The organism is Pseudomonas sp. PSE1(2024) (genome assembly GCF_050990555.1).
GTDB lineage: Bacteria > Pseudomonadota > Gammaproteobacteria > Pseudomonadales > Pseudomonadaceae > Aquipseudomonas > Aquipseudomonas aphyarum.
The window spans coordinates 3,522,619-3,580,289 of the sequence record NZ_CP158967.1 but is presented as its reverse complement, the minus strand read 5'-3'; the positions used below and the strand labels follow the sequence as shown (position 1 = coordinate 3,580,289).

Here is a 57,671-nt window from a genome sequence, read left to right as displayed (position 1 = left end):
CTGATCGAGTACATCGAGGCCGGCAATCAGAGCGCCGCGATCGAGCTGACCTGCATGCACCTGGACGGCATCCAGAAGGCCATCCTCGACGTCGCTGCGAAAATGAAGACCGGCTACCATCCGCTCAAACACCTGATCGGAGTGTGAGCGTCGAGTGCAGGTGAAATCGGCTATACCTCTAATGAAACCATCGCTGCCCGACACGCTCGAAACAGACGGGCGTGGCGTTTGAACGCGCGGCGATAGAACCGGACCCACAACAAGGCGTTGAAGCAGCTGATGCAGTTTTTATCCGATAGCCATGGGTGTGACGGCTGGCAAGGCGAGATGGCCGGGCGCATTCGTGCGTTTGACTGGAGCAGGACTGATCTGGGCCCCCTCGAAACCTGGCCGGCCAGCCTGTGCAGCACGGTCCAGCTGATGCTGGCCTCGCCGCTGCCGATGGTCATGCTCTGGGGCCATGCCGGTTACATGATCTACAACGACGCCTATTCGCGATTCGCCGGCGGCCGGCATCCGTACCTGCTCGGATCACCGGTGGAACTGGGCTGGCCGGAGGTCGCCGATTTCAACCGGCATGTGGTCGACACCTGTCTGGCCGGCGGCACCCTGGAATATCGCAACAAGGTCTTGGTGTTGCTGCGCGACGGCGTGCCGGAGGATGTCTGGCTCGATTTGTATTACAGCCCGGTGGCCAACGATGCCGGCGTGCCTTCCGGCGTGATGGCGATGGTGGTGGAAACCACTGAACTGGTGCTGTCCGAGCGTCTGCGCCAGGCCGCTGAAGATGCCTATCGCGCCGACAACGAGCGGGTGCGCCTGGCACTCAATGCGGGGGCACTGCTCGGCTCGTTTGTCTGGGACGTCAGAAACAACGTGCTGTCGGCCGACGAGCGTTTTGCCCGGACATTTTCCTACCCGCCTGATCAAGACCTGAGCAACCTGCCTCAGCATATCGCCGAGACGCACATTCATCCGGACGACCGTAATTGGGTACAGGAGTGCGTGGAGAATTCGGTGCGTACCGGCGAGCCCTACAACGCCGAGTACCGGGTGGTGCGTGCCGATGGCAGTTGTCTGTGGGTGCTCGCCAGCGGCGCTTGCGAATTCGACGAGCAGGGCCGGCCGTTCCGTTTCCCCGGTGTGCTGATCGATATTCACGAGCGCAAGATCGCCGAAGAATCGCTGCTCAAGTTCACCCGCAACCTCGAACAGCGGGTAGCGGATGAAGTCGAGGCGCGCCTCGCCGCGGAAGAGCAATTGCGTCAGTCGCAGAAGCTCGAGGCCATCGGCGGCCTTACGGGCGGCGTGGCCCATGACTTCAACAACCTGCTGCAAGTGATCGCCGGCAACCTGCATCTGCTGGCGCGGCATGAACCGGACAATGCCAACGTCCAGCGCCGGGTCAGCGCCTCGCTGGCGGCGGTGGAGCGGGGCGCCAAGCTGTCCTCGCAACTGCTGGCGTTTGCCCGTCGCCAGCCGCTGTCGCCGGCGGTGTGCAATCCCCGGCAGATCTTCGAAGGCGTCGGTGAGTTGCTGCAACGGGCGCTGGGCGAAACCATTCAGATCGACGTGCAACTGCCGGACGAACCGTGGCACATCAACGTTGATCGCAATCAACTGGAAAACGCCATTCTCAATCTGGCGATCAATGCCCGGGACGCCATGAAAGGCGAGGGCACGATTGTGCTCGGCGCCTCCAACCTTTCACTGGATCGGGCGTTCTGTTCGGGCAAGGGGATCGTGCCGGGGGATTTCGTCCGGGTTTCGGTCAGTGACAGCGGCGTCGGCATCGCCCCGCACATGCTCGAGCAGGTGTTCGAACCGTTCTTCACCACCAAGGCCGACGGCCAGGGCACGGGCCTCGGCTTGAGCATGGTGTTCGGCTTCGTCAAACAGAGCGGCGGGCATGTCGAGATCGACAGCCAGGTGGGCCAGGGCACGCGCGTGCAGTTGTACTTTCCGCGCAGCCTGCGAGCGGTGGGTCAAGCGGCGCCAAGCGTGGAGACCCCCCTCACGGGCGGCCACGAGACAATCCTGGTGGTCGAGGACAACGAAGCGGTGCGCACCTCGGCAGTTGAACTACTGCGCGAGGAAGGTTATCGCGTGCTGACCGCCGGTAATGGTGACGCAGCCATGCAGATGTTGATGGAAGGCGCTCGGGTCGACCTGATCTTCACCGACGTGGTCATGCCCGGTCTTATCAAGAGCTCCGATCTGGCGGCGTGGGCCAAGGTGCAAATGCCGCCGGTGGCCGTGCTGTTCACCTCGGGCCACACCCGCGACATCATCTCGCGCAACCACCAGCTAAGCCCCGACACCCATTTGCTCGGCAAGCCCTATGGCCCCGAAGCACTGCTGCAGATGATCCGTTCCGTGCTCAGCACCTGAGCTCCAATCCCCTGACCAAGGCTGGCCGATGACTTCCAGACGCAATTCCAGTTCTGCCGCCGGCATGGTTCGCGTGCGCGGTGCTCGTGAACACAACCTGAAGAACGTTGACGTCGATATCCCCCGTGATGCGCTGGTGGTGTTCACCGGGGTGTCGGGGTCGGGCAAGTCGTCGCTGGCGTTTTCAACGTTGTATGCCGAAGCCCAGCGGCGCTATTTCGAATCGGTGGCGCCCTATGCGCGGCGGCTGATCGATCAGGTCGGCGTGCCGGACGTCGATTCCATCGAAGGCCTGCCACCGGCCGTGGCCCTGCAGCAACAGCGCGGCACGCCGAGCACGCGCTCGTCGGTGGGCAGCGTCACCACGCTATCGAGCCTGATCCGCATGCTGTACTCGCGCGCCGGCAGCTATCCGCCGGGGCAGCCGATGCTCTACGCCGAGGACTTCTCACCGAATACGCCGCAAGGCGCCTGCCCGCAGTGCCATGGACTGGGCCGGGTGTACGAAGTCACCGAAGCGCTGATGGTGCCCGATCCGAATCTGACCATCCGCCAGCGCGCCGTGGCCTCCTGGCCGCTGGCCTGGCAGGGGCAGAACCTGCGCGACATCCTCGTGACCATGGGCATTGATGTCGATATTCCATGGCGCAAGCTGCCGAAAAAACAGCGCGACTGGATCCTCTTCACCGAGGAAACACCGACCGTTCCGGTGTACGCCGGGCTGACGCCGGAAGAGACCCGCGTCGCCCTCAAGCGCAACATGGAGCCGAGTTATCAAGGCACCTTCACCGGCGCCCGGCGCTACATCCTGCACACCTTCACCCATTCGCAAAGTGCGCTGATGAAGAAGCGCGTGTCGCAATTCATGCTCGGCAGCCTGTGCCCGTTGTGCGATGGCAAGCGCCTCAAGCGCGAGGCGTTGTCGGTAACGTTTGCCGGGCATGACATCGGCGAGTTGTCGCGCATGCCGTTGCTGCAAGTCGCCGAAGTCTTGAAACCGGTGGCGGACCCGAGCTGGCTGGAACACGCCGATGAAGCCGGCGAAACCCTGTCCCACAGCCAGACCCGCGAAGCCCGCCAGCAGCGCGTGGCCCATGGCGCCAGCGGCCACGCCAACGCGCCGGACGTGCGCCATACGCCGAACCTGTCGCTGGAAAAACGCCTGGCCGCGCAGCGCATTGCCGAGGACTTGCTGGACCGGGTCAGCACCCTGACCGATCTCGGGCTCGGATATCTGGCGCTGGAGCGCAGCACGCCGACCCTGTCGTCCGGCGAGTTGCAGCGACTGCGGCTGGCCACCCAACTGGGCTCGCAATTGTTCGGTGTGATCTACGTGCTCGACGAACCTTCCGCCGGCCTGCACCCGGCCGACGGCGAGGCCCTGTTCGAAGCGTTGCAGCGTCTGAAGGCCGACGGCAACAGCGTGTTTGTGGTCGAGCACGATCTGGACACCATGCGCCGCGCCGACTGGCTGATCGACGTCGGCCCGGCGGCCGGTGAAAAGGGCGGGCAGATTCTCTACAGCGGCCCGCCGCCGGGGCTGGCCGCGATCGAGGACTCGCAGACCCGCGCCTATCTGTTCGCCGAACAGCAACGGCCAACCCGCGCCGCGCGCAAACCTTCCGGCTGGTTGAAGCTCGACGGCGTCACTCGCAACAACCTGAATAACCTCAGCGCCGAATTTCCCCTGGGCTGTTTCACCTCGGTCACCGGTGTTTCCGGTTCGGGCAAATCCAGTCTGGTCAGCCAGGCGCTGCTGGAACTGGTCGGCGCGCAGCTCGGGCGCAGCGTCAGTGACGCCGAGCCGGAAGAACTCAATCTGGAAGACGATACCCCGACCGCCAGCACCGGCCAGGTCAGCGCTGGGCTCGAGTCGATCAAGCGTCTGGTGCAGGTCGATCAGAAACCCATCGGTCGCACCCCGCGTTCGAATCTGGCGACCTACACCGGGCTGTTCGACAACGTGCGCAAGTTGTTCGCCGCAACCAGCGAGGCGAAAGCCGCGGGTTACGACGCCGGGCAGTTTTCCTTCAACGTCGCCAAGGGTCGGTGCCCGACCTGCGAAGGCGAGGGGTTTGTCAGTGTCGAATTGCTGTTCATGCCCAGCGTGTATGCGCCGTGCCCGACCTGCCACGGCGCGCGTTACAACCCCGAGACGTTGGCCATCCTCTGGCAGGGCTTGAGCATCGCGCAGGTGCTGCAACTGACGGTGGACGAGGCGGTGACGGTGTTTGCCGAGCAGCCGGCGATCCGCCGTTCGCTGGAGGTGCTGCGCGACATCGGACTTGGTTACCTGCGCCTGGGGCAACCGGCGACCGAGTTGTCCGGCGGCGAAGCCCAGCGCATCAAACTGGCCACCGAACTGCAACGCAACCAGCGCGGTGCGACGTTGTATGTGCTGGATGAACCGACCACCGGTTTGCACCCGCGAGATGTCGACCGCTTGCTGGAACAACTGGATACGCTGGTGACGGCGGGGCACACGGTGATTGTGGTCGAGCATGAAATGCGCGTGGTGGCGCAGAGCGACTGGGTGATCGACATCGGCCCGGGTGCGGGGGATCAGGGCGGCAAGATCGTCGTGGCCGGAACGCCGCATAAAGTGGCGGCGAGCAAGAAGAGCCGGACTGCGCCGTTTCTTGCCCGCGCCTTGAGCCGATAACTACGTCGCCAGGGCCGGCCTCATCGCGGGCAAGCCCGCTCCCACAGAGTCTGATGTGTTCACGAATTTGTGTACGGCACAAAAAACTGTGGGAGCGGGCTTGCCCGCGATGGCGGAGTATCAGGCGCCGTCGAGCGTTCGGCGTACCTTGTCCAGCAACTCACGGATCTGGAACGGCTTGACCAGCATCTCCATGCCCGCACCGAGGAACACCTGGCGGTTGATCGCGGTTTCCGCGTAACCGGTCATGAACAGGATCGGCAACCCCTCACGCCAGCCCCGGGCAACGTCCGCCAGTTCGCGACCGTTCATGCGCGGCAGACCGACGTCGGTCAGCAGCAGGTTGATCGACGGATCGTTCTGCAAGCGTTCCAGCGCCGTTTCGATATCGCCAGCCTGGGTGCAGCGGTAACCGGCGTCCTCCAGCACTTCGGTGACGAACAGCCGCACCGACGGCATGTCTTCGACGATCAGCACATGCTCACCGGAACCCTGCGGGTCGACCACGGGAGGAACCAGATCGGCAGCGGTTGGGTCGGTGGTCGCCGGCAGCATGATCGTTACCTCAGTACCGCGTCGCGCCACGCTGCGGATGTGCGCATCGCCACCGGACTGGCGGGCGAAACCGTAGATCGTCGACAGCCCCAGCCCGGTGCCTTGGCCCAGCGGCTTGGTGGTGAAGAAAGGCTCGAACACCTTGCCGATCACGCTGTGCTCGATGCCGGTGCCGTCATCGCGCACCGACAGCGCCACGTAGGAACCATCGGTGAGGTTCGGATCGCCGTGGGAGTACGCAGCATAGGTGCTGACCCAGATATTGCCGCCCTTGGGCAACGCGTCCCGGGCGTTGATCACGAGGTTGAGCACCGCGCTTTCCAGTTGAATCGGGTCGACCAGCGCAATCGCAGGTTTAGTGGTCAGTTCAAGCTTGAGGGCGATGCGTTCGCCGATGGTGCGCACCAACAGTTCTTCGAGCGAACGCACGTGTTCGTTGATGTCCACCGGGCGGGTGTCGAGCGGTTGCTGGCGGGCAAAAGCCAACAGGCGATGGGTGAGCGAGGCTGCGCTCATCGCCGAGTTCAGGGCGGCTTCGGCGTAGAACTGAACCTTGTCCGGGCGGGCATCGGCGACGCGTTTCTGGATCAGCTCAAGGCTGGTGATGATCCCGGTCAGCAGGTTGTTGAAGTCATGGGCGATGCCGCCGGTGAGTTTGCCCAGCGCATCCATTTTCTGCACTTGCAGCAGCTGCGATTCGGCACGCACCCGGTCAGCGACTTCCTTGGCCAGTTGTGTGGTGGTGTCGTCCAGTCGCGCAAGGTGCGAGCGTTCACGATGGCGGTGTTCGGTGACGTCTTCGACGAACACCAGGCTCAGCTCTGGCGTGCGGTACGGTGATATCTGCCACTGGGTTTCGCGGATCTCGCCCTGCACACGCATGTTCAGTGTGCCTTTCCAGCGTTCGCCGTCCACCAGTCGCAAGCGTAGCTCGTCAAGGATCGCGCTCTGATCCTCGGCGAAGCATTCACTGAGGGTCTGCGGGTCGCGGTTGTCCTGGATCAGTTGCGAGAAGGCGTGGTTGCACTCGTGGACTTTCAGGTCGGCGTCGAGCACCGCGATGGGCGCGGAAATGTTGACGAAGATCTCGCGAAAACGCGCCTCACTTTCGCGCAACGCGTTCTCCGTGTCGCGGACTCGCAGCAAGGTGCGCAACGTTGCCAGCAGCACATCGGGATCGACCGGGTGAATCAGATACGCATCGGCACCGGCATCGAGGCCGGTGATGATGTCGCCGGTCTGGATCGACGCCGCCGACACGTGGATCACCGGGAGCAACGCAGTGCCCGGGTCGGTGCGCAGTTTACGCACGATGTCGAATCCGCTCATGTCCGGCAGGTTGACGTCGAGAATCAGCGCATCGAGCGGTTCGCTGGCGATCAGGGCCAGGCCGTCGCCGCCGGTGCCGGCCTCGAGCACTTCGTAACCGTGTCGCTCCAGGCGTCGGCGCAAGGCGTAGCGGGTGGCGACGTTGTCATCGACGATCAACAGACGGATGTCATGTTTCATCGACGTTCTCCTGGGCAATCGCCAGCGGAATGATCACGAAAAAGCTTGAACCCACACCCGGCGTACTTTCGACACCGACCTCGCCACCGAGCAATTCGGCGAAACGCTTGCACAGCGACAGGCCGAGCCCGGTGCCGCGCAGGCGTTTTTGCAGTGGTGAGTCGACCTGTGAAAAGTCTTCGAACAGGGTGCCGTGCAGCTCCGGGGCGATACCGATGCCGGTGTCGCTGACCGCAAATCGCACCTTGTCCTGACCCTCAAGGCGCGCCGAGACCCGGACTTCGCCACGGGTGGTGAATTTCAGCGAGTTGGAAATGAAGTTGCGCAGGATCTGCGCCAGCTTCTTGTCGTCGGTGAAGAGACGTGGCAGGCCCACCGGCTCTTCGAAAATCAGGTCTACGGCCGTGGCGTCGACAATCGGCCGGAACATCCCGCGCAGTGCGGCGAACAGATCGAACATGTCGAACCACGCCGGGGAAATGCTGATGCGCCCGGCCTCGATCTTCGCCAGATCGAGCAGGTCGTCGACCATGTCGCTGAGTTCACGGGCGGCGCTGCTGACGAACGCGACCTGCTTGTGTTGTTCGGGGCTGAGCGGGCCGTCGAGTTCGTCGGCCAGCAGGCTGTTGATGCTCAGGATCGAACCCAGCGGTGTACGGAACTCGTGGCTCATGTACGACAGGAAGCGGCTTTTCAGGTCGGAGGCCTGGCGCAGTTGTTCGGCTTGGGTGTCGAGTTCGGCGTACAGGGCGAGCACGCCCTGATTGGTCTCGTCGAGCTCTTCGCGCAGCGCGGCGGTTTCGCTCTGCAACTGAGCGATCAGCGCTGATTGTTCAGCGCTGTTCAAGGTCGGGGACTCAGCCATGGGCGGCCTCCAGGGCAACGACCAGCACCGTTACATCGTCGCGCCCGCGACAGAAATCGCGGTGCAGGACGGTGGCTATCACGGCGGGATGGCGATGCACCAGACCGGGGTAGTCTTGAAGGTTCCAACGGGACTGCAAGCCGTCGCTGTACATGATCAATAGATGTCCGTTCACGTGAGCATAGTCAAAGGGCTGGGCTTTTCGGTATTGGCCGCCGACGATCCCCGGGTGCGAGGCCAGTCCGCGGGATTTGTCGGAGGCGATCAGGCTTGCACCGATGTTGCCGATCCCGGCGAACGTCAGGCTGGCGCGGTCGGCGTGAAACTGCGCGAATGCCACTGCGCCGCCACGTGTCCCGATCATTTCGCGGTGCATGTCTTCCATCAGGACCGTTGGCGCGCCGAACGGGCTCAGGGCAAAGGCCTTTTCCCCGGCACGGGCCGCACGCTCGGCGTCTTCGCCATGGCCCAGGCCGTCGACGATCAGGGCGCTGATGTCACTGCCGTGAATCGCCAGATGCCAGACGTCGCCGCAGGCGGGATCGTTGTGCAGCGAGTGCTGGCTGACACCATACGGCAGATCCGCCTGGCGGTCGCTGCGCGGGTACAGACGCGCCAGCAGCACCGCGCCGCGATGATCGGCAAACACATCGAATACATCGGCCTGTCGTGCGACCGCACCCAGACCAATGCCTTGGGTGCCGCCGGTGGAGAAACCGTCCGCCAGACACGCGTCCAGATCAAACCCCTGGGCACGGTCGACTGCAATCATCTCGATGCCGTCGTCACCCTGACGGGGCACCAGGCGCAGGTGCAATTCCCCGTGCCCGGCATGCTTGAGCACATTGCTCGCCAGTTCAGTGGCTACCAGCGCCACGCGGCCGGCGTCGCTGTCACCGAAACCGTGCTGTTCGGCCAGCCGCTGCGCTGTGCGCCGGGCATGGCCGATCTGGCTGCTGTCCTCGATCACCAACACTTGGGTCAATGTCCCGCTGATGTTCATGTCCATCGGGTGATCGTTATGCGAGTGCCTTTGCCGGGCTCTGTGTCCAGTTCGAACTCGTCCACCAGCCGCTTGGCCCCGGTCAGGCCCAGGCCCAGACCGCTGCCAGAGGTCCAGCCGTCGGTCATCGCCAGTTTGAGGTCGGGAATACCCGGGCCCTCATCGCGAAAGGTCAGGCGCAGGCCGACCTTGTGGTTGTCATCGAGGATCTGCCAGTCCATGTCGCCGCCACCACCGTAGACCATGGTGTTGCGCGCCAGCTCGCTGACGGCGGTCACCAGTTTGGTCAGGTCGATCAGGCGCATGCCGCATTCGGTGGCCAGCTTTCGCGCCTGTTGCCGGGCCAGCACCACGTCCTGCTCGATGTTGATCGGTTGGGTACCGCTGCTGCGCACGGTCATTGCTGGCGTACTCGTTCCTGCAGCAGTTTCATGCCGCGCTCGACGTTCAGCGCGGTGCTGACGCCCGGCAGGTTCAGGCCGAGCTCGACCAGCGTGATCGCCACCGCCGGTTGCATGCCGACCAGCATGGTTTCGGCGTCCATGATTTTCGACAGGCCGGAAATGGTGCCGATCATCCGGCCGATGAACGAATCGACCATGTCCAGCGCCGAGATGTCGATCAACACGCCGCGCGCCGAGGTTTTGCTGATGCGCTCGGACAGATCGTCCTGGAGGGTGAGGGCGAGTTGGTCATGCATGTCGACCTGAATGGTCACCAGCAGGAAGTCGCCCATCTGAAGAATCGGGATACGTTCCATTGGTTAAACCGTCTTGGCGAGGGTGATGCCCAGGCGGGTCAGCGCCAGTTTCAACGCATCAGCCAGATTGGCTTTGGTCACCACGCCTTGCAGGTCGAGGCCCAGGTGGACGATGGTCTGGGCGATCTGCGGACGCACGCCGCTGATGATGCAGTCGGCGCCCATCAGGCGGATCGCGGTCACGGTTTTCAGCAGGTGCTGGGCCACCAGGGTGTCGACGGTCGGCACGCCGGTGATGTCGATGATGGCGATTTCCGAACCGGTGTCGACGATGCGTTGCAGCAGCGACTCCATCACGACCTGGGTGCGTTGCGAATCGAGGGTGCCGATCATCGGCAGCGCGAGCACGCCGTCCCACAGCTTGACCACCGGGGTGGACAGTTCCAGCAGTTCTTCCTGCTGGCGCTTGATCACCGCTTCACGGGATTTCTGGAAGGTACGGATGGTGTACAGACCGAAGGCATCGAACAGCTCGGAGATTTCCCAAAGCTGTTCGGCGAGCAGGGCGGGCTGGTCCTGATAATGGTTTTGCAGCAGGGCGAACAACGGGCCCTTGAGCGAGAATATGAAGCTGGCGGTCTGTTGCGAATCCTGACCGAGCTGGGCACGACTTTGAGACAGTTTTTCGAGGAACTGGCGCATGCCTTCCCAGCCCTGCGCGGTGATGTTGGTGCCGCTGTCGTTTTCCAGGCCACTGACCACCAGTTGCAGGAATTCGCCGGTCTGTTGCTGTATGTCGTGTTCTTTGAGGTTGCGGGTAGCACCGCTGGTTTGCAGTCCGTTGATCCATTCGCCCAGCAGTTGTGCCTGTTTGTTTTTCATCGCATCGAGTGTGCTGTTCTGCAGTGCTGCCATGTGCCTGTTGCTCCATTGCGAATTGGGGGCCGGTTCTTCGGAAAATGACCGGCGCGAAGTGAATGACCCTGGCCGTTCGAAATAGTTGTTTGTCCCCGCGAGGATATTTTTGATCTACCGCAAGGAACGCACCGGTAACTCTAGTCGGCGTGGCCGGGAATGCTGATCTTTCGCGTGCAATGCAAAGAGGCCGCGTCCAATGGAGGCGGCCTCTTGAGGTGTGTTGCGGTTACTTGCTCGGGTGCTTGGCCTGCAATTCCTTGGCGGCAGCCAAGTGTTTTTCCAGCCCCGGCAACATTTTCTGGGCAAAGGCTTTGAGTTCAGTGGCGCCTTTGACCTTGTCGTCGGTCACGGTATTGGCTTGTTTCTTGAACAGTTCAATGGCTTCTTCGTGGGCCTTGACCTGATTGTTGGCGTACGCCGCATCGAAGGACTCATCGCGGACTTCGAGTATTTTTTCTTTGGCTTGTTTGACCAGGGTCGTGGTGTCCGGCACCTCGATGTCGTGAGCCTTGGCGATGGTAGCCAGTTCATCGTTGGCCTTGCCGTGGTCGGTGATCATCATGTTGGCAAAGGCCTTGATGTCGGCCGACTGGCTCTTCTCCAGCGCCAGGCGGCTGGTCTCGATCTCGGCAATCCCGCCGGCCGCAGCGTTGTCGACGAAGTCATTGTCGGTGGCGGCAAAGGCCGAGCCCATGCCGGTGCTCAACGCAACGGCCAGAAAAAGATGACGCAGTTTGAATCCGTCCATTGGTGTTTCTCCACGCAGGTTTTTGTGAGCGTTATTCAATGGAGGGAATTGGCCGAACAAAGGTTTTATCGCATTCGCGAAAGGGCGACGAACGGGCACCGCTGGTCTGACAGGTGGTCGACAGAACCGGTCAACCGAGGCCATTCTGATACCTGGCCAGCGCAATCGGTCGCGTTGGCTGCCGATCAACTGACGGAGGTGTTCCATGCCGGTGACTCATGATTTGTTACAGGATTTGAAACTTACGAAGGAAGAGATCCAGCAACGACGCACCGCGGATCCACATCTGGATGCACTGATCAACAAGTATTCCCAGGCGGACGCCGAAGTCGTCAAGGCCGAGACGGCGACCTCGGATGCACCCAGCGATGACACCCTGAAGAAACTCAAAGAGAAACGCCTGCAGGTCAAAGACAAGATCGTCGAGCAGTTGCAGGCCCGAACCTGACCGTCAGTCGCGCCACCGGCCTTTGGTGGTGAAGCGACTGGAACGACAGCCCCGACCGGCACCTCGAATGTTCAGAGTCTTCACATAGCGACTCTCAGCGAGGTGCCTTATGAAAGATCCAAAATTTCCTAGTGAAGAGCAGGGCGCATTCGACCCGGTTCCGACGCATCCCGAGCCGAACAGTCCGGCGCACACCGTCCGTAATCCTGAAGAGGAACGCAAGAGCGAGGAAGTGCCGGAGGATGAGGATCCGGACAAGTTCGATCGGTCCAGTAACTGACCGGCTGCCATCGCCTCACTTCAAGGCTGCCTCGAGAGGCAATCGCGCCATGTGCGTGGCCTTCAGCGAGCCGAAGTACAACCACTCGCCATACTCGCGAACCGTGGTGATCGGCGAGTAATTGCCGGCGCTGGCATCCTGCAGATTGGCGATCACTTTGCCGTCCAGATCCAGCCCCAGCACGAACCCGCGCTTCTCCACCGGTTTGGGCAGCACGGTCATTGCCCGCACGATCATCTTGCGCACGAACGGGTATTCAGCGGTGCGGTCGAGCAGCGGATTGCGCGGCGTGTACAACGCCACCCAGAAGCGATCCCGGCCATTGAAGGCGAGGTTGTCCGGCAGCCCCGGCAGATTGTCGATGAACAGGTCATGGTTGCCGGCCTTGGGCCCGGTCAGCCAATAGCGGCTGATGCGATAGGCGCCAGTTTCGTTGACCAGCACATAGGCGTCTTCCGGGCCGAGGGTCACGCCGTTGGCGAACTCCAGTTTGTCGAGCAGCACGACGGTCTTGCCGGTCTGGAAGTCATAACGCAGAAGGCGTCCGTCGCCGCCGTGCTCAATGATCGCTTCGCCATCGTGACCGTAGCCCCAGCGACTCGAGGCATCGCTGAAGTAGGCGTAATGCCCGGATTTGTCGATGGCCACGTCATCGGTAAACCCGAACGGCAGGCCATTGGCTTCGGTGGTCAGCGCCACCAGCCGACCCTGCGCGTCGAGCGACAGCAAACCCTTGACCCCGTCGGCGATCACCAGCAAACCGTTGGGATGCCGCGCCAGCCCCAGCGGCCGGCCGCCAGTATCCGCCAGCACCTTGCGTTGCTGACCGTCGAGGCTTGTGCGCAGCAGGCGTCCGTCGTGCAGCCCGGTGATCAGGAAGTCGTTTTCCAGCAGCAGCGCTTCCGGGCCTTCGATGTCGCTCGGGCCGACTTGCGCCGCGCCCTTGAGTCGCTGATTGTCAGCGAATTGGCCTTCGGTCAGCGAGGGCGCCGGTTGCGGCGTCCAGGCCACGGGCTTGACCTTGGTCGGCATCAACAGCAGAAAGGCCAGAACCCCGATAATCAGCAGCAACACCAGATAACGCCATCTCACACGTGGGCTCCCGCGAGTGCCAGGTGCCGGGTCGCCATGTCACGAAGGGCCAGCATCGAAGCCGCCGATTCGCGATCGATGCGCCGCTTGAGCAGCAGGTGGTTGGCAATGCGCAGGCCAATGCCCTCGAACTGGTAATCGAGGGTGCGCACGAAGCGCGTGGCATCGTTTTGCGCCGAGCATTCATAGGTCAGCAGCAACGAAAGACCCTGATCACCCTGGGCCCGCGCGCACCAGCGCCGACCGGGCAGGTATTCGGTGACTTCCCAGCGCAAATGCCCCTCGCGCCCACCGGCATGAATGTCCTCGTCGAATCGCGCACCGGCATGCAACGCACCGCTCGGGCCGTCGATCTTCAGCGATGACGGATGCCACTCCGGCCAGCGACTGACGGTGGCGGCGTAGGCGAGGACGGCGATCGGATCACCGACGATGTCGACTGTGTGCTGCATGCGGGTCATGGGCGTTCTCGAATCGGTCAGAGGGGCGGTTTCCGGCTTCCAGTAAAGGGTGCCGAACAGGTAGTCCATCAGCGGAAAAACGATATTGAAATTACGCTCCTGCATGCGCTCGCGACGGTGATGCAGCTCGTGCAGACGGCGCATCTGGCGGATCCACGGCAGGCGGGTCAGCGGGTTCTGCGGCGGCAGATGCTCGCAGGCGTGAAACACTTCATAGGTCAGGTAACCGAACACCATGCAGCCGCCGAACAAGCCGGCGACGTTGCTGTTGACCTGCGCGAACAGCCACCACAAGGGCAGGGTGATCGCCAGCGTGTGCAGCACGATCAGCCAGGCGGGAAACAGGATCACCCGCCAGTCGCGGGCGCCGTCGTAGGTCATGTGGCCGGGGGTGAAGAAGCTGTGATGATCGCCGGCATCCCGGGCGTAAAACATCCGCGCGAAGCTCTTTTTATGATGGCCGAGGTGGCGGTGCACCATGTACACGCCGAAATTGAAGAACAGCAGGGTCAGCGGCACGGCCAGCCATTCCAGCGCCTGCACCTGATGCACGCTGCTCCAGAACGCGCCGATGGCCAGCACGCCGAACAGCAGCACGAACGCGCCGTGCAGCCACGGGTTGTAGCGGGGATGGATCGCCGCGCGGTAGCGGCTGCGAAATGCCTCGGTGGTCTGCCTCACTGCGGTCACCTGCGGATATTGTCGTTATCCCGGCAGAGTAGCCGATCCCGCCGTTTGTGCAGGGGCAACCTTCAGGTCACAAGTGCCATGCTCCGGTGCATAGCGGCCGTCAGCTCAACGGGTTCCAGCGCTGCGACCAGTCGTCATCGGCCTTGATCACTTCGCGCAGCAGATCGAACGCCTGTTGCAGGATCGCCGAGTCGCGGTCGCGAGAGTAGACGAGGTAGGTCGGATAGCCGAATTCCGGGGCTTTGGTCACCGGCTCCAGCGCGCCGCTTTCCAGATAAGTGCGCACCACCCGGGTCCGGAAATAGCCGCTGCCGCCGTTCTCCAGGATGTATTGCAGGGCCAGCGGGCCGAGGTTGAAACTCAGGGCAGCCTTGGCCTTTTCCGGCAGGGCCGCGTCGTGCTGTCGACGGAAGTCCGGTCCCCAGTCGATGTACACGTAGGGGGAAGGGCGGCCGGGCGTGGTGACCAGAATCAGTTTCTCTTCGAGCACCTGCTCGACCTGCAGCCCCGGCCAGTATTCCGGTTGATAGACCAGCGCCGCATCGAGTACGCCCAGTTCGAGCTGACGCAGCAGGTTTTCGCCGTCGCGGATCTCCATGCGCAACGCATGACCTGGGATTTTCTCCCGCAACTCGGCGGCCCAACTGAGCATCAGCGGGTTGCACAGACTGACCTCGCCGCCGATGTGCAGCACATTGTGATAGCCCTCGGGCAAGGGCAGGTCGCGGCGCGCCGCTTCCCAGGTCTGCACCAGCTGATTGGCGTAGACCACGAAAGCCTCGCCATTGGCGGTCAGCCGCGCACCGGCACGGTTGCGCACGAACAGCGTGCTGCCCAACTGGCTTTCGAGTTTCTGGACGCGGGCGGTGATTGCCGTTTGCGTGACGAACAGCTTTTCAGCCGCCGCGGCGAGGCTGCCGTGGCGGACGATTTCCAGAAAGGTGCGGGCGAGGTCGATGTCCATGGGCGGGCCGGTGGTTTAGGTGCGCGCATTGTAAGGCAAAAGCGCCCTCACCCTAGCCCTCTCCCGGGGGGAGAGGGGACCGATTCGGGAATATTGAAGAAATACGCCGACCTGAAGGATTTGTTCTGAATCCATAATCGACTCGGTCTTTCAGGTCGATGTATGACGTAAGACACTGCGGTCAGTCCCCTCTCCCTCCGGGAGAGGGCTAGGGTGAGGGGAAAAGCAGGCAACGCGGACTAACTGGCCAACTCAGCCTCCCGCACCCGAGCCCATTCCTCCACCAACCGCGCCGGCGTACAGCAAGTCTTGCGCTTGTAGACGAAGTTGCGGCACTTCTCGGCAAACTGATTGCGGTTGTACAGCATGTCTTCCTGCATCTCCTGCAACTCCGCCTCGCGGCACTGACGAATCAACACATGATCGACCCGCAGCTTGCGCTCCCGCACCGCCGCATAAGTCGGATCACTCAGCACACTGTTGGCCCGTTGCAGCAACCACAGCGAGAACTCGTCCGGGCAGCGCGGGCCGATTTCCTGGACCATGCCCAGTTGCAGCGCCTGCGCAGCGCTGACCGGCAGACAGGCTTGGGTCAGTTGTTCCGCCATGGCCGGGCCGACGGCGCGGGGCAGGCTGTAAGTCCAGTATTCCGAGCCGTACAGCCCCATGCTCTTGTAGTGCGGATTGAGCACGATATCGGCGCGGGCCAACACGATGTCAGCCGCCAGAGCGAGCATCACGCCACCGGCCCCGGCATTGCCGGTAACGCCGCTGACCACCAGTTGCCGTGCGCTGAGCAATTCTTCGCACACATCATCGATGGCCTGGATATTGGCCCAGGCTTCGGCGCCCGGATCTTCGGCAGCCTGAATCACGTTCAGGTGTACGCCGTTGGAAAAGCTGCCGCGTCCGCCCTTGATCAACAGCACCTGAGTGTCGCGGGATTTGGCCCAGCGCAGGGCCTCGACCATGCGCCGGCATTGCTCGGTGCTCATGGCGCCGTTGTAGAACTCCAGCGTCAGCTCGCCGACCTGTCCGGACTCGCGATACCGGATCGGCTGATACGTCTCGTCGCTGAACGGCGCGTTGGCAATCGACCAGTCCAGCACCGGCACGCCAGACAACTGCCCGGCCAGCACATGCCGCGCCGGACGTTTGAAGGTTTCTTCGCCCGGTTGCGGTTTGCGCCGCAGCGAGCCGATCCACAGGCTGTGATCACCGGTCGCCACCAACACCGCGTCGTCATGCACCGCGAGAATCTCGCCGGGCATTCCGGTGCGCTGATCGAGGTGCGCGTCGTACACGTAATACTGCCCGCCAGCGAGGCTGGCGAGTACGCCGGGCTGACCGTCCGCCGCGTCGATGCAGCGTTTGATGAAGCGCGAGCAGTCGTGCCAGCTGAAGGTGCGGTCGTCCTGCTTCATGTTCGGCTGCAATCGCCCGCGCACTGTCGGATCGTTGTAATCCAGCGCGACCGGCACGAAGCCGTCGATGAATTTCTCCACCACTTCGCGGATGCAACGGATCGCCGCGTCGCTGACCCGGCCGTTGTACAGCTCGGATTTGCGCAGGCCTGTCGGCAAGTTGAATTCGCAGGTGGCCCAGACCGGGCCGGCGTCCATTTCTTCCACCGCTTGCAGGGCGGTCACGCCCCAGGACGGCAGCTCGCGCATGATCGCCCAGTCCAGCGCACTGGCACCGCGATCGCCGACGATGCCGGGGTGAATGATGACGACCGGGCGCTGCGGATTGCTCCACAGCGCGTGGGGAACACGATCCTTGAGGAACGGGCAGATCACCAAGTCGGCGCCGCTGTTTTCGATTTGCTCGCACACGGCGGTTTCGTCGGTGAACAGCACCACGCTGGGTGAATGCCCGGCCTGACGCAGTTCCAGCCAGGCACGCTGGGTCAGGCCGTTGAACGCCGACGACAGAAGAATGATGTTGAGTGATCGCATGAATGCTCTTCCTTGAAAGGTCAGCCTCAGGCTCCCGGTGAGCCGTCCGTGGCTATCGATGGAGGCGCAAGGTTAGAGACTGGCGTGACGGGCGCCACTGATCGAGATCAACGTTGTGTCAGCCAATGTTGCCGTGGCGACGACGTGCCTTATTCTCAAAGGTTTGATGATCCTGATTTTTTATTACTTCAAATGTCTCAGGCGCTATTGCACAGTCGCACCCCTGATCACCGCCGGAAGATCCCGGCGTATCCATGGATTTTCGCAGCGGGTGGAGCCCGTTTTCAGGGAGTAAGGCATGGGGAGTCACAACCCGCATTACCAGGTCATCGGGCAAATGTTCCAAAAGGACTACCGATGGCTCTGCGCAGCGGTCAGCCGTACCCTCGGCTGCCCGCATAGTGCACAGGACATTGCTTCGGAAACGTTTCTTCGGGTTTTGGCACTGCCCGATCCGTTGGCGATTCGCGAACCCCGCGCGCTGTTGACCACGATTGCCCGGCGGCTGGTCTATGAAGGCTGGCGCCGGCAGGATCTGGAGCGCGCCTATCTGCAAAGCCTGGCACTGGCGCCGGAACCGGTGCATCCGTCGCCCGAGGAACGGGAATTGGTGATCGAAACGCTGCTGGCGGTGGATCGCTTGCTCAACGGCTTGTCGGCGAAGGCCAAGGCTGCGTTTCTCTATCACCAGCTCGACGGTCTGACCTACAGCGAAATCGGCGAACGCCTCGGCGTGTCCACCAGCCGTGTGCAGCAATACATGGTCGAGGCGTTCAAGCGTTGCTATCTGGCGATGCAGGCATGAGGCCGGACGAAACGCTGATCGACGAAGCCGCGCAATGGATGGCACTGCTGCAATCGGGGCACGTCAGCTTGCAGGAGCGTGCGGCTTTTGACGCTTGGCGCACGGCGGATCCACGGCATCAGCAGATCATCGAGCAAATGGGCGGCGGGCTGAACCTGCTGCGCCATTCGAACCTGCGCGGGTTGCCGCGTGAGAGTGTGCTGCACAGCCTGAATGCGCCGTCCAGTCGCCGTCGATTCCTCAGCGGCAGTTTGAGTGTGCTCGGGATCGCGGTGCTGGCCGGTTTGCTCGGTCGACGTTATGGCTGGCTGCCCGAGGCCGGCGAGTTGTCGACCGGTACCGGCGAGCGTCGGGAATTCACGCTGGAGGATGGCAGCGCCCTTACGTTGAATGCCCGCAGCCGCGTGGTGCCGCGCTTCAACAATCTCGAACGTTTGCTGGACTTGCGCAGCGGCGAGCTGCTGATCGATGTGGCGAAAAATCTGGCCCGGCCGTTTGTGGTCGAAACCGAGCATGGGCGGATGCGTGCGCTCGGGACCAAATTCCTGGTGCAGCGCGGTGACGATTCGACGCAGCTGGTGATGCTGCATTCGCAAGTCGAAGTGGTCACCGCCAGTGGGGCGCGGCAAGTGGTGGAGGCGGGCGAAAGTCTGCTGTTCAACAGGCAGGAAATCCTCGCGCTGGAACGCAGCAAAGGGCAGGAAAGCGCCTGGGTGCAAGGGCGGCTTGAAGTGCGCGATCGGCCTTTGAGCGAAGTCATCGACAGCCTGCGCAGCTACCGTCGCGGCATCCTGCACCTGAGCCCCGAGGTCGCCGGTTTGCGCCTCAGCGGTCTCTATCCGCTGGACGACAGCGACCGCACTTTGCAACTGCTGGAGCGTTCGCTGCCGATCCGCGTCACCTGGCACAACCCGTACTGGGTCAGCATCGAAGCGCGGTTATAAATCCATAACTTCCCGGTCTATCCGTCCCCCTATAAAAAGCGCCGGCCCGCTGCTCATTCCCTGCAGACGCCTTCAACAGGGAAGCCCCTCGATGTTCTCATTCAAACAACAACAATTGTCCCGCCTGACGCTGGCCATCGTGCTGGCGGCGGGCATTGTCCCGACCACCGTTCTGGCACAAGACGCTGCCACTCAGGTCTTTACCTTCGACATTGCCGCGGGGGCCCTCGACGAGGTGCTGCTGGACATCTCGCGCCAGACCGGCGTGCCGATTTCCTTCAGCCAGAATCTGGTTCAGGGCAAGCGCAGCAGTGCGGTGCGCGGCGCATTGGGTGGTCGTCAGGCGGTAGAGAAAGCCTTGCTCGGCAGCGGCCTGCAAGTCGAGCAGGGCAGCCAGGGCCTGAGCATTCGCCCGGCCGATGCGCAGAGCACCGCGCCGGTCAAGGCGGCTGCCGTGGCGCCCGCCAGCAGCGCCGATTACCGCATGGAAAAAGTCACCGTCACCGGCTCGCGCATTGCCCGGGCGCAGAGCGATGGTGCGACTCCGGTCAACGTCATCACCCACGAAGAAATGGAAGCGCGCGGCTACAAGAACGTCTACGACGCCCTCGCCACGCAAACCCAGAACACCGGCATGACCCAGGGCGAAGACTACGGCAACACCTGGCAACCGGCGGCCAGCGCCCTCAACCTGCGTGGCCTCGGCCCCAACCACACGCTGGTGCTGATCAACGGCCGGCGGGTCGCCGATTACCCGACGCCGTACGACGGCAAGGTCAACTTCACCAACCTTGCGAACATTCCGTCGGCGATCATCGACCGCATCGAAGTGCTCAGCAGCGGCGCCTCGGCGATCTACGGTTCGGACGCGATTGCCGGGGTGGTGAACATCATCCTCAAGGACAAAATGAATGGCGTCGACGTCAACCTCAAGGGCGGCACCAGCGAGCGCGGCGGCGGTGACAACCAGCGTTTGCAGATCAGCGGCGGCGGCAGTTGGGGCGACTTCGACGGTTTGTTCGGACTTGAACTGACCAACCGCGATCCGATCTGGGCCGATGATCGCGGCTTCATGCAGAGCGGGCCTTTGGCGGATGTCGGCTACCGTCGCGACCTGAGCAACAACCGCTATCTGGGACCCGGCTGCGGCGCCTATCAAGGCACGTTCGACAACAAGCTGTTCAACAGCGGCGGGCGTTGCCGCACCGACCAGGTGTACAACGATTACTGGACGGTGCAGACGCAAAAGGAAAACTACGACGGCTACACCCGTGGCACCTGGCATTTCAGCGACAGCGGCCAGGTCTTCGCCGACTTGATGTACGGCCTCGATCACATCCAGAACAACACACGCGGCCCGAGCTTCACCTCGCCGGACTTCATCAACCAGAACAGCGGCAATCTGGAGCGCTGGTACCGGCGCTTCGGTGAAGAGGAAATCGGCGGGCGCACCAGCAACAACAGTAAATGGCGCGACACTTCATGGACCGGGACCCTGGGCCTCTCGGATAAAATTGCCGACACCGGATGGAACTATGAACTGGCGGCCAACCGGTCTGAATATAAAAGCGTGCGCACCACGCGTTACACGCCGCTGTCGTCGATCCAGGATTTCTACCTCGGCCCGCAGCTGGGCACCCGCGACGGTTACCCGGTGTTCGCGCCGGATGCTTCGCGCCTCGACCGGCCACTGACGCCGCAGGAGTGGGAGCAGTTTCGCGGCAACCTGACGCAGAGCAGCAAGTCGGTCTCCACGAGTTACAACGCTTCGGTCAACGGCGAGTTGTTTGACCTGCCGGCCGGCCCGGTGGGATTCGCCGGCGTGCTGGAGGCGGGCAAGCAGGAATACCGCATCGATCCGGATGACAGCCTCAACGACGGCAGTTTCTACGGCGTAACCCCGGCGCAAAGCTCCGGCGGTTCGCGCAAGCGTTACGCGGCCGGCGGCGAGTTCAGCATTCCGGTCACCGACACGGTACTGGCGACAGCCGCAGGGCGCTGGGACCAATACAAATTCAGTGGCCGCACCGAACAACAGAAAACCTACAACCTCGGCCTGGAATGGCGGCCGGTGAACAGCTTGCTGGTGCGCGGCAGCTACGGCACCAGTTTCCGCGCACCGGATCTGAACTACATCTATCAGTCCGACAGCAACGGCTACTACCCGGCGCAGATCGACTATTACGGCTGCAGCCAGGGCGTGGAGGGCGCCTGTGACCGTGGGCGCGTCGATTACACCCAGAGCGGCACGGCGGATCTGGAATCCGAACGCGGCAAATCCTGGACCTACGGTTTCGTCTGGTCGCCGTCGCGCAATTTCGATTTTTCCACCGATTTTTGGCGGGTGGAGATTGATGACCTGCTGACCACCGTCGACGAAAACCGCCTGTTGCAGCAAGAGAACGAATGCCGCAATGGCACCCAGGACATCAACTCGGCCAACTGCCAGTCGACCCTGGCACGAGTGGATCGCAATCCCGGCAATGCCGCCGTCGATCCCAATCAGTTGCAGCGGGTGCGGGTGAATGCGATCAACGCCGCCAGCGAGCGAGTCAGCGGCCTGGACTTCAAGAGCAATATTCGCTGGGGCGCTGGGCAGTACGGCGCGTTCAGTTCGACGCTGGGCTACACCCTGGTACTCTCGCATTACTACAAGGAATCGGACGAAGCCCCGACCCAGGACTGGCGCACCTCGCGCACCAATTACGACTGGCGCAGCAAGGTCAACGCCAGCCTGACCTGGGATTACCAGAAGGCCACGGCGACGCTGATGGGGATTCGTTACGGCTCGGTCACCAACGGCGCGGGCGACGGGCGTCTGTCGCCGTGGACGGTGTTCAACGCCAGTGCACGGTACAAGCTCAATGACCGGGCGAGTGTCGGGCTGACCGTGAACAATGTGCTCAACCAGGTCAAGCATGACGATTCGGCGGGCTGGCCGTATTACCCGACCGGCAACTACGACCCGTACGGGCGCCAGTGGTGGCTGGATGTGAGTTATCACTTCGGCAGTTGAGGACGGAATGACGCCCGGCAGCGTCCTACGGAAGTTGCCGGACTTTGGGTAAAAACGGGGATATTTCCGACGACTTTTTAAGGTTGGCCGTCGGAAGCGTGATCTATAGCATCGGCGATGACATTGAAGTCGTTAACGGCCTGATCACTCAGGCCTCTGATAATGGATTGATCATGCGAACTGCACACCTCGAATACGAAACGCCTGCTTATTCCGCTCGCCATCAGTGGCGCGATGATCGTGCCAGGTGCCCCATGGAGGATGTCGCCTTGCCCAGCGCAAAAGTACCCCGGTTGGCGGGTTTGAAGAAGATCGAGGGCAAGCCGGTCGAATTGCTCGTGCATGGCCGGAACATCGGTGATGACGCCCTGCTGATTGTTCAGCTTACCGATGAAGGTTTCGAGCTGAACGACGTCGTCGACATGCTTTCAACCTCCGAGCTTTACCAGCAAGGCGACATGGTCAAACTCATCACTGGCAAGTCGGTCAGAACGGTAAGGCGGCTGCTGAAGGAAGGCAAACCGGTACGGCTTGACCCGCAGCAGAGTGTCATCGCCTACCAATATGCATTGGTGCTGGAGTTGGCCATTCGGGCCTTCGGGGGGCAACCACGGGCGGAGGACTGGCTGCAGAAACCCTCTATCTATTTTTACGGTCATGTGCCGCTGGAATTGACCCTGCATCCATTGGGTTTTCAGATGGTCGAGCAGTATTTGCAGCAGCTTATCTACGGGGTTTACCCATGAACCCCTTGCCGTGGGACGAGCATTGGTATGCGTGGCGGCTGGATCGCGAGGTTTATGGCGGTACCTGGGACAAGGGGATTGGTTCAAAGCTGAATGGCGGCCGATGGAATAGACCCGGACGACGCGTCGTCTACGCGTCAGTCGATCCGTCCTCGGCCATTCTGGAGGTGGCAGCAAACAACAGTTTTGATGCCTTGGACCGCGAGCCTTATGTATTGACATGCTTTGAGGTCATCAGCGACGCGAAGGTGAAAATCGTGCAGCCCGAAGAAGTGCCGAACCCTTACTGGCTGAGCCCTGCACGGCCGTCACCCAATCAGCGATTGTTCGCCGACGCTTTACTGGCCGAGCATCCGTTTGTGCTGATTCCCTCGGCGGCAACCCGGCATTCGTGGAATTTGCTGGTGAGCTGCGATTTGGCGGAGGGGCAATTCAGGATGGTCTCCCAGGAACGGTTTGGGCTGGATACCCGGTTGCTCAAAGAAGCGGTTTTGACCTGATGAGTCGACTTGCCGGTTTTGCATATCCTCAGCACCCAATGGTCTAAATCGCGCCCTATAAATCAACATCCGCCATCGCACATCCCTGCATAAACCAAAACGCAGGGATGGCTGTTCATGATTCGATTTTCACCCGTTAAATCCCCGTTGAGCCTGGCCTTGCTGCTGGCGATCAACACGTTGCCGGCGATTGCTGCCGACAGCAGTGCTCCAGAACCGACCACCCAGTTGCAACGGGTCGAAGTCACCGGCACCGCGATTCGTCGGGTCGATGCCGAAACGGCAGTGCCGGTGACCATCCTTCGGGTGGAAGAACTGCAGAAGCAAGGTGTGACAACGACTGAAGAGCTGGTCAGTCGGATCTCTGCCAACCAGTCGTCCGTAGGCTCCGGGCGTTCGGTGGGTTCGAGCAGCGGTGGGGCGTCTTACGCCGACTTGCGTGGCATTGGCCCGAACAAGACGCTGGTGCTGCTCAACGGTCGGCGTCTGAGCAACAACGCGACCAATGCGATCAACGGCTCCGGCGTCGATCTCAACACCATCCCGTTCGCCGCTATCGACCGGGTGGAGGTGCTGCGCGACGGAGCCTCGGCGCTTTACGGCACCGATGCCATCGGCGGGGTGATCAACTTCATCACCAAGACCAGCCTCACCGAAGGCCAGATCAGCACCAATTACGATACGCCGACCCATTCCGGTGGCGGTGAAAGCCGCAACTTCAGCGGCAGTTGGGGTTTTGGTGATTTGCAGGACGATCGCTTCAACGTGTTCGGTGTGGTGAGCTACGACAAGCAGAATCGCCTGGCCGCCGACGATCGTGGTTACACCTATAACTACCAGCCGGGGCGCGGCCTCGATTACACCTCCGGCACGGCGTCGCCCGCCAACTGGAGTCAGGGCAGCAACGCCACCAACCCGTTGGCCGGTTCCGGGTGCAATGCGCCTGGGCTGCTGTCACGCAACGGCATCTGCCGCCAGAGCCTGTGGAACTACCTCGATCTGGTGCCGGAAACCGAGAAGACCTCCGCGTTCGCCAAGGCAACCGGAAAGCTGTCGGATGACCACAACGTCAGCCTCGAATACTTCTGGGCGCGCAACGAGAACCGGACGCAGATCGGGCCCGGCACTTTGATGGGCAATCAGGTCAATCCTGGCACCGCGTTCTATCCGGGTAACGGCGTTACGCCCGGGCCGAGCGGTTTTGCCCTCGACCCGACGCAACCGGTGGACGTGAACTGGCGTGAAACCGCCGTCGGTGCCCGTCAGCATGAAGATGACAACACTGGTCAGCGCCTGCTGTTGAGCTTCGACGGCACGCTGGTCGGGTGGGATTACAACCTCGGCGCGTCGTACAACCAGAACAAGGTGGTCAACACGATTCGCAGCGGTTATGTGAACGACCGCGCTGTCAGCCAGGGCATTGCCGACGGTGTGATCAACCCGTTTGGTCCGCAGACCGCTGCCGGTTCGGCCTTGTTGGCAGCCAACGGAGTGGACGGCGATTACTCGACGGCGGTGGGCCGGGTCAAGGCGATTGACGGTCGCATCAGTCGCGAGATCGGCGACTGGTTCGGCGCCGGGCCTTCGGCCTTGGCGCTGGGCGGTGAGTACCGCAAGGAGGACTTCCATCAGGATTTCGCCCAGTTCGCGGCTGATGTGCAGAGCCTGGGCGTTGACCCCAATGCCAGCGTCGCCGGGGATCGCAGCGTCTCGGCGCAGTACGCCGAGGTCAACGTGCCGGTGCTCGACAGCCTGGAACTGTCCGCCGCTGTGCGCCACGACAAGTACAGCGATTTCGGCAGCACCACCAACCCGAAATACTCGTTCCGCTTCCAGCCGTTCAAGGAACTGGTGGTGCGTGGCGCCTACAGTGAAGGCTTCCGCGCGCCATCGCTGTACGAGTTGTACAACCCGAACTTCACCACGTTCACCGTCGCCAATTACAACGACCCCCGGCTGTGTGCCGGTGGCAACCCGAGCAACGGCGGGATTGCCAACCGCGACTGCGCTCAGCAGTTCAACAGCCGGACCGGCGGCAATAAGGACCTGAGTCCGGAGACCGCGCGCAACGTCACCCTCGGTTTCGTTTATCAGCCATTCGATCGCCTGACCACCGGGCTGGATTTCTGGTGGATCGACATCGCCAACCAGATCGCCGAGTTCCCCGAATCGGCGGTGTTCGAGAACCCGGAGCTGTACCCGGAGCGCCTGATCCGCAAGCCTGATGGCTCCATCGATCACATCGTCACTGGCCTGGCCAACCTCGGCAAGATCAAGACCAACGGCGTCGACGTGAGCTTCGACTATCGACTGCCGAGCACACCGTACGGCGATTTCGGCATCGGCCTGCAAGGCACTTACGTCACCCGTTACGACTATCAACAACAGCTCAAGGGCGACTACATCGACAAGCTCGGTGATTTCCGCGGCGGCGACTTTGCCTCGGCCGGCGCCGTGGCCCGTTGGCGTCACAGCCTGACCGGCAGCTGGAACTACGGCCCGCTCGGCGCAAGCCTGACCAACCGCTACACCAGCGGTTACCACGACTCGGATCGCGAGACTCACGATTACGTCGGTTCGTACAACGTCTGGGACGTGGCCGGCACCTACACCTGGCGCAAGACCCTGGCGGTGACCCTCGGGGTGAAAAACCTGTTCGACCGCGAGCCGCCATTCAGCAACCAGACCTACACGTTCCAGAGCGGCTACGACCCGAAATACGGCGACCCGTTTGGCCGCACGTTGTACACGCGGGTCAATTACAAGTTCTGAGAATGATCGGTCAGGGCGGGTTTTAGTAACACATCGTTCTAAACCCCGCCCTATAAAAAGGCCCGGCCTGTTGCACATCACAGTCAGGCAGGCACGTGTTGAAAGGATCTGCCCATGTTTTCCAGAGTCATTCTGTTCAGCGTCGGTCTGTTGCTGAGCCCGGCGCTGTTCGCGGCGCCCCAACACGCCCTCACGGTCTACGGCGAAGCCCCGAAATACGCCCCGGACTTCCAGCACCTGGCCTACGCCAACCCCGATGCGCCCAAGGGTGGAACCTTGCGCCGCTCTTCGCTGGAGAGCGGCCCGTTCGATCACCTGATTCCCTACATCGACAAAGGCACCGGCGTTGCCGACATCGACGGCTGGCTCTATGCGCCGCTGGCCTATCGCAGCAAGGACGAGCCTTATAGCGTCTACGGCCTGGTCGCGCAACGGATGGAGCTGGACGCGGACCGGCGCTGGCTGCGCTTTTACCTTAACCCCAAGGCACAGTTCGAGGACGGCACGCCGATCACCGCCGAAGACGTGCGCTACACCTTCGAGCTGTTCACCACTCAGGGCAGCCTCAAATATCGCCAGCAGTTTCGCGATGTCGCCGAGGTACAGGTCGAGTCGCCGACCCAGGTGCGTTTCGTGTTCAAGAACAACGAGAGCCGTACCTTGCCGCTGGATCTGGCGACGTTGCCGGTGTTGCCCGAGCATTGGTGGCGCACGCGCAATTTCGCCGATGGCGCAGGCTTCGAGATTCCACCGGGCAGCGGGCCGTACAAGGTCAGCGCGGTGGACGCCGGGCGCAGCGTGAAATTCCAGCGGATCAAGGATTGGTGGGGCAGGGACCTGCCGATCACCCGCGGGCTCTACAACTTCGATCAGTTGAGCGTGGAGTTCTTTGCCGACACCGACGTGTCGCGACAGGTGCTCAAGGCCGGCGGTTTCGATTACAACCGCGAGTTCTCCGCCACCAGTTACACCATCGGTTACGCCGGCGCGGCGCTGGAGCAGGGCAAGTTGCTGCGTGAACACCTCGCACCCGGTGCTGCGCAAGGTGCCCAGGGATTTGCGTTCAACTTGCAGAAACCGATGTTTCAGGATCGCCGGGTCCGGCAGGCGATCGCCATGCTCTGGGATTTCGAATGGAGCAACCGGCAGATGATGCGCAGCATGTACCTGCGCCAGCGCAGCTTCTTTTCCCACAGCGCGTTGTCGGCCACCGAACTGCCGGATGCCGAAGAACTGAAAATCCTCGAACCCTGGCGCGGCAAGATTCCCGATGAAGTCTTCAGCGAGGTATTCGAAGCACCGCGCACCGACGGCAGCGGCAACATCCGCGCGCAGCAGTTGCAGGCGCTGAAATTGCTCGAGGCTGCCGGCTGGAAACCCCGTGGCGATCAATTGGTGAATGCCGCCGGCGAGCCGTTGCAATTCACTTTTCTCAACGGCCAGAAGGGCTTCGAGCGCCTGCTGCTGCCGTTCAAGCGCAACCTGGCGCAGATCGGCATCGGCTTCGATATTCGTCAGGTCGACACCGCGCAATACACCAACCGCGTGCGCAGTCGCGACTACGACATGATCGTCGTCGGTTACCCGGTGAGTCAGGCGCCGGGGCGCGAGCTGTTCAACTATTTCGGCTCCGACGGCGCCGACGATCCCGGCTCCAACAACTACATGGTGCTGCGCGACCCGGCGGTGGATGCGCTGCTTGAAGGCGTGGTCCAGGCAAACAATCGCGAGAGTCTGCTGCGCCACGCCCATGCTCTGGATCGGGTGTTGCAGTGGGGTTATTACTGGATTCCCAACTATTACCCGCCGGGGATTTCCACGGTGTGGTGGAATCGCTTTGGTCGCCCGGCGATTGCGCCGCTGTACGACGCCGGCCTCGACACCTGGTGGGAAATCAGCCCTACCGCGCTGACCTCGACGCAGATGCAGCAACAGCAAAAGGAGTACGCCCATGTGGGGTTATAGCCTGCGGCGTCTGCTGCTGATCGTGCCGACCTTGCTGGCGATTCTGCTGGTGAACTTCGTCATCGTGCAGGCCGCGCCCGGTGGCCCGGTCGAGCAGGCCATCGCCCGACTGCAGGGGATTGGTGTCGGTGCGGCGGTGGGTGCCAGTCATGTTGAAAGCATTGGCGGCGAGTCCCGTGCGACCCGTGGTCTGGACCCGAAACTGGTGGCCGAGATCGAGCGCCAGTACGGCTTCGACAAAAGTGCCGGCGAGCGTTTGTGGCTGATGCTCAAGAGCTACGCGCAACTGGATTTCGGCAAGAGTTTCTTCCGGGGCGCGACGGTGACCGAGCTGATCTGGCAGAAGCTGCCGGTGACCTTGTCGCTGGGATTGTGGGCGACGCTGATCACTTATCTGGTATCGATTCCGCTGGGCATTCGCAAGGCCGTGCACAACGGCTCGGCGTTCGATGTCTGGAGCAGCGCGGCGATCATCATCGGCTATGCGATGCCGGGTTTTCTGTTTGCGCTGCTGCTGATCGTGGTGTTCGCCGGCGGCACGGCGCTGGACTGGTTCCCGGTGCGCGGGCTGGTCTCGGACAACTTCGCCGAGCTGTCGCTGTGGGGCAAGGTCGCCGATTACTTCTGGCATCTGGTGTTGCCGGTCAGTGCGCTGGTGATCGGCGGGTTTGCAACGCTGACGATTTTGACGAAGAACAGCTTTCTCAACGAGATCTCGCGGCTGTACGTGGTCACGGCCCGGGCCAAGGGCCTGAGTGAACGACAGGTGCTGTACGGGCATGTGTTTCGCAACGCGATGCTGCTGGTGGTGGCCGGATTGCCTCAGGCATTGGTCACGGTGTTTTTCGGCGGCTCGTTGCTGATCGAAGTGATCTTCTCCCTCGACGGTCTCGGCCGCCTGAGCTACGAAGCGGCGGTGTCGCGGGATTACCCGGTGGTGTTCGGTTCGCTGTTCATCTTCACCCTGTTCGGGCTCCTGATAAAACTGCTGGGCGACCTGTGCTACACGCTGGTCGATCCGCGCATCGATTTCACTGCGAGGACTGCCTGATGCCGACGCTTTCTCCCATCGGACAGCGCCGTTGGGCGCGGTTCAAGGCCCATCGCCGCGGCTGGTGGTCGTTGTGGCTGTTTCTCGCGCTATTCAGCCTGAGCCTGGGCGGCGAACTGGTCGCCAACGACAAACCGTTGCTGGTGACGTATCAGGGCGAGTGGTATTTCCCGGCGTTCAAGCGCTACACCGAGCAGGATTTCGGCGGCGAGCTGCCGTTCCAGCCCGACTACCGCAGTGCCCAGGTGCGTGAGCTGATCGAGGGGCAGGGCGGACGGATGTGGTTTGCGCCGATCCCGTTCGGCTACGAGACGGCCAACTACGACCTCACCGAACCGGCCCCGAGTCCGCCCACTACTGAAAACTGGCTGGGCACCGACGATCAGGCGCGGGATGTGCTGGCGCGGGTGATATTCGGCACGCGAGTCTCGCTGTTATTCGCCCTGGCGTTGACGGCGGTGAGTGCGTTGATCGGTATCGCTGCCGGTGCTTTGCAGGGCTATTACGGCGGCTGGGTCGACTTGCTCGGCCAGCGTCTGCTGGAGGTCTGGTCGGGGCTGCCGGTGCTTTACCTGCTGATCATTTTGTCGGGCTTCGTCGAGCCGAATTTCTGGTGGTTGCTGGGGATCATGGCGCTGTTTTCGTGGCTGAGTCTGGTGGACGTGGTGCGCGCCGAGTTCCTGCGCAGCCGGGGGCTCGAGTACGTGAAAGCGGCGCGGGCGCTGGGTGTCGGCGATGCGCAGGTGATCGTGCGGCACATTCTGCCCAATGCCATGAGTGCGACGCTGACGTACCTGCCGTTCATTCTGACCGGAGCGATTGCGACGTTGTCGGCGCTGGATTTTCTCGGCTTCGGCATGCCCGTCGGCAGTGCTTCGCTGGGTGAACTGATCGGCCAGGGCAAGAACAATCTGCAAGCACCGTGGTTAGGGCTGACGGCATTTTTTGCCTTGGCGCTGATTCTTTCTCTACTCGTATTCATCGGCGAAGCCTGCCGTGATGCTTTCGACCCCAGGACTTGATATGCGTGAACATCTGATTGAAATACGCGACCTGCGGGTGGCGTTCAAAGGGCAGGAAGTGGTGCACGGCATCGACCTCGACATTTGCCCGGGGGAATGTCTGGCGCTGGTGGGCGAATCGGGTTCCGGCAAGTCGGTAACGGCCCACAGCATTCTGCAACTGCTGGACCCGAACATCACGCAGATCGACGGCAGCATCCGCTACGGCGGCGAAGAATTGCTGGGTGTGCACGAGCGTTACTTGCGGCAACTGCGCGGCAACCGCATCGCGATGATTTTTCAGGAGCCGATGAGCTCGCTGAACCCGTTGCACAGCATCGAGCGGCAACTCGGCGAAAGCCTGGCGCTGCACAAAGGCCTGGCGGGCGCGGCGGCGCGCAAACGGATTCTGGAGTTGCTGGAACTGGTCGGCATTCAACGTCCGCGCGAGCGGCTGAAAGCGTATCCGCATCAGCTCTCCGGTGGGCAGCGGCAACGGGTGATGATTGCCATGGCGCTGGCATGCGAGCCGCAATTGCTAATTGCCGATGAGCCGACCACGGCCCTCGACGTCACGGTGCAGCGCAAGATTCTGTTGCTGCTCAAGGAACTGCAACAGCGGTTGGGCATGGCGCTGCTGATCATCAGTCACGACTTGAATCTGGTGCGCACCATCGCCCAGCGTGTGGCGGTGATGCGCGCGGGCGAAATCGTCGAACAGGCAAGCTGCGAGCAATTGTTCCGCGCGCCGCAGCATCCCTACAGCATCGAATTGCTCAACGCCGAACCCGGTGGCGCGGCGTTGTGCCGGGATGCGGCGGAGGATTTGCTCGAGGTTCGCAATCTGAATGTGCGTTTTCCTCTGGGCGGCGGGTGGCTGCGGGCCAAGTCGTATCTGCACGCGGTCAATGGCATCGATCTGAACCTGCAACGGGGAAAGACTCTGGGCATTGTCGGTGAGTCGGGATCGGGTAAATCCACGCTGGGTCAGGCGATCCTGCGCCTGATCGACGCCGACGGCAGCATCCGCTTCAAGGGTGAGGCGCTTGAACGACTGAGCGGCAAACAATTGCGTCCGCTGCGCAAACGCCTGCAAGTGGTGTTTCAGGATCCGTTCGGCAGCCTCAGCCCGCGCTTGTGCGTGGAGCAGATCATTGCCGAAGGTTTGCAGGTGCACAGTGACTTGAATGCGCAGGCGCGCGAGCAGGCAGTGATCGATGTACTGAAGGAGGTCGGGCTCGATCCGGCGACGCGTCATCGCTATCCCCACGAGTTTTCCGGCGGGCAACGGCAACGCATTGCCATCGCTCGGGCGCTGGTGCTCAAGCCGGATCTGATTCTGCTGGATGAGCCGACCTCGGCGCTGGATCGCACGGTGCAGAAACAGATCGTCGCGTTGCTGCGCCGGTTGCAGGAGGAGCACGGTCTGACCTATCTGTTCATCAGTCATGACCTGGCGGTGGTGCGGGCGCTGGCCCACGATCTGATCGTGATGAAGGATGGAGAGGTGGTGGAGCGTGGTGAAACGGCCGGGTTGTTCCATTCGGCCCGACACCCGTATACGCGGGAGCTGCTGGCGGCGTCGTTTGCCGGTGTAAACGCCTGAAACGACAAATCCCGCCACAGGGGCGGGATTTGTTTGCAGACTGGCTGCGGTCTTACGAAGGGAACAGCTCGGACAGTTTCATCGACAGCATCATGTCGCCTTCAACGCGCAGCTTGCCGCCCATGAAAGCCTGCATGCCGTCGGTTTCGCCGCTGACGATACCTTTCAGGGTTTCGCTGTCCAGCACCAGCGTGCAGTTGGCGTCCGGGTTTTCGCCTTCCTGGATGTCGCAGGTGCCGTCTTTGACGATCAGGGCGTATTGCTTGTCTTCGTCAGTGATGTTGAAACCGAAGACCAGATCCAGACCGGCAGCGGCGGCTGGGTTGAACTTGGCTTGCATTGCTTTTACGGCATCAGCTACGGAGGTCATGGTTCGATCCTTTTTGGTTGATTGCAGCAGGGTCACAGTAATCCGGACTCAGCGAAATGTGATGAGTTCCGGGGCCTTCAGCAGTTGCAAATGTGCATGACTGTTGAAGGAAGCCAGAGCCACCTCGCGACCGCGGAACTTCAGCTGGTTGAGCGAGGTGTTGACGATTTGCCAGTTCAGTTCAAAGGCCTGCCGGGCAGGCATTTGAGTAATGAGGTGGAGCAGGGCGGTGATGGTGCCACCGGAGGTGAACACCGCGATTTTCTGGGTGTTGTCGGCCTGTTCAAGAATCCGCTGCAGCCCGGCCTGTACCCGTTCGACGAAACCCAGCCAGCTTTCCAGGCCCGGTGTGTCATAGGTGCCGGCGAGCCAGCGCTCGATGATCAGGGCGAAGATGCGCTGGAATTCGCCACGGTTTTGCGCGGCGTTGCGCAGGATTTCCAGTGCTTCGGGCTCTTCCGGCAGCATGGCCGGGAGCAGGGCGCGGATCACGGCGTCGGCGTCGAATTCGTTGAAGGCCGAATCGATTTCCAGTGCCGGAACCGGCAGGCCGACAGCGGCGAACTGTTCCAGCGCGCTGTTGGCCGTGTGTTGCTGGCGGCGCAGGTCGCCCGACAGGCAGCGGTCGAAGCTGATTCCGAGTTCGGCGAGGTGACGGCCGAGGATTTCTGCCTGGCGTACACCGGTCGGCGACAGGACGTCATAGTCGTCTGCACCAAAGGAGGCCTGGCCATGTCGAATCAAGTAGATGCTGCCCACGTCCGCGTCATCCCGGTACGTTGAAGGTTGTGGCGAGGTTATGGGGATGACGGTGAGCTGTCAATGAAAAAACATACGCTTGTTTGAAATGCCCGTTCCAGCCTTGTTGCCAGAGGTTTCACGGCTGGCCGACGGGCCGGTGCATGGGTATGCTGGAGCCAATTCCCGCGTGTGTTTCACGACCGCGCATCGTTTGAAGGAGTCACTGTGGAGTTTTTCACTGAATACGCCAGTTTCCTGGCCAAGACCGTGACGCTGGTCATCGCCATTCTGGTGGTGCTGGCGAGTTTCGCTGCGTTGCGCAGCAAGGGCCGGCGCAAATCCGCGGGCCAGTTGCAGGTCAGCAAGCTCAACGATTTCTATAAAGGCCTGCGTGAGCGGCTGGAGCAGACCCTGCTCGACAAGGATCAGCTCAAGGCCTTGCGCAAGGGCCAGGCCAAATCCGAGAAGAAACAGAAGAAGAAACCCGACGCCAAGCCTCGGGTGTTCGTGCTGGACTTCGACGGCGACATCAAGGCTTCCGCCACCGAAAGCCTGCGCCACGAGATCACCGCGCTGCTGACCCTGGCCACGCCGAAGGACGAAGTGGTCCTGCGTCTGGAAAGCGGCGGCGGCATGGTCCACAGCTACGGCCTGGCCTCGTCGCAACTGGCGCGCGTTCGTGAAGCCGGTGTGCCGTTGACCGTGTGCATCGACAAGGTCGCGGCCAGCGGCGGCTACATGATGGCGTGCATCGGCGAGAAGATCATCAGTGCGCCGTTCGCCATCCTCGGTTCCATCGGCGTTGTCGCGCAGTTGCCCAACGTCAACCGCCTGCTGAAAAAGCACGACATCGATTTCGAAGTCCTGACCGCCGGCGAGTACAAACGAACCCTGACCGTGTTCGGCGAAAACACCGAGAAGGGCCGGGAGAAGTTCCAGGAAGACCTGGACATCACTCACCAGCTGTTCAAGAACTTCGTCGCCCGTTATCGCCCGCAACTGGCGATCGACGAGGTCGCCACCGGTGAAGTCTGGCTCGGCATCGCGGCGCTGGACAAGCAACTGGTCGACGAGCTCAAGACCAGCGATGAATACCTGGCCGAGCGTGCCAAGCAGTCCGAGGTCTATCACCTGCACTACGCCGAACGCAAAAGCCTGCAGGAGCGTATCGGCATGGCGGCGAGCGGCTCGGTTGATCGCGTGTTGCTGAGCTGGTGGAGCCGGCTGACTCAGCAACGCTTCTGGTAAAGGCTTCACACGCCCGTGAGCAATCAGGCTCGCGGGCGTGCTGCATTTTCAGCGGAAGAAGGTGCGGTATATAGTTATTTTATAGTTGCATATTGTTGTTGTTTTGTTGGTTGATTCATCAACTAATCGCGCTGTATTGAAAGAGACTGAAACTTTACTCTGAAAGCTCCTCTCAGAAATAAAGTTGCTAAACATGGATGTTGAAAAGAGTGATTCGATTTCGCCTGTCATGACGCCCGCTCAGCAGGGCGTTTTTTTTGACTTGTATAAAAAACAGATTCCTGGCTGGTTGCTGGAGTCTTCGGAAACTGCCCGAAACGATCTTTATGAAAGTTTCAAGACCAGTTTCAAATCCCGTCAGGCCGCGCTGGAACAATTGCGCACATTGAAATCCCCTCAGAGCTTTTGCACGCCACTGCTGGCCAAGGCCATGGCCGAGAAGCTGGGCGAAGACTTTGAGGTCGAAGGGGCGATATTTCAGCATGTGCGCTCTACGTCCAGCCTCTTGGGGCTGCGCAGAAAACTGGTGCTGCCCATCAATCGCGATTTGTTGACCGCGGCCTGCGAGAATTTCGAATTGTCGGAAACCCTGGCCAGCACTTATCACGAGAATTCCTTGCTGTACATCCCGCAGCAGATAACCGGGCGCAATAATAAGGTATTGTCGATACAGCCTCACGAATTTGCCAGGCTTTGCCGTTATCTGGATCTGGGCAAACAATATCAGAAACATGTGGAAGGGTTCTTCGGTAGCGACAGCGAGGTCGCAAGCTTGCAGGAATCCGCTATCGCCTATTCCAGTGACCAGTTCGATGTCGAGCGGCATATCGCTTATATGCGTGGGCATATCAGTTCCGATGTTTACCACATGCTTGAGTCGGTGAGGAGCTCGGATCCTTCAATTAAGCTGGGCAAGAACACCCTGGGTTATCAAAGCCTTGAAATGCTCGGGGTACAGCTCAGGGGGCCGATGTTCATCGGTCCAGTCAGTGAACATACGGATGGCGATTACCGTTGTGTGATCTACACCCCTGGCGATCCCGATCATCCTCTCAAGGAATACCCGACCTTCCAGAAATTCGAGCTCGAGTTGAGCGGGCGTTTACGCAACTCGCAGTTTCGCAGTTTTTTCATGCGCTTTATCCAGATGAAAGACCGTTCGGTTTTCCTCACCGGGCTCGATGTACGACTGTTGAAAGCCCGACCGAACCAGTTTCCCGTTTCCACGACCTTTCTTCCGCTCTCAGGGCTCGATCTCCAGGGTGACGCAAGACAGAACCTGTTTCTCGCGATGTTCGAACACCGCGCGGCGCAGGTTCTGGCCGATACTCGCCTGCTGGTGGTGCCGACGGATGATGAAGACGAGAAAACCCGCCTTGCCAGGCAAGACTCCTATAAAGCCATCGGGCTGAATACCCTGTTGTTCTTTGTGTCCTTCGTGCCGGTCCTTGGCGAGGTCATTTGTGCCGTCGCCGGGATACAGCTGCTCGGTCAGATCTACGAGGGCTTCGACAGTTGGGCCCACGGTGACCAGGAACATGCCACCGATTGCCTGTTCGACACGCTTGAAAACCTGATCCTCATGGCGGGTTTTGCCGCTGGCGGTGTTGCTGTCGGCAAAGCCTACACAGTCGTGCGTTCGTCGAGTTTCATGCAGGGACTTCGGCGCGTTCCGGCTGGCCCAATGTCTTATCGCCTGTGGAATCCGGACATGGCGGCTTACCGTCAGCGTGAGCCATTGCCCCGCAGCTTTGCAGCGGATGCGCAAGGGCTTGTATGGCTTGCAGACAATCGCTATTTGCCGCTGGGGCTCGATGCCTACGCAGTGCGCCCGGTCACTGGCACCGACTTGTGGGAGGTACATGACCCGCAACAGCCGGGACGTTATTCACCGCTGCTCGAGACCAATGGGGCTGGCGCCTGGCGTCATGATTCCGAACTCCCCCACGAGTGGAATTCGCTGACCCTGTTCCGTCGCCTGGGTTTTCGCGAGGAAAGGATTTCAGACATCCGTGCCCTGCAAGTCATTGCGGCCAGCGGGATCAGCCAGGCGGCCATGCGCAAGTTGTTTGTCGAACGCGGCAAGCCGATGGCGATGCTCACGGATTCGGTTAGACGCTTTCGTGCCGATTCCGACGTCAGCCAGTTCATGACGCAAATTGATACGCCCGCGTCTGCGTCGCTGGCGGATGCGGATCTGCAACTGTATTTGCTGACAGGGGCAGGTCGCTGGCCACAGGACATGGCCATCCTTGTGAAGGACATCACTGGTAACGAAGTGACACGCTATGGCGCAGACAAGACTGCTCGCCAGGTGAGCCTCAGTGAGGATGCACTGCGCAACGGTCAGTTTTATGCACCTCTTCTGGCGGCACTCAGTGACAGTGAGCGCATTCGCTTGCTGGGTTCGGCCACCGTGGAGTCGAAAAACCAGATTGCGTTACTGGGCAAGCACATTGCCGGGCTGGCGCCGCGGATGCGCATGGCGATGATGGACCGGTTGTTCCGGCGGACCGACGTTTGCGAGCTTTCCAGAGGCGAGTCGATCATCAAGGCGTTTCCAGGGCTTTCAGCCAGTGTCGCCGACGAACTGGTACAACACGCCGATGCGCGTGAATGGGCGCAGCTTGAATCCGATATCGTACCGTTGCGTCTGGCCGAGGAGGCCAGGCGCTATCAGCTGGTACAGCGGTTGAACCGCGCTTACGAGGGGTTATATCTGGACGCCGCCAGTGGGCGCGATCCCGACATGCTGGTACTCGACACCTTGAGCCATTTGCCGGGCTGGCCTGGCGATGTATTTGTCGAAATTCTGGACTGGGGTGTGTACGCCGATCAGCGGGCCGTCGTTGGCCCGAGCGACGCTACACACAAAGTGCTTGTCGAAGCCTATGCCGAGCGTTATCAGGTTCAGGATGCGCGCAACAATAGCGTCTCCAGTCATCCGTCACGCACCCGGGCGAATTTTTTCCAGGCGCTGTGGGAAAGCCTTCCTGCCCACAGTCGCAAGGCCATCGGCATTGAAACGGACGTCGACGGCACGGGCTTGCGCCAGAAAATCACTGCATTGGCGCTGCAGCGGCGCGAAGCCTTCGCCAAGGTGCTGGAAATTGCACCGGTGCGCTCGAGTTACCGTTCACCCATGAGGCTGGCAGATCCCCGGATCGAACAGGTCACCGACGAACAATCGGCACCTTCAAGTCCATCTCTGGGCATTTCGCCCGCGCTCGTGCGTCGAGCGCAGGAGTTGTACCCGACCCAATCAACCGCACAGATCAAACGTTTCGTGACCTCACTGGGCGCCGACGAAGTGTTGGCCATCAGATCGCTTGAGCGGTTGCGCGAACAATACCGGAAGATGGTGGAAACCCTGGAGCGCTGGACTCATCGCGACACGTATTATCAGGATGAAGAAGGGCCCAGGCTCAAGGTTCCAGTCCACAGCAAGGCCCGGGCCATGCAAGCCATTCTGCGCGCGTGGCGCAAGGAAACCCGCGACGCGTCGCACCCGAGGCATCCGACCTACAATCTGACACTCGATGCGGTGCCGTTGGGGGATATGCCGACCCTTATCGGTGACTTTGCCCACATCACCGCGCTGGAAATGAGCGGCGTTGGCGCCAGTGCAGGTTTGAACACGTTTCTGCGTAATTTTCCCGGACTGAGGGTGCTGAACCTGTCAGGAAACGGACTGACACGCATCCCTGTCGCGATCGGGGACATGCCGGGGCTGACAGGTCTGGACCTGAGCAACAACCGTATCCGGCTTACTCAGCAGACGATTGTAGAGCTGGCCGGCAAGCATCACCTGCACACACTGGATCTGGGCTTCAACCCCCTCTTGGGGCGCACTCCGGATGTCAGCGCGATGCGCAATCTGCGCCACCTGAATCTGCGCAACACCGGCAGTACCGAATGGCCCGGAACCGATGCGCTTGCGCATCTGGAATCACTCGATCTGCGCAACAACCAGATCGTCGATATTCCGTCTTTCGTGTTCACCTCCCGCGCTGTACTGAATCGGGGCACCACGATCGATGGCAATCCGCTGTCGACAGAAAGTTTGCAAGCCATCGCTGCGTACCAGCAGTCGCAAGGTATAAGTCTGGGCGTTATCACCACCGAGTACACCCGCGCTGCACGATTGGCCGGTGATCGGGAAGGGGCAGGGTGGGTAAACGGCTTGCCGACGGTGCAGATCGGTCGGGCGAAGCAGGTGTTGTCGTCACTGTCGGCTGATCCGGATTCCCGGGATTTTTTTGAAGTGCTCATGCAACTGCGTGAAACGTCCGATTACGTCCGAACCCGCGAACAGCTCGGGCAGCGAGTATGGAATGTACTGGAAGCTGCCTGCGAGGACGACTCGTTGCGTCGCGCGCTGTTTCGCATGGCCCGCACAGGCTGGAGCAATGCGCCCAATGTTGCGGGACTGTTCAGCGATCTGGAGGTCAGGGTTCTGTGTTATCGGGCAGCGGCGGCGGCCCGCACCGGTACACAGACGCTCGAAGGCGATCTGGTTCGTCTGTTGCGCGGGCTGTTCCGGTTGCAGCAGGTAGAGAAACAGGCGTTGCTCGATATCGCGCGGCGTTCCCGCGCAGGAGCTTTCACTCAGCGTCAGGCACTGGATATCAGCCTGATTTATCGGGTGCGACTGGCGCAGCGCCTGGCGTTGCCGGCGCAACCCACGGAGCTGAATATGCCACTGGATGCCGAGGTGACCGACGCGCAGATCGATCATGCGTATCTGGAGGTCGTGAGGGCTGAACAGACGGCGCAACTTTCCGAGTCAGTCAGCAGGCAGGAGTTCTGGGCCGAGTATCTGCTGACGACACGTCAGGATGCATTTACCAGCGTTCTCGATCGCAGCGCTCTAGCGTTTGCGCGACTGGAAGCGCAAGTCGGACTTTCTCGTGAGGCAGCCAGCCAGCAAATGACGACGATTTTCGACAACTTCAGAAATGAAAGCCTGGAACTGCGCAAACAGCTGACCAATGCGGCACTGGCGAGGCATCCAGGGCTGAGCTTGCCGGTCACGCCGGGCCCGAACAGATTGGGAACGAGAGAGGGATAACACAGCGACCTCGAGCCCGCCGATGCGGGCTCGAGGTAGACGTACGATCAGCGGCGACGGAACAGCGGCAGCGGTTCGTCAGTGGCGGCCTGATAGGTCACCGAGAAGTCCTTGAGGCTTTCAAGGGCGTCGTACGGGTCTTTGTCTGCGCGCAGGGCGAAGGCATCGAAACCGCAACGGCGCATGTAGAACAGCTGGTCGCGCAGTACGTCGCCAATCGCCCGCAATTCGCCTTTGAAACCGTAACGGTCACGCAGCAGGCGGGCGTTGGAGTAGTTGCGGCCGTCGGTGAACGCCGGGAAGTTCAGGGCAATCACCTGGAACTCATTGACGTCGTCACCGATTTCTTCGGCTTCTTCATCGGCGTCCAGCCAAACACCAAGACCGCCATCGCGGGCCTTGAGCATGCGGGCGTGTTCACGCCACAGCTGCAACGGGACGATCAGGTCGTCGCAATTGCTGATTTCGTCGATGTTGAAATCCTTGGGCAGCAGGTGCCAGGTTTCGTCGACGACCTCGTTGTTCTTAATGATTCGCTGCATAGACGCGTTCCTTGAAGAGGTCGATGCCAATACGCTGGTAGGTGTCGATGAAGCGCTCGTCTTCGGTGCGCTGTTCCACGTACACGTCGATCAGCTTGGAGATCACGTCCGGCATGTCGTCCTGGGCGAAGGACGGGCCGAGGATCTTGCCCAGGCTGGCGTCACGGCTGGCGCTGCCGCCGAGCGAGACCTGGTAGAACTCTTCACCTTTCTTGTCCACACCCAGAATGCCGATGTGGCCGACGTGGTGGTGACCGCAGGCGTTCATGCAACCGGAGATGTTCAGGTCCAGTTCACCGATGTCGAACAGGTAGTCCAGGTCGTCGAAACGGCGCTGGATCGATTCGGCGATCGGGATCGACTTGGCGTTGGCCAGGGAGCAGAAATCACCGCCAGGGCAGCAGATGATGTCGGTCAACAGGCCGATGTTCGGCGTGGCGAAGCCACCTTCACGCAGTTCGCCCCACAGGGTGAACAGCTGGCTCTGCTCTACGTCGGCCAGAATGATGTTCTGCTCGTGGGAGGTGCGCAGTTGACCGAAGCTGTAGCGGTCGGCCAGGTCGGCGACGGCATCGAGCTGCTTGTCGGTGATGTCGCCCGGCGCAACGCCGGTCGGCTTCAGGGACAGGGTCACGGCCACATAACCCGGCTTCTTGTGCGCCAGGGTATTGCGGGTGCGCCAGCGGGCGAAGCCCGGATGCTCTTTGTCGAGGGCGGCCAGTTCGGCGTCTTGATTGCTCAGCGCCTTATAGTCCGGGTCGACGAAGTGTTTGGCCACGCGATGAACTTCGGCTTCGGTCAGTGTGGTCTGGCCGCCGCGCAGGTGTTCCATCTCGGCATCGACTTTCTGGGCGAAGACTTCCGGGGTCAGCGCCTTGACGAGGATCTTGATTCGCGCCTTGTATTTGTTGTCACGACGTCCGTAGCGGTTGTAGACCCGCAGGATGGCATCGAGGTAGCTCAACAGGTCCTGCCATGGCAGGAATTCGTTGATGAAGGCGCCGACCACCGGGGTACGACCCAGACCACCGCCGACCAGCACGCGGAAACCGAGTTCGCCGGCAGCGTTATGGACCGGCTCAAGGCCGATGTCGTGGACTTCGATGGCCGCACGGTCGGAGGTCGAACCGTTGACGGCGATCTTGAACTTGCGCGGCAAGTAAGCGAATTCCGGGTGGAAGGTCGTCCACTGACGAACGATTTCGCACCAAGGACGCGGGTCGATCAGCTCATCGAACGCAACACCGGCGAACTGGTCGGTGGTGACGTTGCGCAGGCAGTTGCCGCTGGTCTGGATCGCGTGCATCTGCACGGTGGCCAGCTCGGCGAGAATCTCCGGGATGTCTTCCAGCGCCGGCCAGTTGAACTGCACGTTCTGGCGGGTACTGATGTGGGCGTAGCCCTTGTCATAGTCGCGGGCGATTTTTGCCATCATGCGCATCTGACGCGAAGTCAGCTGGCCGTAAGGCACCGCCACGCGCAACATCGGCGCGAAACGCTGGATATACAGGCCATTTTGCAGGCGCAGGGGGCGGAATTCTTCTTCGCTCAGCTCACCTGCCAGATAGCGTCGGGTCTGATCACGGAACTGCTTGACGCGGTCCTCGATGATCCGCTGATCGTACTCGTCGTATACGTACATATAAGTCCTGTTCTCAGGCTTTGGCCACTCGGAAAACGCTGCGTTTTCGCTTGCTGGAGTCCGATGGTTCCTCTGCAATTCTGCGCGCACGGCCGCGCACTCCATGACGGAGCCGGGGCAATATACCCGTTTGCAGTTATGCGCAAAAGTGATGTTTGAGTATATGGAAAGAACTAAATCGCCTAACGAGAATCACTGTCAACTAACCCACATTTGTAGTGCGGACAATCATCGTCTTAACTGTGGTCGAGTCTTTCTGCAATCACCGATAAAACCGACAAGAGGCGATGCAATGAGCAACCCAACCAAGGCAAGGAAAAGCGATAGCAGCGTCGATGCATGGGCCATTCTGTTCCTGATCATTCTGGTCGTTGGAACGGCGGTGTTCTGGGTCAGCCATCAGTAAAACGACTCGTCCGGGCCCGCCTCCGACGATTGTCGGACAAAAGGCGGGATGAAGCGCCAAAGGCCAGGCGATGAGTGGCTATAATGCGCGGCCATTTTTCCTCGGGCCCGGATGATTCATGTTCAAGCTTCTCCACCTCAGCCTGCTTTTGCTGGGCATGGCCTTCGGGACCAGTGCGCGGGCAGAGTCGGTGTTGTTTCTGAATCCGGGCGCCACCGACGAAGCGTTCTGGGTCAGCTACTCGCAATTCATGCAGGCTGCCGCCCGGGATCTGGGCATCGATCTGCGCATCCTCTATTCCCAGCGCCAGCCCGAAATGACTCTGGCCCAGGCCCGGGTGGCCTTGCAGGGCCCTGATCGCCCCGACTATCTGATGTTCGCCAACGAGCAATACATCGCGCCGCAGATTCTGCGCATGGCCAATCAGAGCGGGGTGAAGCTGTTTATCGTCAACGCCGCACTGACCCCCAATCAGCAAGCGCTGGTCGGGGACCGGGCCGACCGGATCGGCAGCCTCGTGCCCAATGACGAGGAGGGCGGTTACCTGCTGATGAAGGAGTTGATCCGCCTGCATCCACCGGTGGCCCCCGGCGCCAGCATCGAATTGCTGGCGTTTTCTGGCCTGAAGATCACGCCGTCGTCGCAGTTGCGCGAGCAAGGCATGCAGCGGGCGCTGGCCGAACATCCTGAGGTCCGTTTGCGGCAACTGGTCTATGGCGGCTGGACACAGCAGCGTGCTTACGAGCAGGCCCGGCAGTTGCTGGTTCGTTACCCGAAGGTATCACTGGTGTGGGCGGCCAACGACGAAATGGCTTTTGGTGCGATGCGAGCGGTTTCAGAGATCGGGAAAGTGCCGGGCAAAGACGTGCTGTTCAGCGCGGTCAACACCTCGCCTGCGGCGTTGCAGGCCATGATCGACGGACGCTTGAGTGCATTGCTCGGCGGTCATTTCACCCTGGGGGGCTGGGCGCTGGTGGAAGTGCACGATCATGCGCAGGGCGTCGACTTGAACCGCTACGGTGGCCGCGACCGGCAGATTTCCTTGCTGCAATTGATCGACAAGGATCATGCCCGCCGAATGCTGGCCATGGGCACCTCACCGGACTACGGCGTGCGCTTTCGCAAGCTCTCGGCGAAGGGCCGTCCGGTGTCGTATCGCTATCCATTCAATCTGCAGACGTTGATGCGCTGAACGGGTCAGACGCCCGCCAGATGCACCACCAGTTGCACGATGCCAAACAGCGTCAGGGCAAAAACTGCCGTGAACGCAATGCCCAGGAAGATGAAGTGGCTGGGCTTTCCATGGGTGAAGTCCCTTGCCCGGTTCTTGCCGCTCTGCACCCCGAACGCCGCCGCCATGACGCTGTGCAGCATCTGCCAGAAGGTCGGTGGCTTGTTGTCGACTGGATCGTCCATAAATCCCCCGTCTGCCGTGTGTGTCAGACAAGCATAGCCAACCATCTGGAGAACACCGCAAAACGAACTGTGGGAGCGACGGTGCGACGATCCGACTTGCTCGCGATGGCGGCGCGCCATTCAACATTAATGCTGAATGATCGACCGTTTTCGCGAGCAAGCTCGCTCCCACAGGGTATTTCGTGAAGCTGTATTAGTTGTCGTAACCCAGATTAGGCGCCAGCCAGCGCTCGGTCAGGCTCAGTTCCTGGCCTTTGCGCGAGGTGTAGCTCTGCACCTGATCCTTGTCGACCTTGCCCACCGCGAAGTATTGCGCCTGCGGATGGGCGAAGTACCAGCCGCTGACCGCTGCCGCCGGGAACATTGCGTAGTGCTCGGTCAGGAACACGCCGCTGCGACCGGCGCGCATTTCCTGGGCCTCAGGGTCGAGCAGGGCGAACAGGGTGGCCTTCTCGGTGTGATCCGGGCACGCCGGATAGCCCGGGGCAGGGCGGATGCCGGAATACTGCTCTTTGATCAGCGCTTCGTTGTCGAGGGCTTCATCCTTGGCGTAACCCCAATGCTCTTTACGCACCTGCTGGTGCAGCCACTCGGCGCAGGCTTCGGCCAGACGGTCGGCCAGGGCCTTGACCATGATCGAGTTGTAATCGTCGCCAGCGTCCTGATAGGCCTTGGCCACTTCTTCGGCGCCGATGCCGGCGGTGGTGATGAAACCACCGACATAGTCGGTCACTTCACTGTCCTTCGGCGCGACGAAGTCGGCCAGCGAGAAGTTCGGTTTTCCGTCGGTCTTGATGATCTGCTGGCGCAGGTGATGCAGGCGTGCCATTGGCCTGCCGTCATCGCCGTACAGCTCGATATCGTCGTCATGCACCTGATTGGCCGGCCAGAAGCCGAACACCGCACGGGCGCTGATCAGCTTCTCATCGATCAGCTTGGTCAGCATTTCACGGGCGTCCTTGTACAGCGAGGTTGCCGCTTCACCGACCACTTCGTCTTCGAGGATGCGCGGGAACTTGCCGGCCAGGTCCCAGGAGATGAAGAACGGCGTCCAGTCGATGTATTCGGCCAGGACGTTGAGGTCGATGTTGTCCAGCACGCGGGTGCCGGTGAAGGTCGGTTTGACCGGGGTGTAGGAGGCCCAGTCGAACTGCGGTTTTTTCGCGATCGACGCGGCGTAGCTCAGGCGTTCGGTACGGGCGCTGCGGTTGGCGGTGCGCTCGCGGACGTCGATGTACTCTTCGCGGGTCTTCTGAACGAAACCGGCTTTCAGTTCCTTGGACAGCAACTGCGTCGCCACGCCCACAGCGCGGGAGGCGTCGGTCACGTAGACCACTGCATCGTTGCTGTACTTCGGTTCGATCTTCACCGCCGTGTGCGCCTTGGAGGTGGTCGCGCCGCCAATCATCAGCGGCAGGTGGAAGTCCTGGCGCTGCATCTCGCGGGCCACGTGGACCATTTCATCCAGCGACGGAGTGATCAGGCCGGACAGGCCGATGATGTCGCACTTCTGCTCCTTGGCCACCTGCAGGATTTTCTCGGCCGGGACCATTACGCCGAGGTCGACGATGTCATAGCCGTTGCAACCCAGTACCACGCCGACGATGTTCTTGCCGATGTCGTGTACGTCGCCTTTCACGGTGGCCATGAGGATCTTGCCCTTGGCTTCCGGCTTGTCGCCTTTTTCCAGTTCGATGAACGGAATCAGGTGAGCCACAGCCTGCTTCATCACACGGGCGGATTTCACCACCTGCGGCAGGAACATTTTGCCGGCGCCGAACAGGTCACCGACGATGTTCATGCCGGACATCAGCGGGCCTTCGATCACTTCGATCGGGCGCGCGAACGACTGACGGGATTCTTCGGTGTCTTCGACGATGTGAGTGGTGATGCCTTTGACCAGCGCATGCTCCAGACGCTTGTTGACGTCCCAGCTGCGCCACTCTTCGGTCTCGGCTTCCTTGACGCTGCCGTCGCCCTTGTACTTGTCGGCGATGGCGAGGAGGGCGTCGGTGCCTTCCGGGGTGCGGTTGAGGATCACGTCTTCAACGGCGTCGCGCAGTTCCTGCGGGATCTGGTCGTAGATCTCCAGCTGACCGGCGTTGACGATGCCCATGGTCAGGCCGGCGCGGATCGCGTACAGCAGGAACACCGAGTGGATCGCCTCGCGCACCGGGTTGTTGCCGCGGAACGAGAACGACACGTTGGACACGCCGCCGGAGCTCAGGGCATACGGCAGTTCGTCACGGATGTAGGCACAGGCGTTGATGAAGTCCACAGCGTAGTTGTTGTGTTCTTCGATGCCGGTGGCCACGGCGAAGATGTTCGGGTCGAAGATGATGTCTTCCGGCGGGAAGCCGACTTCGTTGACCAGAATGTCGTAGGAGCGTTTGCAGATTTCTTTCTTGCGCGCTTCGGTATCGGCCTGGCCGGCTTCGTCGAACGCCATCACCACCACGGCGGCGCCGTAGCGCTTGCACAGCTTGGCGTGGTGGATGAACTGCGAGACGCCTTCTTTCATGCTGATCGAGTTGACGATGCCCTTGCCCTGAATGCACTTGAGGCCGGCTTCGATCACTTCCCACTTCGAGGAGTCGATCATGATCGGTACGCGGGAGATGTCCGGCTCGCCGGCAATAAGATTGAGGAAGGTCACCATGGCCTTCTTCGAATCGAGCATCCCTTCGTCCATGTTGATGTCGATCACCTGGGCGCCGGCCTCGACCTGCTGCAGGGCGACTTCCAGGGCTTCGGTGTAGTTGTCTTCACGGATCAGGCGGGCGAATTTCGCGGAACCGGTGATGTTGGTCCGCTCGCCGACGTTGACGAACAGCGAGCTGCGATCAATGGTGAACGGCTCCAGGCCCGACAGGCGGCAGGCCTTTGGAATGTCCGGAATCTGCCGTGGCGCGTAACCAGCGACGGCTTTCGCGATGGCTTCGATGTGGCCCGGCGTGGTGCCGCAGCAACCGCCGACGATGTTGAGGAAACCGCTCTGGGCGAATTCTTCGATGACTTTGGCGGTGTCCACCGGCAGCTCGTCGTACTCGCCGAATTCGTTCGGCAGACCGGCGTTCGGGTGCGCCGATACGTGGGTGCTGGCCTTGTCCGACAGTTCTTCCAGGTACGGACGCAGTTCGCGGGCGCCGAGGGCGCAGTTCAGACCCACCGAAATCGGTTTGGCGTGGGCCACGGAGTTCCAGAACGCTTCGGTGGTCTGGCCCGACAGGGTACGGCCGGAGGCGTCGGTGATGGTGCCGGAAATCATGATCGGCAACTCGAAGCCCAGTTCTTCGAACACGCCTTGCACGGCGAAGATCGCGGCTTTGGCGTTGAGGGTATCGAAGATGGTTTCGATCAGGATCAGGTCGGCACCGCCCTCGATCAGGCCTTTGGTGGCCTCGGTGTAGTTTTCCACCAGTTCATCGAAGGTGACGTTGCGATAGCCCGGGTTGTTGACGTCCGGCGACAGCGAGCAGGTGCGACTCGTAGGACCGAGCACGCCGGCGACGAAGCGCGGCTTGTCGGGGTTCTCGGCAGTCTTGGCATCAGCGACCTTGCGCGCCAGTCGTGCGCCTTCTACGTTGAGTTCGTAGGCCAGTTCTTCCATGCCGTAGTCGGCCATGGAAATCCGGGTGGCGTTGAAGGTGTTGGTTTCCAGGATGTCGGCACCGGCATCCAGATAAGCTTTTTCGATACCGCCGATAACATCAGGGCGGGTGATGACCAACAGGTCGTTGTTGCCCTTGACGTCGCTCGGCCAGTCGGCGAAGCGTTTGCCGCGATAATCCTGCTCTTCGAGCTTGTAGCTCTGGATCATCGTGCCCATGCCGCCGTCGAGAATCAGGATGCGCTCTTTGAGAGCTTGCTTGAGAGCTTGAAGGCGGACGCTGCGATCGGACATTGGGACTACTCGAAAAAGACCATGACGAAGGAGCGGGATCATAACAAACCTGTGCCGATTTAGAGCATGTGGCGATTTTGCATGAATATCGCTCATGTTGGTACGGGCGTCATAACGGTAGAATCGCGGCGTTTTTCTTCAGGATCAGGATCAGGGATATGTCGTACCGCGTCATCAGCATTGCATTGCTGTTTTTAAGCTTTGGCGCGGCGGCGCAGAGTCCCGCTATTTCTTCTCCTATCTCCTACACCCGAGACATCCAGCCGATCTTCACCGAGAAGTGCGTGGCCTGCCATGCGTGTTACGACTCTGCCTGTCAGTTGAACCTTGGCAGCGGCGAAGGCGCGGCCCGTGGCGCGAGCAAGATGCCGGTCTACGATGGCGAACGCACCCAGGCGGCACCGACCACGCGGCTGTTCTATGACGCCTTCGGCAAACGTGCCTGGCAGCAGAAAGACTTCTATTCGGTGCTCGACGCCCAAGGCAGCCAGGCCGCGCTGATGGCGCGCATGCTGGAGCTGGGACACAAAACACCACTGACCCCCAACGCCAAGCTGCCGGAAGACATCGTGCTGGGCCTCAACCGCGAGAACCTGTGCGCGATGCCCGCCGAATTCGACGGCTATGCCGGCGCCCACCCGAAAGAGGGCATGCCGCTGGCGGTGACTGGCCTGACCGATCAGCAATATCAGACGCTGCAACGCTGGCTGGCGTCCGGCGCGCCGATCGATGAGCAAGGCCTGGCGCCGAGCACCAAGGAAGCGCTGCAAATCGTCCAGTGGGAAAACCTGCTCAACCAGCCCGGCGCGCGGGAAAGTCTGGTCGGGCGCTGGCTGTACGAGCACTGGTTCCTGGCGCACATCTATTTCAAGGACGGCGAGCCGGGGCATTACTTCCAGTGGGTGCGTTCGCGCACGCCGACCGGCCAGCCGATCGACCTGATCGCCACCCGCCGCCCGAACGACGATCCGGGCACTCAGGTGTATTACCGCCTGTGGCCGGTGCAGGGCGTGATCGTGCACAAGACCCACATCACCTATCCGCTGAGCGCGGCGAAGATGGCGCGGGTCAAAAGCCTGTTCTACAACGGCAACTGGCAGGTCAATGCCTTGCCAGGCTACGGGCCGCAGAGCCGGGCCAACCCGTTCGCGACCTTCGAGGCGATCCCGGCGCAGGCGCGTTATCAGTTCATGCTCGATAACGCCGAGTATTTCGTGCGCACCTTTATTCGCGGCCCGGTGTGCCGTGGGCAGATCGCGACCGACGTGATCCGCGACAACTTCTGGGCGCTGTTCCAGGCGCCGGAACACGATCTGTACATCACCGACCCGAACTATCGTGGCCAGGCCACGCCGTTGCTGGCCATGCCGGGGCAGAACGACGATGTCGGCAGTGTCCTGAGCCTGTGGCACAACTACCGCAACAAGCGCAACAAATACGAAGCCCTGCGCCGTGACAGCTACGCCGATCTGCCGGCGCCGAGCTGGTCGACCCTGTGGGCAGGCAACGACAACGCCTTGCTCAGCATCTTCCGCCACTTCGACAGCGCTTCTGTGACCAAAGGCCTGATCGGCGAAGTGCCGCAGACCATGTGGCTGTTCGACTATCCGCTGCTGGAGCGCACCTATTACCAGTTGGCGGTGAATTTCGATGTGTTCGGCAACGTTTCCCATCAGGCGCAAACGCGCTTGTATTTCGACCTGATCCGCAACGGTGCCGAACAGAACTTCCTGCGCCTGATGCCCGCCGACTCCCGCGAGGGTTACCTCGACGATTGGTACCAGAGCAGCGGCCAGTTCAAGATGTGGCTCGATTACGAAGCCATCGATGACGATAAGCCAACCGCGCTGAAACTCGACGAGAAAGACCCGAAGCACGATTTCGCCATGCAATTGCTGGCGCGCTACGGCGATCTCAATGCGCGTCCGGATCCGATCAACCGCTGCGAAGACGCTTATTGCTCGCGCCCGAACATTGATCCGGCGTTGCAGAACGCCGAGCAGGCCCTCAGTCGCCTGACTTCGCGCCCGGCAGCCGGCCTGAAAGTGATCGATCAATTGCCGGAAGCGACCATGCTTCGGGTTGAAACCCGCAGCGGCAAGCGCGAGGTCTACAGCCTGCTGCGCAACCGTGCGCACAGCAACGTGGCGTTCCTGCTCGGTGAATCGCTGCGCTATCAACCGGGGCTGGACACGCTGACGATCTATCCGGGTGTGCTAAGCAGCTACCCGAATTTCATGTTCAACATCCCGGCGGATCAGGTGCCGGCGTTTGTCGATGCCATGGAGAGTGCGAAGGACGCCGCGCAGTTCGAGAAAATCGTCGAACGTTGGGGTATCCGCCGCAGCCATCCGCAGTTCTGGTTCTATTTCCATGATTTGAGCCAGTACATCCACGAAACCGACCCGGTGGAAGAGGGTGTGCTGGACATGAACCGGTACGAGAATCTTTGATCGTTTGAGCGATGGCGGTTGTCCCAATCCTGTGAAGTACGGGATCGGGAGCACCATCGATGTTGATTTCAGTGCAGGCCCTGCGAGCGCTCGCCGCGTGGGCGGTGGTCTGCCATCACTTCATGCAGATTTTCTTCGACTTCGAGGCGCGCGGGCCGATAGGCCAGCTGTTCATCGACAAGGGCGCCGTGGGCGTCGATATCTTTTTCGTGATCAGCGGGCTGGTGATTTTCCTGTCCACCGAAGGCAAGGCGCTGCCGCCGGCGCGGTTTCTGTTGTATCGACTGTTTCGCATTGTCCCGGCGTATTGGCTCTACACGGTGCTGATGGCGTTGCTGGTGGTGTTCGCCCGGCCGTTGCTGCCGGATCAGACGGTGGACTGGAGTCATTTGCTGCTGTCGTTGCTGTTTATCCCGACCGAAAATCCCGGCGGCTACGGGATCTACCCGACCCTGAATGTCGGCTGGACCCTGAATTACGAAATGCTGTTCTACGTGCTGTTCGCCTGGGCGCTGTTGTTCCGGCTGCAAGTGCGCTTGCTGGTGGTCGCGGCGCTGCTGTTTGCGGTGTGCCAGGCCTGGACCGGGTTTGGCTGGGTCAGCGAGTTTTATCGCTCGGACATCGTTTATGAGTTCCTGCTGGGGATCGGTATCGGCATGCTCTACCGTCGAGGATGGATCGGCCCGGCGCTGTGGCTGCCGTTACTGGGGATCGGGGTGGCGTTGCTGGCGATCTATCACCTGCCACCGGAACCCCGTTTGCTGAATTGGGGCGTGCCCAGTGCAGTGCTGGTCATGGCCAGCATGGCGCTGGAGCGGCATGTCGAGCGCAACAGGTTACTCAAGCTGCTGGGCGACTGTTCTTACTCGGTGTATCTGATGCACGTGCTGGTGCTGTCGGCCGGCGGTTATCTGGCCCGACGCTATGGGATCAACCCGTATTTGATGTTTGTCGTCTGTGCGCTGGCCATCGCTATCGGTTCGTGGCTGAGCTACGAATGGGTCGAAAAACGCAGTTATCAATGGCTTAAAGCGCGGATTGACGGCGAACCTGGCGCCTAGCCGATTTGCGAACTATTCCTACGTAAATACTAGGACTTTGTGCCGCGCGCCGATTGGCGTAAACTCCGCCTCAAGCCTGCGAGGAGTCTCCATGACCGCTATTACCATTACCGACGCCGCCCATGATTACCTGGCCGATCTGCTCTCCAAGCAGAACACCCCGGGCATCGGCATCCGCGTTTTCATCACCCAGCCTGGCACCCAGTACGCCGAAACCTGCATTGCCTACTGCAAGCCGGGCGAAGAGAAACCTGAAGACACGGCGCTGGGGCTGAAAAGCTTCACCGCTTACATCGACTCGTTCAGCGAAGCGTTCCTCGATGATGCCGTCGTCGACTACGCCACCGACCGCATGGGCGGCCAGCTGACCATCAAGGCGCCAAACGCCAAAGTCCCGATGGTCAACGCCGACAGCCCGATCAACGAGCGCATCAACTATTACCTGCAAACCGAAATCAACCCGGGGCTGGCCAGCCACGGCGGGCAGGTCAGCCTGATCGATGTGGTTGAAGACGGCATTGCCGTGCTGCAGTTCGGCGGCGGTTGCCAGGGCTGCGGCCAGGCGGACGTGACCCTGAAGGAAGGCATCGAGCGCACCTTGCTCGAACGTATTCCGGAGCTCAAGGGCGTTCGCGACGTGACCGACCACACGCAGAAAGAAAACGCCTACTACTAAGGCGTTCGCTGCGGCATGAAAAACGGCGCCCCGTGAGCGCCGTTTTTTTTGATCGTTCCCACGCTCTGCGTGGGAATGCAGCCCGGGACGCTCCGCGTCCCATTCACGGTCTAAAAAGGTGCGCATGCCCCGCGCGATACAGCGAAGACTCACTGAAATGATCGCTGCCCAACACCCGCCCAACCAGAATCAACGCCGTACGCCGAAACCCCTTCGCCGCCACTTTCCCGGCAATATCCTCCAGCGTCCCGACCACCCAGTCCTGATCCGGCCACGTTGCCCTATGAATCACCGCGATCGGGCAATCCGCGCCGTAATGCGGCAGCAGTTCGGCAATGATTTTCTCCAGATGATTGACCCCCAGATGAATCGCCATGGTCGCCCCATGCTGCGCCAGATTGCCGAGCTCTTCGCCAACCGGCATCGCGGTCTTGTCCGCATATCGGGTAAGAATCACGCTTTGCGAGATGTCCGGCAGGGTCAGTTCGGCGCCCAACAGCGCGGCGCACGCGGCGGTGGCGGTGACGCCGGGAATGATCTCGAACGGAATATCCAGCTCGCGCAAATAACGAATCTGCTCGCCAATGGCGCCATACAGACTCGGATCCCCCGAATGTACCCGCGCCACATCCTGTCCCTTGGCGTGGGCGGCCTTGATCAGGTCGATGATCTGCTCCAGGTGCAGCTCGGCGCTGTTGACCACGGTTTCAGCGCAATGACCTTCCAGCACCGCCGTCGGCACCAGCGAACCTGCGTAGATGATCACCGGGCAACTGCGGATCAGCCGCTGGCCTTTGACAGTGATCAATTCCGGGTCGCCGGGGCCGGCGCCGATGAAGTAAACGGTCATCGTTGGATCCTGTAGAAAAGGGGCAGGGCGGTGCGTCACAAGCCCTTCAGATGAAGAATGCTCATGATCGAAAGCGGGGATTATCGGGAATTTACGCCGCGCCGGCCAATGCCAGAGTTGCCTGAGCGTACTTTTGCCGCGAAATCAGCAGTTTTGCCGGGCCGCTGATCAACTGTTCGGCGAGGGCCAGAGCGGCACTTTCAGCTACGCCATAACAGCCGGTGCGTTCGAAGGCGATCTGTGAGTGATGACTCAAACGTTGCTGGTAACTGGCCAGTTCTTCGCTGCTGAAGTACAGCAACGGCAGCGCCAGTTGGGTGGCGAGTTCCTGCAAACCGGGTTCGTCGCGCTTGAGGTCGATACTGGCGAGCGCCTTGACCTTCTCAAGATCAATTCGATGCGCCTGTAACGCCTGGTCAAGTAATGCACGCAGCGTGCTGGCCGGGCAGCCGCGCTGGCAGCCCAGGCCGACCACGAAGGTCGGCGCTGCGCTGTCATCGGTCATGCGTGGTACTGACCTTCGCTTTTGCGGCGGAACAACCAGGCGCTGATCAGGCCCAGGGTCAGCCAGAACGCGACGTTGGTCAGCTGCGAAGCGATTTTGAACTGGGCTTCGAGGGCTTCCGGGGCGAGCATCGAATGAACTTCCGGTTGTGGCGCGCCGATCACATGCGGCACGGCAAGGATCGCCACGCCGAGGATCTTCATCAGCCAGTGACGGCTGAACGCGATCAAGGACAGGCCGACAGCGGTGGAGGCCGCAGTGCCGATCCACCACATCTGCCGCGAGGCCAGATCCGCAGCGGCAGTGCCTGGCAATTCAGGTGGCAGACCCATGGTCGGGGCGAGCACGAAGGTCGCGTAACCGGCCAGACCCCAGAGCAGGCCTTGCGATGTTTTGGTCGGCGCACGCAGGGTGTACAGACCCGCCAGCATCAGGGCGAAACCCACGGCAACCACCAGATTGCCGCCAGTGGTGGAGACCACGCGCTGCCAGCCATCTTCCGGCTCCCAGGCTTCGGCATCGTGTGTATGGGCGGCGGTGCCGGCGGCGTGTTCGTGAACTTCGGCAACCGGTTCGGCTTTCTCGAAGGTTTCGGCCTGCAGAATCAGCGGCGAAACCCAGAAGCTTTGCAGCAACGTCAGGAGCAGGGCGGCCAGAAGGCCGGTGAAACCTGCGGTCTGCGCAATACGCTTGATCATGTCGTCAGGTCTCAGTGGCACGGGAACGCGGCGCTGTGGCGGGTATCGTGCGCGGCGTTGTGCACCGCTTCGATGTGCGAGAAACCGGCGAAATACACGAGGCACGCACCGAGGATCGACGCGCAGACGGCGGCGGTCAGGCGTTGGCTCAGGGTGGTGGTGCTGGATATCTTGTCCGAATTGCTGCCGGTGCTGCTGATGATCGACATGGCGCTTCCCTCTGGAGTGTCAGCGGGTGAATAGAGCGCATGAAAACCCCTGCGGTCGGGCACGCAGAGGTTCGAACAGCGCCCGCCCACCGCGGGTTTGTTATGTTCAGTGGCGATGTCGCGCACTGTGTGTTGCGGGCCGGTCTCCGGGCTCACGAGGGGTGGCTGTCTGCCGACCTGCAAGCGTCACCTTCCCATGCCTGTGGGCACAGTGGATCTGACGCTTCGCTCGCTTACCGTTGCGGGGGCAGCACCGGACTGACATGGCTTTAGAGTAAAGCACATGATTCACCGGTTTCCCGTTTCACCCTGTGAGGGGCACCCGTAACAAGTTGTGTAGGAGACCATGGGTTGGGGAATTTAGTCAATTTTGTGGGCAGATCCGTTGCTGCGGTTATGGCTGCTTAGGGTTCCGCCCTTACGGCGGGTCACTTTTGGCAAACGCCCCAAAAGTAACCAAAAGGTCTCTAACCCTGACGTACGGCCCCTCGCTGAGGCTCGGGGTTCCTTCGCTCCGGGATCGATCCGGGGGCATCGCCTACGGTTTGCTTCGCTGCACCTCCTCTCGATGCATGCGGCTGCGCCGCACGGTCGCTGCGCTCCCACCCCCGGATCAATCCCTCCACTCAGCCTGCCGACGGGCCCTGCGATCAAAAGCGGTACTCGAGCTAACGCTCATTGTGTTGAGTGGGGAGGAGCTTGGGTGTTCGGCTTTGGTTTTGTGGTGGGTTTACCCCTCACCCCAGCCCTCTCCCCGAGGAGAGGGAGCCGATTTGTGGTTTTTTCAAAACTTGAGTTCGACTCGGTACTTCACGTCGGCGTAGCTCTCCCAAACACCTCGTTCAGTTCCCTCTCCCTCCGGGAGAGGGCTAGGGTGAGGGGGGCTCTTGATCTGGCTTTTGCTCTGGCCCTGGCCCTGGCTTTTGATCTCAAGCCCCTTCGGCAGGCCGAGCGGAGGTGTCCATCAGGGGGTAGGCGCGTAGCGCCGTGCGGCGGAGCCGCATACATCGAGAGGAGGTGCAGCGAAGCAAACCGTAGGCGATGCCCCCTGGTGGACACCGTAGCGAGGGAACACTGAGCCTAAGCGAAGTGCCGTACGCCGGGGCAAAAGCCTTTTGGTTCCTTTTTGGCGTTTGAAAAAGGGACTCGCTGTAAGAGCGAAACCGCCAGCGGCAGCACCCGAAGCAACGGATATGCTCTCAATCCCAAACTCCACGAACCATTGACCCATCCCCACACCCTGCGTAGCCTTGCGCTTTCGAGGTTCTTCGGCCCACGCCGAAGCTAAGAAGGGAACGCGGTCCAAGCCGCGGCTGCCCCCGCAACTGTGAACGGTGCTGTTCGCTGCCACGCCACTGCCAACTCAATCCAGAGCCAGCGGGAAGGCGCAGCGAATACCGGGCCAAGGCCCGAACACCGTCAGCCAGGAGACCTGCCTCGTCACAGATTCTCACTTTCAACCGGGCGGGGTGATCCGGTGGCGAACTCTCCAGGCACGCACCCGCGTTGCCGGTCTCGTCCCGTATGCCCGCCACCTTGCCAAAGGGCATCCGATGAAAACACTGGCCAAACTCCCCGTCACCATCGTCACCGGCTTCCTCGGCTCGGGCAAAACTACCTTGCTGCGGCACATGCTCGACAACGCCCAGGGCCGCCGCATCGCGGTGATCGTCAACGAGTTTGGCGAGCTGGGCATCGACGGTGAAATCCTCAAGCAATGCACCATCGGCTGCACCGAAGAAGAAGCCACCGGCCGCGTCTACGAACTGGCCAACGGCTGCCTGTGCTGCACGGTTCAGGAAGAGTTCTTCCCGGTGATGCGTGAACTGGTGGCCCGTCGCGGCGACCTCGACCACATCCTGATCGAAACCTCGGGCTTGGCCCTGCCGAAGCCGCTGGTGCAAGCCTTCCAGTGGCCGGAAATCCGCAGCGCCTGCACCGTTGACGCGGTCATTACTGTGGTCGACAGCCCGGCCGTGGCTGCCGGCACCTTCGCCGCGTTCCCGGATCAGGTCGATGCCCAGCGCAAACTCGATCCGAACCTGGACCACGAATCGCCGCTGCACGAGCTGTTCGCCGACCAACTGGCCAGCGCCGACCTGGTGATCCTCAACAAGGCTGACCAGACCAGCCCTGAAGACCTCGCGCGCGTCCGTCTGGAAGTCGCCGAAGAACTGCCGCCAGCGGTGAAAATCATCGAAGCCAGCAACGGTCGTCTGCCGCTGGACGTGCTGATCGGCCTCGGTGCCGGTTCCGAAGAACACATCGACAGCCGCCACAGCCATCACGATCACCACCACGGTGAAGGCGATGACGATCACGACGACCACGATCACGACGCCTTCGACTCGATCTCCATCGAACTGCCGCAAGCTGACGAAAGCCTGCTGCTCGACGCGCTGACGCAACTGGTGGTTCAGCACGGCATCCTGCGGGTCAAAGGCTTCGCGGCGATCCCGAACAAGCCGATGCGTCTGCTGATTCAGGGCGTCGGTACGCGTTTCGACAAGCACTTCGACCGTCAGTGGGGCGCCGATGAGGTGCGCGTGACGCGTCTGGTGTTGATCGGTCAGGAGCTGGACGCAGCCCAGCTCGAAGCGCAACTGCGCGCCGCGCTCAGCGTTTAAGCCATGCACATGCTCAGGACCCAGCCCGGCGGTTTCGTGTCGGATGACAACATTGCCGACCTTGGACAAACCCCCGCCGAGCTGGTGATCCTGTGCAGCGGTGATTCCAGCCTCGCGCTGCTCGCCGAAGCGGCGCAGCAACTGCCCGAGGATTACCCGAGCGTGCGGCTGGCCAACCCGATGCAGGTGCAGAACCATGCGTCGGTCGACCTGTACGTCGATGAAGTGCTGCGTCACGCCAAGGTCATTCTGATTTCGCTGCACGGCGGCATCGCGTATTGGCGTTATGGCGTCGAGCGGCTGGTCGAGCTGTCCGAGCGTGGCGTGCAGGTGATTCTGGTGCCGGGCGATGACCGGCCCGACCCGGAACTCAGTGACTTGAGCACCGTGGGCGTCGAGGATCGCGACCGGCTCTGGCAGTTCTTACGTCAGGGTGGCATGGGCAATGCGCTGGACTTTTTCCGTTGCCTGGCCAATCGCTGGCTGGCGCGGGATTACGTGTGGGGCGAGCCGCACACGCTGCCGCGCACGGCGATTTACCACCCGAATAAAAGCACCGCCGCACTGAGTGACTGGCAAGCCGACTGGCTGCCCGGTCAACCGGTCGCGGCGGTGTTGTTTTATCGCTCGCATTTGCAAGCGGCGAACACGGCGTTTATCGACGTGTTCTGCCAACGGTTACAGGCTGCCGGACTCAATCCGCTGCCGATCGCCGTGGCCAGTTTGAAAGAGCCCGGCTGCCTGTCGGTGGTCGAGGACTGGCTGGATGAGGTCGAGGCCTCGGTGATTTTGAACACCACCGGTTTCGCCCAGTCCAGCCCGGAAGCGCCGCACCTGCGGCCGTTTCGTCGCAACATTCCAGTGATTCAGGCGATCTGCGCCCAGGACAATGAACCCGGCTGGCGCGAGAGCGAGCAGGGCCTCGGCCCGCGGGATCTGGCGATGCACATCGCCTTGCCGGAGCTCGACGGCCGGATCATCAGCCGGCCGATCAGCTTCAAGGATCTGGCCTGGCGCAGCGAGCGCAGTCAGTCCGATGTGGTGTGTTATCGGGCCCAACCCGAGCGCATGGATTTCGTCGCCGAACTGGCGCGGTGCTGGGTCGATCTGGCGCGGGTGCCGAACGCTGAAAAGCGCATCGCGTTGATCCTCGCCAACTACCCCACCCGGGACGGACGCATCGGCAACGGCGTCGGCCTCGACACGCCGGCTGCCGCGCTGAATATCCTGCGAGCGTTGCAGGCTGAAGGTTATCCGTTGCCGGCCGAACTGCCGGACAGCGGCACCGAACTGATCCAGCAATTGCTCGGCGGCGTCAGCAATGACCTCGACACCCTCGATCAGCGCCCGTGCCAGCAAAGCCTGGCGATGGACGATTACCTCGCGATGTTCAACGCATTGCCAGAAGCCAATCGCGCAGCGGTGCTGGAGCGCTGGGGTTCGCCGCAAAACGATCCGATGTGCCGTGACGGGCGAATGATGATCGCCGGCCTGCGGTTTGGCCTGACCTTCGTCGGGATTCAACCGGCGCGGGGTTATCAGGTCGATCCGAGCGCGGTGTATCACGACCCGGATCTGGTGCCGCCGCACGCGTACCTCGCG

The 57,671-nt window shown here is 61.4% G+C and carries 44 protein-coding genes and 2 riboswitches (2 of these 46 only partly in view); of the genes, 23 read left to right on the top strand and 21 right to left on the bottom strand.

Features of this window, described 5'->3' with window-relative positions:
* The 3 genes from ABTV87_RS16060 to ABTV87_RS16050 all read left to right on the top strand — a co-directional run.
* On the top strand, nucleotides 1-147 hold the final stretch of the coding sequence (locus ABTV87_RS16060) for a GntR family transcriptional regulator (protein ID WP_085603191.1). It extends 543 nt beyond the left edge of the window; 147 of the gene's 690 nt are visible here — the last part of the coding sequence; its start codon lies beyond the left edge, outside the window; the stop codon is at nucleotides 145-147.
* Between the two features lie 132 nt (nucleotides 148-279).
* Complete coding sequence (locus ABTV87_RS16055; RefSeq protein ID WP_285354485.1) at nucleotides 280-2,391, top strand: hybrid sensor histidine kinase/response regulator; 2,112 nt, start codon at nucleotides 280-282, stop codon at nucleotides 2,389-2,391.
* A 28-nt stretch (nucleotides 2,392-2,419) separates the two neighbouring features.
* On the top strand, nucleotides 2,420-5,053 hold the full coding sequence (locus ABTV87_RS16050) for an excinuclease ABC subunit A (RefSeq protein ID WP_433897900.1): 2,634 nt from the start codon (nucleotides 2,420-2,422) through the stop codon (nucleotides 5,051-5,053).
* Nucleotides 5,054-5,173: 120 nt separating this feature from the next.
* Here the strand turns inward: ABTV87_RS16050 and ABTV87_RS16045 are convergent, their stop codons facing one another.
* The 7 genes from ABTV87_RS16045 to ABTV87_RS16015 form a co-directional block, all read right to left on the bottom strand.
* The gene (locus tag ABTV87_RS16045) at nucleotides 5,174-7,117 is read right to left on the bottom strand and encodes a response regulator (RefSeq protein WP_433897899.1); all 1,944 of its coding nucleotides are present in this window, start codon (nucleotides 7,115-7,117) and stop codon (nucleotides 5,174-5,176) included.
* Nucleotides 7,107-7,982: a sensor histidine kinase gene (locus tag ABTV87_RS16040; RefSeq protein ID WP_085603199.1), complete on the bottom strand. Its 876-nt coding sequence runs from the start codon at nucleotides 7,980-7,982 to the stop codon at nucleotides 7,107-7,109. Before ABTV87_RS16040 ends, ABTV87_RS16045 begins: the two co-directional genes overlap by 11 nt.
* Nucleotides 7,975-8,985 carry an ATP-binding protein gene (locus ABTV87_RS16035; protein WP_085605127.1) on the bottom strand — a complete coding sequence of 337 codons (1,011 nt, stop codon included), beginning with the start codon at nucleotides 8,983-8,985 and terminating at the stop codon, nucleotides 7,975-7,977. The genes ABTV87_RS16040 and ABTV87_RS16035 overlap by 8 nt, the downstream gene beginning before the upstream one ends.
* Complete coding sequence (locus tag ABTV87_RS16030; RefSeq protein ID WP_221534876.1) at nucleotides 8,982-9,386, bottom strand: anti-sigma regulatory factor; 405 nt, start codon at nucleotides 9,384-9,386, stop codon at nucleotides 8,982-8,984. Before ABTV87_RS16030 ends, ABTV87_RS16035 begins: the two co-directional genes overlap by 4 nt.
* Nucleotides 9,383-9,745 (bottom strand): STAS domain-containing protein, encoded by a 363-nt coding sequence (locus tag ABTV87_RS16025; RefSeq protein ID WP_007959463.1) that lies wholly within the window; start codon nucleotides 9,743-9,745, stop codon nucleotides 9,383-9,385. Before ABTV87_RS16025 ends, ABTV87_RS16030 begins: the two co-directional genes overlap by 4 nt.
* 3 nt (nucleotides 9,746-9,748) lie before the next feature.
* Nucleotides 9,749-10,600, bottom strand: coding sequence for an STAS domain-containing protein (locus tag ABTV87_RS16020; protein WP_085603203.1), 852 nt, complete (start codon nucleotides 10,598-10,600; stop codon nucleotides 9,749-9,751).
* Nucleotides 10,601-10,829: 229 nt separating this feature from the next.
* Nucleotides 10,830-11,351, bottom strand: coding sequence for a DUF4142 domain-containing protein (locus ABTV87_RS16015; protein ID WP_127798346.1), 522 nt, complete (start codon nucleotides 11,349-11,351; stop codon nucleotides 10,830-10,832).
* Nucleotides 11,352-11,556: 205 nt separating this feature from the next.
* On the opposite strand from ABTV87_RS16015, the gene ABTV87_RS16010 reads away from it, so the two are divergent.
* Both ABTV87_RS16010 and ABTV87_RS16005 read left to right on the top strand, forming a co-directional pair.
* Nucleotides 11,557-11,799, top strand: a complete 243-nt coding sequence (locus ABTV87_RS16010; protein ID WP_007959466.1) for a YdcH family protein — start codon at nucleotides 11,557-11,559, stop codon at nucleotides 11,797-11,799.
* 109 nt (nucleotides 11,800-11,908) lie between these two features.
* On the top strand, nucleotides 11,909-12,079 hold the full coding sequence (locus tag ABTV87_RS16005) for a hypothetical protein (RefSeq protein WP_007959467.1): 171 nt from the start codon (nucleotides 11,909-11,911) through the stop codon (nucleotides 12,077-12,079).
* Between the two features lie 15 nt (nucleotides 12,080-12,094).
* Here the strand turns inward: ABTV87_RS16005 and ABTV87_RS16000 are convergent, their stop codons facing one another.
* The 4 genes from ABTV87_RS16000 to ABTV87_RS15985 all read right to left on the bottom strand — a co-directional run bounded on the left by ABTV87_RS16000 (nucleotide 12,095) and on the right by ABTV87_RS15985 (nucleotide 17,244).
* Nucleotides 12,095-13,111: an SMP-30/gluconolactonase/LRE family protein gene (locus tag ABTV87_RS16000; RefSeq protein WP_433899864.1), complete on the bottom strand. Its 1,017-nt coding sequence runs from the start codon at nucleotides 13,109-13,111 to the stop codon at nucleotides 12,095-12,097.
* Nucleotides 13,112-13,167: 56 nt separating this feature from the next.
* Entirely contained in the window at nucleotides 13,168-14,313 is a 1,146-nt protein-coding gene (locus ABTV87_RS15995) for a sterol desaturase family protein (RefSeq protein ID WP_433897898.1), read from the bottom strand.
* Between the two features lie 109 nt (nucleotides 14,314-14,422).
* The gene (locus tag ABTV87_RS15990; protein WP_085603211.1) at nucleotides 14,423-15,286 is read right to left on the bottom strand and encodes a LysR family transcriptional regulator; all 864 of its coding nucleotides are present in this window, start codon (nucleotides 15,284-15,286) and stop codon (nucleotides 14,423-14,425) included.
* A gap of 239 nt (nucleotides 15,287-15,525) precedes the next feature.
* On the bottom strand, nucleotides 15,526-17,244 hold the full coding sequence (locus ABTV87_RS15985; protein WP_433897897.1) for a hydrogenase maturation protein: 1,719 nt from the start codon (nucleotides 17,242-17,244) through the stop codon (nucleotides 15,526-15,528).
* A 298-nt stretch (nucleotides 17,245-17,542) separates the two neighbouring features.
* On the opposite strand from ABTV87_RS15985, the gene ABTV87_RS15980 reads away from it, so the two are divergent.
* The 10 genes from ABTV87_RS15980 (at nucleotide 17,543) to ABTV87_RS15935 (ending at nucleotide 31,650) form a co-directional block, all read left to right on the top strand.
* The gene (locus tag ABTV87_RS15980) at nucleotides 17,543-18,049 is read left to right on the top strand and encodes a sigma-70 family RNA polymerase sigma factor (RefSeq protein WP_127798342.1); all 507 of its coding nucleotides are present in this window, start codon (nucleotides 17,543-17,545) and stop codon (nucleotides 18,047-18,049) included.
* Nucleotides 18,046-18,993: a FecR domain-containing protein gene (locus tag ABTV87_RS15975; protein WP_433897896.1), complete on the top strand. Its 948-nt coding sequence runs from the start codon at nucleotides 18,046-18,048 to the stop codon at nucleotides 18,991-18,993. The genes ABTV87_RS15980 and ABTV87_RS15975 overlap by 4 nt, the downstream gene beginning before the upstream one ends.
* 91 nt (nucleotides 18,994-19,084) lie before the next feature.
* A complete protein-coding gene (locus tag ABTV87_RS15970; protein ID WP_433897895.1) occupies nucleotides 19,085-22,009 on the top strand; it encodes a TonB-dependent receptor domain-containing protein in 2,925 nt (974 codons plus the stop codon).
* A 254-nt stretch (nucleotides 22,010-22,263) separates the two neighbouring features.
* Nucleotides 22,264-22,755, top strand: a complete 492-nt coding sequence (locus tag ABTV87_RS15965) for an antitoxin Xre/MbcA/ParS toxin-binding domain-containing protein (protein ID WP_433899863.1) — start codon at nucleotides 22,264-22,266, stop codon at nucleotides 22,753-22,755.
* Entirely contained in the window at nucleotides 22,752-23,255 is a 504-nt protein-coding gene (locus ABTV87_RS15960) for an RES family NAD+ phosphorylase (protein WP_127798339.1), read from the top strand. Before ABTV87_RS15965 ends, ABTV87_RS15960 begins: the two co-directional genes overlap by 4 nt.
* A gap of 117 nt (nucleotides 23,256-23,372) precedes the next feature.
* Complete coding sequence (locus ABTV87_RS15955) at nucleotides 23,373-26,027, top strand: TonB-dependent receptor (RefSeq protein WP_433897894.1); 2,655 nt, start codon at nucleotides 23,373-23,375, stop codon at nucleotides 26,025-26,027.
* Nucleotides 26,028-26,141: 114 nt separating this feature from the next.
* A complete protein-coding gene (locus tag ABTV87_RS15950) occupies nucleotides 26,142-27,992 on the top strand; it encodes an extracellular solute-binding protein (protein WP_258711840.1) in 1,851 nt (616 codons plus the stop codon).
* Complete coding sequence (locus ABTV87_RS15945; RefSeq protein ID WP_039768842.1) at nucleotides 27,979-29,043, top strand: microcin C ABC transporter permease YejB; 1,065 nt, start codon at nucleotides 27,979-27,981, stop codon at nucleotides 29,041-29,043. Before ABTV87_RS15950 ends, ABTV87_RS15945 begins: the two co-directional genes overlap by 14 nt.
* Nucleotides 29,043-30,065 carry an ABC transporter permease gene (locus ABTV87_RS15940; RefSeq protein ID WP_433897893.1) on the top strand — a complete coding sequence of 341 codons (1,023 nt, stop codon included), beginning with the start codon at nucleotides 29,043-29,045 and terminating at the stop codon, nucleotides 30,063-30,065. The genes ABTV87_RS15945 and ABTV87_RS15940 overlap by 1 nt, the downstream gene beginning before the upstream one ends.
* A gap of 1 nt (nucleotide 30,066) precedes the next feature.
* Nucleotides 30,067-31,650: an ABC transporter ATP-binding protein gene (locus ABTV87_RS15935; RefSeq protein ID WP_258711838.1), complete on the top strand. Its 1,584-nt coding sequence runs from the start codon at nucleotides 30,067-30,069 to the stop codon at nucleotides 31,648-31,650.
* A gap of 52 nt (nucleotides 31,651-31,702) precedes the next feature.
* Here ABTV87_RS15935 and ABTV87_RS15930 read toward each other — a convergent pair whose 3' ends face one another.
* Both ABTV87_RS15930 and ABTV87_RS15925 read right to left on the bottom strand, forming a co-directional pair.
* The gene (locus tag ABTV87_RS15930) at nucleotides 31,703-32,020 is read right to left on the bottom strand and encodes an SCP2 sterol-binding domain-containing protein (RefSeq protein WP_042610331.1); all 318 of its coding nucleotides are present in this window, start codon (nucleotides 32,018-32,020) and stop codon (nucleotides 31,703-31,705) included.
* A 48-nt stretch (nucleotides 32,021-32,068) separates the two neighbouring features.
* Nucleotides 32,069-32,779, bottom strand: a complete 711-nt coding sequence (locus tag ABTV87_RS15925) for a histidine phosphatase family protein (protein WP_007959503.1) — start codon at nucleotides 32,777-32,779, stop codon at nucleotides 32,069-32,071.
* Between the two features lie 207 nt (nucleotides 32,780-32,986).
* Here ABTV87_RS15925 and sohB point away from each other — a divergent pair, with 207 nt between their 5' ends.
* Together sohB and ABTV87_RS15915 are read left to right on the top strand one after the other, a co-directional pair.
* Nucleotides 32,987-34,009: a protease SohB gene (gene sohB, locus ABTV87_RS15920; protein WP_085603233.1), complete on the top strand. Its 1,023-nt coding sequence runs from the start codon at nucleotides 32,987-32,989 to the stop codon at nucleotides 34,007-34,009.
* 193 nt (nucleotides 34,010-34,202) lie between these two features.
* On the top strand, nucleotides 34,203-39,080 hold the full coding sequence (locus ABTV87_RS15915; RefSeq protein WP_433897892.1) for an NEL-type E3 ubiquitin ligase domain-containing protein: 4,878 nt from the start codon (nucleotides 34,203-34,205) through the stop codon (nucleotides 39,078-39,080).
* A 47-nt stretch (nucleotides 39,081-39,127) separates the two neighbouring features.
* Here the strand turns inward: ABTV87_RS15915 and ABTV87_RS15910 are convergent, their stop codons facing one another.
* Together ABTV87_RS15910 and ABTV87_RS15905 are read right to left on the bottom strand one after the other, a co-directional pair.
* Nucleotides 39,128-39,622 carry a DUF934 domain-containing protein gene (locus tag ABTV87_RS15910; RefSeq protein ID WP_007959510.1) on the bottom strand — a complete coding sequence of 165 codons (495 nt, stop codon included), beginning with the start codon at nucleotides 39,620-39,622 and terminating at the stop codon, nucleotides 39,128-39,130.
* Nucleotides 39,606-41,264, bottom strand: a complete 1,659-nt coding sequence (locus ABTV87_RS15905; protein WP_127798329.1) for a nitrite/sulfite reductase — start codon at nucleotides 41,262-41,264, stop codon at nucleotides 39,606-39,608. The genes ABTV87_RS15910 and ABTV87_RS15905 overlap by 17 nt, the downstream gene beginning before the upstream one ends.
* Nucleotides 41,265-41,788: 524 nt before the next feature.
* Between ABTV87_RS15905 and ABTV87_RS15900 the strand changes: the two genes are divergently transcribed.
* The gene (locus ABTV87_RS15900) at nucleotides 41,789-42,862 is read left to right on the top strand and encodes an ABC transporter substrate-binding protein (RefSeq protein ID WP_433897891.1); all 1,074 of its coding nucleotides are present in this window, start codon (nucleotides 41,789-41,791) and stop codon (nucleotides 42,860-42,862) included.
* A gap of 5 nt (nucleotides 42,863-42,867) precedes the next feature.
* Here ABTV87_RS15900 and ABTV87_RS15895 read toward each other — a convergent pair whose 3' ends face one another.
* Both ABTV87_RS15895 and metH read right to left on the bottom strand, forming a co-directional pair.
* Nucleotides 42,868-43,086, bottom strand: coding sequence for a DUF2970 domain-containing protein (locus ABTV87_RS15895; protein WP_007959515.1), 219 nt, complete (start codon nucleotides 43,084-43,086; stop codon nucleotides 42,868-42,870).
* 193 nt (nucleotides 43,087-43,279) lie between these two features.
* Nucleotides 43,280-46,990, bottom strand: coding sequence for a methionine synthase (gene metH / locus ABTV87_RS15890; protein WP_433897890.1), 3,711 nt, complete (start codon nucleotides 46,988-46,990; stop codon nucleotides 43,280-43,282).
* A gap of 158 nt (nucleotides 46,991-47,148) precedes the next feature.
* Here metH and ABTV87_RS15885 point away from each other — a divergent pair, with 158 nt between their 5' ends.
* From ABTV87_RS15885 to nfuA, 3 genes are all read left to right on the top strand, one after another.
* Nucleotides 47,149-49,443, top strand: coding sequence for a fatty acid cis/trans isomerase (locus ABTV87_RS15885; protein WP_433897889.1), 2,295 nt, complete (start codon nucleotides 47,149-47,151; stop codon nucleotides 49,441-49,443).
* Nucleotides 49,444-49,502: 59 nt separating this feature from the next.
* Entirely contained in the window at nucleotides 49,503-50,504 is a 1,002-nt protein-coding gene (locus tag ABTV87_RS15880; protein ID WP_433897888.1) for an acyltransferase family protein, read from the top strand.
* Nucleotides 50,505-50,595: 91 nt separating this feature from the next.
* Nucleotides 50,596-51,180 carry a Fe-S biogenesis protein NfuA gene (nfuA, locus tag ABTV87_RS15875; protein WP_007959519.1) on the top strand — a complete coding sequence of 195 codons (585 nt, stop codon included), beginning with the start codon at nucleotides 50,596-50,598 and terminating at the stop codon, nucleotides 51,178-51,180.
* Between the two features lie 103 nt (nucleotides 51,181-51,283).
* Here nfuA and cobM read toward each other — a convergent pair whose 3' ends face one another.
* From cobM to ABTV87_RS15855, 4 genes are all read right to left on the bottom strand, one after another.
* Nucleotides 51,284-52,030 carry a precorrin-4 C(11)-methyltransferase gene (gene cobM, locus ABTV87_RS15870; protein ID WP_375747256.1) on the bottom strand — a complete coding sequence of 249 codons (747 nt, stop codon included), beginning with the start codon at nucleotides 52,028-52,030 and terminating at the stop codon, nucleotides 51,284-51,286.
* A gap of 91 nt (nucleotides 52,031-52,121) precedes the next feature.
* On the bottom strand, nucleotides 52,122-52,535 hold the full coding sequence (locus ABTV87_RS15865; protein WP_007959522.1) for a cobalamin biosynthesis protein: 414 nt from the start codon (nucleotides 52,533-52,535) through the stop codon (nucleotides 52,122-52,124).
* Nucleotides 52,532-53,233 carry a CbtA family protein gene (locus tag ABTV87_RS15860; protein WP_433897887.1) on the bottom strand — a complete coding sequence of 234 codons (702 nt, stop codon included), beginning with the start codon at nucleotides 53,231-53,233 and terminating at the stop codon, nucleotides 52,532-52,534. The genes ABTV87_RS15865 and ABTV87_RS15860 overlap by 4 nt, the downstream gene beginning before the upstream one ends.
* Before the next feature lie 11 nt (nucleotides 53,234-53,244).
* Nucleotides 53,245-53,442, bottom strand: a complete 198-nt coding sequence (locus tag ABTV87_RS15855) for a CbtB domain-containing protein (protein ID WP_007959524.1) — start codon at nucleotides 53,440-53,442, stop codon at nucleotides 53,245-53,247.
* A 120-nt stretch (nucleotides 53,443-53,562) separates the two neighbouring features.
* A riboswitch (cobalamin riboswitch) is annotated at nucleotides 53,563-53,783 on the bottom strand.
* A 903-nt stretch (nucleotides 53,784-54,686) separates the two neighbouring features.
* A riboswitch (cobalamin riboswitch) is annotated at nucleotides 54,687-54,896 on the top strand.
* A gap of 99 nt (nucleotides 54,897-54,995) precedes the next feature.
* Between ABTV87_RS15855 and cobW the strand changes: the two genes are divergently transcribed.
* Together cobW and cobN are read left to right on the top strand one after the other, a co-directional pair.
* Nucleotides 54,996-56,069, top strand: coding sequence for a cobalamin biosynthesis protein CobW (gene cobW, locus ABTV87_RS15850; RefSeq protein WP_064381326.1), 1,074 nt, complete (start codon nucleotides 54,996-54,998; stop codon nucleotides 56,067-56,069).
* Nucleotides 56,070-56,072: 3 nt separating this feature from the next.
* Nucleotides 56,073-57,671, top strand: the beginning of a protein-coding gene (cobN, locus tag ABTV87_RS15845; protein WP_433897886.1) for a cobaltochelatase subunit CobN. 2,250 nt of this gene lie beyond the right edge of the window; 1,599 of the gene's 3,849 nt are visible here — the first part of the coding sequence; its start codon is at nucleotides 56,073-56,075; its stop codon lies beyond the right edge, outside the window.

Bases quoted from the DNA above. Each gene is read 5' to 3' on its own strand.
- ABTV87_RS15910 (WP_007959510.1), bottom strand. From the start codon at position 39,622: ATGCAGCGAATCATTAAGAACAACGAGGTCGTCGACGAAACCTGGCAC.
- ABTV87_RS15940 (WP_433897893.1), top strand. From the start codon at position 29,043: ATGCCGACGCTTTCTCCCATCGGACAGCGCCGTTGGGCGCGGTTCAAG.
- ABTV87_RS15885 (WP_433897889.1), top strand. From the start codon at position 47,149: ATGTCGTACCGCGTCATCAGCATTGCATTGCTGTTTTTAAGCTTTGGC.
- ABTV87_RS15895 (WP_007959515.1), bottom strand. From the start codon at position 43,086: ATGGACGATCCAGTCGACAACAAGCCACCGACCTTCTGGCAGATGCTG.
- ABTV87_RS16005 (WP_007959467.1), top strand. From the start codon at position 11,909: ATGAAAGATCCAAAATTTCCTAGTGAAGAGCAGGGCGCATTCGACCCG.
- ABTV87_RS16050 (WP_433897900.1), top strand. From the start codon at position 2,420: ATGACTTCCAGACGCAATTCCAGTTCTGCCGCCGGCATGGTTCGCGTG.
- ABTV87_RS16040 (WP_085603199.1), bottom strand. From the start codon at position 7,982: ATGGCTGAGTCCCCGACCTTGAACAGCGCTGAACAATCAGCGCTGATC.
- ABTV87_RS16055 (WP_285354485.1), top strand. From the start codon at position 280: ATGCAGTTTTTATCCGATAGCCATGGGTGTGACGGCTGGCAAGGCGAG.
- metH (WP_433897890.1), bottom strand. From the start codon at position 46,990: ATGTCCGATCGCAGCGTCCGCCTTCAAGCTCTCAAGCAAGCTCTCAAA.
- cobW (WP_064381326.1), top strand. From the start codon at position 54,996: ATGAAAACACTGGCCAAACTCCCCGTCACCATCGTCACCGGCTTCCTC.
- ABTV87_RS15865 (WP_007959522.1), bottom strand. From the start codon at position 52,535: ATGACCGATGACAGCGCAGCGCCGACCTTCGTGGTCGGCCTGGGCTGC.
- cobM (WP_375747256.1), bottom strand. From the start codon at position 52,030: ATGACCGTTTACTTCATCGGCGCCGGCCCCGGCGACCCGGAATTGATC.
- ABTV87_RS16035 (WP_085605127.1), bottom strand. From the start codon at position 8,985: ATGAACATCAGCGGGACATTGACCCAAGTGTTGGTGATCGAGGACAGC.
- ABTV87_RS16020 (WP_085603203.1), bottom strand. From the start codon at position 10,600: ATGGCAGCACTGCAGAACAGCACACTCGATGCGATGAAAAACAAACAG.
- ABTV87_RS16030 (WP_221534876.1), bottom strand. From the start codon at position 9,386: ATGACCGTGCGCAGCAGCGGTACCCAACCGATCAACATCGAGCAGGAC.
- ABTV87_RS16015 (WP_127798346.1), bottom strand. From the start codon at position 11,351: ATGGACGGATTCAAACTGCGTCATCTTTTTCTGGCCGTTGCGTTGAGC.
- ABTV87_RS15860 (WP_433897887.1), bottom strand. From the start codon at position 53,233: ATGATCAAGCGTATTGCGCAGACCGCAGGTTTCACCGGCCTTCTGGCC.
- ABTV87_RS15900 (WP_433897891.1), top strand. From the start codon at position 41,789: ATGTTCAAGCTTCTCCACCTCAGCCTGCTTTTGCTGGGCATGGCCTTC.
- nfuA (WP_007959519.1), top strand. From the start codon at position 50,596: ATGACCGCTATTACCATTACCGACGCCGCCCATGATTACCTGGCCGAT.
- ABTV87_RS15975 (WP_433897896.1), top strand. From the start codon at position 18,046: ATGAGGCCGGACGAAACGCTGATCGACGAAGCCGCGCAATGGATGGCA.
- ABTV87_RS15935 (WP_258711838.1), top strand. From the start codon at position 30,067: ATGCGTGAACATCTGATTGAAATACGCGACCTGCGGGTGGCGTTCAAA.
- ABTV87_RS15960 (WP_127798339.1), top strand. From the start codon at position 22,752: ATGAACCCCTTGCCGTGGGACGAGCATTGGTATGCGTGGCGGCTGGAT.
- ABTV87_RS16010 (WP_007959466.1), top strand. From the start codon at position 11,557: ATGCCGGTGACTCATGATTTGTTACAGGATTTGAAACTTACGAAGGAA.
- ABTV87_RS15915 (WP_433897892.1), top strand. From the start codon at position 34,203: ATGGATGTTGAAAAGAGTGATTCGATTTCGCCTGTCATGACGCCCGCT.
- ABTV87_RS15905 (WP_127798329.1), bottom strand. From the start codon at position 41,264: ATGTACGTATACGACGAGTACGATCAGCGGATCATCGAGGACCGCGTC.
- ABTV87_RS15970 (WP_433897895.1), top strand. From the start codon at position 19,085: ATGTTCTCATTCAAACAACAACAATTGTCCCGCCTGACGCTGGCCATC.
- ABTV87_RS15980 (WP_127798342.1), top strand. From the start codon at position 17,543: ATGGGGAGTCACAACCCGCATTACCAGGTCATCGGGCAAATGTTCCAA.
- ABTV87_RS15880 (WP_433897888.1), top strand. From the start codon at position 49,503: ATGTTGATTTCAGTGCAGGCCCTGCGAGCGCTCGCCGCGTGGGCGGTG.
- ABTV87_RS15930 (WP_042610331.1), bottom strand. From the start codon at position 32,020: ATGACCTCCGTAGCTGATGCCGTAAAAGCAATGCAAGCCAAGTTCAAC.
- ABTV87_RS15945 (WP_039768842.1), top strand. From the start codon at position 27,979: ATGTGGGGTTATAGCCTGCGGCGTCTGCTGCTGATCGTGCCGACCTTG.
- ABTV87_RS15855 (WP_007959524.1), bottom strand. From the start codon at position 53,442: ATGTCGATCATCAGCAGCACCGGCAGCAATTCGGACAAGATATCCAGC.
- ABTV87_RS15985 (WP_433897897.1), bottom strand. From the start codon at position 17,244: ATGCGATCACTCAACATCATTCTTCTGTCGTCGGCGTTCAACGGCCTG.
- ABTV87_RS16000 (WP_433899864.1), bottom strand. From the start codon at position 13,111: ATGCCGACCAAGGTCAAGCCCGTGGCCTGGACGCCGCAACCGGCGCCC.
- ABTV87_RS15955 (WP_433897894.1), top strand. From the start codon at position 23,373: ATGATTCGATTTTCACCCGTTAAATCCCCGTTGAGCCTGGCCTTGCTG.
- ABTV87_RS15990 (WP_085603211.1), bottom strand. From the start codon at position 15,286: ATGGACATCGACCTCGCCCGCACCTTTCTGGAAATCGTCCGCCACGGC.
- ABTV87_RS15965 (WP_433899863.1), top strand. From the start codon at position 22,264: ATGGAGGATGTCGCCTTGCCCAGCGCAAAAGTACCCCGGTTGGCGGGT.
- ABTV87_RS16045 (WP_433897899.1), bottom strand. From the start codon at position 7,117: ATGAAACATGACATCCGTCTGTTGATCGTCGATGACAACGTCGCCACC.
- ABTV87_RS15950 (WP_258711840.1), top strand. From the start codon at position 26,142: ATGTTTTCCAGAGTCATTCTGTTCAGCGTCGGTCTGTTGCTGAGCCCG.
- ABTV87_RS16025 (WP_007959463.1), bottom strand. From the start codon at position 9,745: ATGGAACGTATCCCGATTCTTCAGATGGGCGACTTCCTGCTGGTGACC.